The 57,671-nt window shown below is 57.5% G+C and carries 48 protein-coding genes, 5 tRNA genes, 3 rRNA genes and 1 other RNA gene (2 of these 57 running past the window's edge); 8 read left to right on the top strand and 49 right to left on the bottom strand.

Features of this window, described 5'->3' with window-relative positions; all coding sequences use genetic code 11:
• From rpoC to GUC32_RS01245, 14 genes are all read right to left on the bottom strand, one after another.
• Positions 1-1,032, bottom strand: the start of a protein-coding gene (gene rpoC, locus GUC32_RS01310; RefSeq protein WP_025304939.1) for a DNA-directed RNA polymerase subunit beta'. It extends 3,192 nt beyond the left edge of the window; the window shows 1,032 of its 4,224 coding nt (coding positions 1-1,032); it begins with the start codon at positions 1,030-1,032; its stop codon lies beyond the left edge, outside the window.
• A 118-nt stretch (positions 1,033-1,150) separates the two neighbouring features.
• Positions 1,151-5,179 (bottom strand): DNA-directed RNA polymerase subunit beta, encoded by a 4,029-nt coding sequence (gene rpoB / locus GUC32_RS01305; protein ID WP_025304938.1) that lies wholly within the window; start codon positions 5,177-5,179, stop codon positions 1,151-1,153.
• 332 nt (positions 5,180-5,511) lie between these two features.
• Positions 5,512-5,877 carry a 50S ribosomal protein L7/L12 gene (rplL, locus tag GUC32_RS01300; RefSeq protein ID WP_004929903.1) on the bottom strand — a complete coding sequence of 122 codons (366 nt, stop codon included), beginning with the start codon at positions 5,875-5,877 and terminating at the stop codon, positions 5,512-5,514.
• 63 nt (positions 5,878-5,940) lie between these two features.
• On the bottom strand, positions 5,941-6,438 hold the full coding sequence (rplJ, locus tag GUC32_RS01295) for a 50S ribosomal protein L10 (protein ID WP_004929905.1): 498 nt from the start codon (positions 6,436-6,438) through the stop codon (positions 5,941-5,943).
• Between the two features lie 338 nt (positions 6,439-6,776).
• Positions 6,777-7,481, bottom strand: a complete 705-nt coding sequence (gene rplA / locus GUC32_RS01290; RefSeq protein ID WP_019456443.1) for a 50S ribosomal protein L1 — start codon at positions 7,479-7,481, stop codon at positions 6,777-6,779.
• Between the two features lie 3 nt (positions 7,482-7,484).
• Entirely contained in the window at positions 7,485-7,913 is a 429-nt protein-coding gene (gene rplK, locus GUC32_RS01285; protein ID WP_015376316.1) for a 50S ribosomal protein L11, read from the bottom strand.
• A 165-nt stretch (positions 7,914-8,078) separates the two neighbouring features.
• Positions 8,079-8,624, bottom strand: a complete 546-nt coding sequence (gene nusG, locus GUC32_RS01280; RefSeq protein WP_004929914.1) for a transcription termination/antitermination protein NusG — start codon at positions 8,622-8,624, stop codon at positions 8,079-8,081.
• 1 nt (position 8,625) lies between these two features.
• Positions 8,626-9,009 carry a preprotein translocase subunit SecE gene (gene secE / locus GUC32_RS01275; RefSeq protein WP_004929916.1) on the bottom strand — a complete coding sequence of 128 codons (384 nt, stop codon included), beginning with the start codon at positions 9,007-9,009 and terminating at the stop codon, positions 8,626-8,628.
• A gap of 259 nt (positions 9,010-9,268) precedes the next feature.
• The gene (tuf, locus tag GUC32_RS01270; RefSeq protein WP_015376315.1) at positions 9,269-10,453 is read right to left on the bottom strand and encodes an elongation factor Tu; all 1,185 of its coding nucleotides are present in this window, start codon (positions 10,451-10,453) and stop codon (positions 9,269-9,271) included.
• 109 nt (positions 10,454-10,562) lie between these two features.
• A tRNA-Thr gene (locus GUC32_RS01265) sits at positions 10,563-10,638 on the bottom strand.
• 6 nt (positions 10,639-10,644) lie between these two features.
• Positions 10,645-10,719, bottom strand: a tRNA-Gly gene (locus GUC32_RS01260).
• Positions 10,720-10,755: 36 nt separating this feature from the next.
• Positions 10,756-10,871: non-coding RNA, RtT sRNA (locus GUC32_RS01255), on the bottom strand.
• Between the two features lie 46 nt (positions 10,872-10,917).
• A tRNA-Tyr gene (locus GUC32_RS01250) sits at positions 10,918-11,002 on the bottom strand.
• 25 nt (positions 11,003-11,027) lie between these two features.
• Positions 11,028-11,103: transfer RNA gene (locus GUC32_RS01245), tRNA-Thr, on the bottom strand.
• A gap of 396 nt (positions 11,104-11,499) precedes the next feature.
• Here GUC32_RS01245 and GUC32_RS01240 point away from each other — a divergent pair.
• Both GUC32_RS01240 and coaA read left to right on the top strand, forming a co-directional pair.
• Complete coding sequence (locus GUC32_RS01240; protein WP_025304937.1) at positions 11,500-12,048, top strand: GNAT family N-acetyltransferase; 549 nt, start codon at positions 11,500-11,502, stop codon at positions 12,046-12,048.
• Positions 12,049-12,267: 219 nt separating this feature from the next.
• A complete protein-coding gene (gene coaA, locus GUC32_RS01235) occupies positions 12,268-13,218 on the top strand; it encodes a type I pantothenate kinase (RefSeq protein WP_025304936.1) in 951 nt (316 codons plus the stop codon).
• Positions 13,219-13,266: 48 nt separating this feature from the next.
• Here the strand turns inward: coaA and birA are convergent, their stop codons facing one another.
• The 11 genes from birA to GUC32_RS01180 all read right to left on the bottom strand — a co-directional run bounded on the left by birA (position 13,267) and on the right by GUC32_RS01180 (position 26,442).
• Positions 13,267-14,229: a bifunctional biotin--[acetyl-CoA-carboxylase] ligase/biotin operon repressor BirA gene (birA, locus tag GUC32_RS01230; RefSeq protein WP_025304935.1), complete on the bottom strand. Its 963-nt coding sequence runs from the start codon at positions 14,227-14,229 to the stop codon at positions 13,267-13,269.
• On the bottom strand, positions 14,226-15,263 hold the full coding sequence (murB, locus tag GUC32_RS01225; protein ID WP_043143678.1) for a UDP-N-acetylmuramate dehydrogenase: 1,038 nt from the start codon (positions 15,261-15,263) through the stop codon (positions 14,226-14,228). Before murB ends, birA begins: the two co-directional genes overlap by 4 nt.
• A gap of 376 nt (positions 15,264-15,639) precedes the next feature.
• A 5S ribosomal RNA gene (gene rrf, locus GUC32_RS01220) occupies positions 15,640-15,755 on the bottom strand.
• A gap of 100 nt (positions 15,756-15,855) precedes the next feature.
• A 23S ribosomal RNA gene (locus GUC32_RS01215) occupies positions 15,856-18,763 on the bottom strand.
• A gap of 234 nt (positions 18,764-18,997) precedes the next feature.
• Positions 18,998-19,073 (bottom strand) — tRNA-Glu (locus tag GUC32_RS01210).
• Positions 19,074-19,212: 139 nt separating this feature from the next.
• Positions 19,213-20,754 (bottom strand): 16S ribosomal RNA (locus GUC32_RS01205).
• Together the 16S, 23S and 5S rRNA genes with 1 tRNA gene alongside form the textbook arrangement of a ribosomal RNA operon.
• A 391-nt stretch (positions 20,755-21,145) precedes the next feature.
• Positions 21,146-21,679, bottom strand: coding sequence for a menaquinone-dependent protoporphyrinogen IX dehydrogenase (gene hemG / locus GUC32_RS01200; RefSeq protein ID WP_164064318.1), 534 nt, complete (start codon positions 21,677-21,679; stop codon positions 21,146-21,148).
• 21 nt (positions 21,680-21,700) lie between these two features.
• Entirely contained in the window at positions 21,701-23,152 is a 1,452-nt protein-coding gene (gene trkH, locus GUC32_RS01195; protein WP_025304932.1) for a Trk system potassium transporter TrkH, read from the bottom strand.
• 35 nt (positions 23,153-23,187) lie between these two features.
• The gene (locus tag GUC32_RS01190; protein ID WP_016929437.1) at positions 23,188-23,802 is read right to left on the bottom strand and encodes an IMPACT family protein; all 615 of its coding nucleotides are present in this window, start codon (positions 23,800-23,802) and stop codon (positions 23,188-23,190) included.
• Entirely contained in the window at positions 23,802-25,133 is a 1,332-nt protein-coding gene (gene pepQ / locus GUC32_RS01185) for a Xaa-Pro dipeptidase (protein ID WP_369435502.1), read from the bottom strand. The genes GUC32_RS01190 and pepQ overlap by 1 nt, the downstream gene beginning before the upstream one ends.
• 112 nt (positions 25,134-25,245) lie before the next feature.
• The gene (locus GUC32_RS01180) at positions 25,246-26,442 is read right to left on the bottom strand and encodes an MFS transporter (protein WP_369435501.1); all 1,197 of its coding nucleotides are present in this window, start codon (positions 26,440-26,442) and stop codon (positions 25,246-25,248) included.
• A 233-nt stretch (positions 26,443-26,675) separates the two neighbouring features.
• On the opposite strand from GUC32_RS01180, the gene fadB reads away from it, so the two are divergent.
• The gene (fadB, locus tag GUC32_RS01175) at positions 26,676-28,865 is read left to right on the top strand and encodes a fatty acid oxidation complex subunit alpha FadB (protein WP_060448398.1); all 2,190 of its coding nucleotides are present in this window, start codon (positions 26,676-26,678) and stop codon (positions 28,863-28,865) included.
• 10 nt (positions 28,866-28,875) lie between these two features.
• Positions 28,876-30,039 (top strand): acetyl-CoA C-acyltransferase FadA, encoded by a 1,164-nt coding sequence (gene fadA, locus GUC32_RS01170; protein ID WP_369435500.1) that lies wholly within the window; start codon positions 28,876-28,878, stop codon positions 30,037-30,039.
• A gap of 172 nt (positions 30,040-30,211) precedes the next feature.
• Here the strand turns inward: fadA and fre are convergent, their stop codons facing one another.
• The 3 genes from fre to pepE form a co-directional block, all read right to left on the bottom strand.
• Entirely contained in the window at positions 30,212-30,913 is a 702-nt protein-coding gene (fre, locus tag GUC32_RS01165) for an NAD(P)H-flavin reductase (protein WP_025304927.1), read from the bottom strand.
• Positions 30,914-30,963: 50 nt separating this feature from the next.
• Complete coding sequence (gene ubiD, locus GUC32_RS01160; protein WP_025304926.1) at positions 30,964-32,460, bottom strand: 4-hydroxy-3-polyprenylbenzoate decarboxylase; 1,497 nt, start codon at positions 32,458-32,460, stop codon at positions 30,964-30,966.
• An 86-nt stretch (positions 32,461-32,546) separates the two neighbouring features.
• Positions 32,547-33,272: a dipeptidase PepE gene (gene pepE, locus GUC32_RS01155; protein WP_151428659.1), complete on the bottom strand. Its 726-nt coding sequence runs from the start codon at positions 33,270-33,272 to the stop codon at positions 32,547-32,549.
• Positions 33,273-33,518: 246 nt separating this feature from the next.
• On the opposite strand from pepE, the gene rfaH reads away from it, so the two are divergent.
• Complete coding sequence (gene rfaH, locus GUC32_RS01150) at positions 33,519-34,007, top strand: transcription/translation regulatory transformer protein RfaH (protein ID WP_025304924.1); 489 nt, start codon at positions 33,519-33,521, stop codon at positions 34,005-34,007.
• Between the two features lie 45 nt (positions 34,008-34,052).
• Here the strand turns inward: rfaH and hemB are convergent, their stop codons facing one another.
• From hemB to udp, 12 genes are all read right to left on the bottom strand, one after another.
• Positions 34,053-35,075 (bottom strand): porphobilinogen synthase, encoded by a 1,023-nt coding sequence (gene hemB, locus GUC32_RS01145; RefSeq protein ID WP_025304923.1) that lies wholly within the window; start codon positions 35,073-35,075, stop codon positions 34,053-34,055.
• Positions 35,076-35,089: 14 nt separating this feature from the next.
• On the bottom strand, positions 35,090-35,872 hold the full coding sequence (tatD, locus tag GUC32_RS01140; RefSeq protein WP_369435499.1) for a 3'-5' ssDNA/RNA exonuclease TatD: 783 nt from the start codon (positions 35,870-35,872) through the stop codon (positions 35,090-35,092).
• A gap of 53 nt (positions 35,873-35,925) precedes the next feature.
• Entirely contained in the window at positions 35,926-36,696 is a 771-nt protein-coding gene (tatC, locus tag GUC32_RS01135) for a Sec-independent protein translocase subunit TatC (protein ID WP_004934456.1), read from the bottom strand.
• Between the two features lie 3 nt (positions 36,697-36,699).
• Positions 36,700-37,245, bottom strand: a complete 546-nt coding sequence (gene tatB, locus GUC32_RS01130) for a Sec-independent protein translocase protein TatB (protein ID WP_369435498.1) — start codon at positions 37,243-37,245, stop codon at positions 36,700-36,702.
• Between the two features lie 3 nt (positions 37,246-37,248).
• Positions 37,249-37,512, bottom strand: coding sequence for a Sec-independent protein translocase subunit TatA (tatA, locus tag GUC32_RS01125; protein ID WP_004934452.1), 264 nt, complete (start codon positions 37,510-37,512; stop codon positions 37,249-37,251).
• A gap of 80 nt (positions 37,513-37,592) precedes the next feature.
• Positions 37,593-39,224 (bottom strand): ubiquinone biosynthesis regulatory protein kinase UbiB, encoded by a 1,632-nt coding sequence (ubiB, locus tag GUC32_RS01120; protein WP_025304920.1) that lies wholly within the window; start codon positions 39,222-39,224, stop codon positions 37,593-37,595.
• The gene (locus tag GUC32_RS01115) at positions 39,221-39,829 is read right to left on the bottom strand and encodes an SCP2 domain-containing protein (protein WP_369435497.1); all 609 of its coding nucleotides are present in this window, start codon (positions 39,827-39,829) and stop codon (positions 39,221-39,223) included. The genes ubiB and GUC32_RS01115 overlap by 4 nt, the downstream gene beginning before the upstream one ends.
• 13 nt (positions 39,830-39,842) lie before the next feature.
• A complete protein-coding gene (gene ubiE, locus GUC32_RS01110) occupies positions 39,843-40,598 on the bottom strand; it encodes a bifunctional demethylmenaquinone methyltransferase/2-methoxy-6-polyprenyl-1,4-benzoquinol methylase UbiE (protein WP_369435496.1) in 756 nt (251 codons plus the stop codon).
• A 78-nt stretch (positions 40,599-40,676) separates the two neighbouring features.
• The gene (gene rmuC / locus GUC32_RS01105; protein WP_049209369.1) at positions 40,677-42,224 is read right to left on the bottom strand and encodes a DNA recombination protein RmuC; all 1,548 of its coding nucleotides are present in this window, start codon (positions 42,222-42,224) and stop codon (positions 40,677-40,679) included.
• A gap of 140 nt (positions 42,225-42,364) precedes the next feature.
• Positions 42,365-42,895 (bottom strand): DedA family protein, encoded by a 531-nt coding sequence (locus tag GUC32_RS01100; RefSeq protein ID WP_004934438.1) that lies wholly within the window; start codon positions 42,893-42,895, stop codon positions 42,365-42,367.
• A 79-nt stretch (positions 42,896-42,974) separates the two neighbouring features.
• Entirely contained in the window at positions 42,975-43,757 is a 783-nt protein-coding gene (locus GUC32_RS01095; protein ID WP_025304916.1) for a tyrosine-protein phosphatase, read from the bottom strand.
• 129 nt (positions 43,758-43,886) lie between these two features.
• Positions 43,887-44,648, bottom strand: a complete 762-nt coding sequence (udp, locus tag GUC32_RS01090) for a uridine phosphorylase (protein ID WP_004934432.1) — start codon at positions 44,646-44,648, stop codon at positions 43,887-43,889.
• A 491-nt stretch (positions 44,649-45,139) separates the two neighbouring features.
• Here udp and GUC32_RS01085 point away from each other — a divergent pair, with 491 nt between their 5' ends.
• Positions 45,140-45,967, top strand: coding sequence for a dienelactone hydrolase family protein (locus tag GUC32_RS01085; RefSeq protein ID WP_025304915.1), 828 nt, complete (start codon positions 45,140-45,142; stop codon positions 45,965-45,967).
• A gap of 84 nt (positions 45,968-46,051) precedes the next feature.
• On the opposite strand, the gene metE is transcribed toward GUC32_RS01085, so the two are convergent.
• Positions 46,052-48,340, bottom strand: coding sequence for a 5-methyltetrahydropteroyltriglutamate--homocysteine S-methyltransferase (gene metE, locus GUC32_RS01080; protein WP_369435495.1), 2,289 nt, complete (start codon positions 48,338-48,340; stop codon positions 46,052-46,054).
• A 90-nt stretch (positions 48,341-48,430) separates the two neighbouring features.
• Between metE and metR the strand changes: the two genes are divergently transcribed.
• Complete coding sequence (gene metR / locus GUC32_RS01075; RefSeq protein WP_016929455.1) at positions 48,431-49,375, top strand: HTH-type transcriptional regulator MetR; 945 nt, start codon at positions 48,431-48,433, stop codon at positions 49,373-49,375.
• A gap of 15 nt (positions 49,376-49,390) precedes the next feature.
• On the opposite strand, the gene GUC32_RS01070 is transcribed toward metR, so the two are convergent.
• Positions 49,391-50,251, bottom strand: coding sequence for a carboxylate/amino acid/amine transporter (locus tag GUC32_RS01070; RefSeq protein ID WP_025304913.1), 861 nt, complete (start codon positions 50,249-50,251; stop codon positions 49,391-49,393).
• Between the two features lie 151 nt (positions 50,252-50,402).
• Between GUC32_RS01070 and GUC32_RS01065 the strand changes: the two genes are divergently transcribed.
• Entirely contained in the window at positions 50,403-50,732 is a 330-nt protein-coding gene (locus GUC32_RS01065; protein WP_025304912.1) for a hypothetical protein, read from the top strand.
• On the opposite strand, the gene GUC32_RS01060 is transcribed toward GUC32_RS01065, so the two are convergent.
• The 7 genes from GUC32_RS01060 to GUC32_RS01030 form a co-directional block, all read right to left on the bottom strand.
• The gene (locus GUC32_RS01060) at positions 50,713-51,669 is read right to left on the bottom strand and encodes an AEC family transporter (RefSeq protein WP_025304911.1); all 957 of its coding nucleotides are present in this window, start codon (positions 51,667-51,669) and stop codon (positions 50,713-50,715) included. The two genes, GUC32_RS01065 and GUC32_RS01060, sit on opposite strands and share 20 nt — an antisense overlap.
• A gap of 60 nt (positions 51,670-51,729) precedes the next feature.
• The gene (ugpQ, locus tag GUC32_RS01055) at positions 51,730-52,467 is read right to left on the bottom strand and encodes a glycerophosphodiester phosphodiesterase (protein ID WP_089181537.1); all 738 of its coding nucleotides are present in this window, start codon (positions 52,465-52,467) and stop codon (positions 51,730-51,732) included.
• Positions 52,467-53,537, bottom strand: coding sequence for a sn-glycerol-3-phosphate import ATP-binding protein UgpC (locus tag GUC32_RS01050; RefSeq protein ID WP_060434765.1), 1,071 nt, complete (start codon positions 53,535-53,537; stop codon positions 52,467-52,469). The genes ugpQ and GUC32_RS01050 overlap by 1 nt, the downstream gene beginning before the upstream one ends.
• A 5-nt stretch (positions 53,538-53,542) precedes the next feature.
• The gene (ugpE, locus tag GUC32_RS01045; protein WP_369435494.1) at positions 53,543-54,388 is read right to left on the bottom strand and encodes a sn-glycerol-3-phosphate ABC transporter permease UgpE; all 846 of its coding nucleotides are present in this window, start codon (positions 54,386-54,388) and stop codon (positions 53,543-53,545) included.
• Positions 54,385-55,272, bottom strand: a complete 888-nt coding sequence (ugpA, locus tag GUC32_RS01040; RefSeq protein WP_015376293.1) for a sn-glycerol-3-phosphate ABC transporter permease UgpA — start codon at positions 55,270-55,272, stop codon at positions 54,385-54,387. The genes ugpE and ugpA overlap by 4 nt, the downstream gene beginning before the upstream one ends.
• Positions 55,273-55,350: 78 nt before the next feature.
• Complete coding sequence (gene ugpB, locus GUC32_RS01035; RefSeq protein WP_049209367.1) at positions 55,351-56,670, bottom strand: sn-glycerol-3-phosphate ABC transporter substrate-binding protein UgpB; 1,320 nt, start codon at positions 56,668-56,670, stop codon at positions 55,351-55,353.
• Positions 56,671-56,857: 187 nt separating this feature from the next.
• Positions 56,858-57,671, bottom strand: partial view of a PLP-dependent aminotransferase family protein gene (locus GUC32_RS01030; protein WP_025304906.1) — the 3' portion only. It continues 374 nt past the right edge of the window; only the last 814 of its 1,188 coding nucleotides appear in the window; its start codon lies beyond the right edge, outside the window — the gene reads right to left on this strand; its stop codon occupies positions 56,858-56,860.

The raw sequence follows: 57,671 nt of genomic DNA, 5'->3' as shown, positions 1-57,671 counted from the left end.
ACCGAGCAGGTTCTGACGGAAACGACCCTGCTTACCTTTGATCATGTCGGCCAAAGATTTCAGAGGACGTTTGTTGGAACCGGTGATGGCACGACCGCGACGGCCGTTATCCAGCAGGGCGTCTACCGCTTCTTGCAGCATACGCTTTTCGTTGCGCACGATGATGTCAGGCGCAGCCAGATCCAGCAGGCGTTTCAGACGGTTGTTACGGTTGATCACGCGGCGATACAGATCGTTCAGATCCGAGGTCGCGAAACGACCGCCATCCAGCGGAACCAGCGGGCGCAGATCCGGCGGCAGTACCGGCAGCACGGTCAGGATCATCCACTCCGGCTTGTTACCGGACTGTACGAACGCTTCCAGCAGCTTGATACGCTTGGTCAACTTCTTGCGCTTGGTTTCGGAGTTGGTTTCGTTCAGCTCTTCACGCAGCTGCTCGCACTCGGCTTCCAGATCCATGTTTTTCAACAGGGCCTGAATAGCTTCCGCACCCATCTTGGCGTCGAATTCGTCACCGAACTCTTCCAGCGCGTCCAGATACTGCTCTTCGGTCAGGATCTGACGACGCTCGAGGTTGGTCATACCGCCTTCGACCACCACATAGGATTCGAAGTACAGTACGCGTTCGATATCACGCAGCGGCATATCCAGCAGCAAACCGATGCGGGATGGCAGCGATTTCAGGAACCAGATGTGCGCGGTCGGCGAAGCCAGCTCGATGTGGCCCATGCGCTCACGACGCACTTTGGTCTGGGTCACTTCAACGCCGCACTTCTCACAGATCACGCCGCGGTGTTTCAAGCGCTTGTACTTACCGCACAGGCACTCGTAATCTTTTACCGGCCCGAAGATACGGGCGCAGAAAAGGCCGTCACGTTCTGGTTTGAACGTACGGTAGTTAATGGTTTCCGGCTTCTTAACTTCACCGAACGACCACGAACGGATCATGTCTGGCGAGGCCAGAGCAATCTTGATCGCATCAAACTCTTCGGTCTTAGTTTGCGCTTTCAGAAACTTCAATAAGTCTTTCACGGATTGGCTCCTGTCGGAGTTAAACCTGTTGGGTACCCACAACCGCAGTAGGTACCCGTGTGACCTGAACAACCACCCTCAGGCTCCCTTAGGCGGGGAGCCTGAGCCGGAATGACGATTACTCGTCTTCCAGTTCGATGTTGATGCCGAGCGAGCGGATTTCTTTCAACAGTACGTTGAAGGATTCCGGCATGCCTGGCTCCATCCGGTGGTCGCCATCCACGATGTTTTTGTACATCTTGGTACGGCCGTTAACGTCATCCGACTTAACGGTGAGCATTTCCTGCAGGGTATAAGCCGCGCCGTATGCTTCCAGTGCCCACACTTCCATCTCACCGAAGCGTTGACCACCGAACTGCGCTTTACCACCCAGAGGTTGCTGAGTAACCAAGCTGTAAGAACCGGTTGAACGGGCGTGCATTTTATCGTCAACCAAGTGGTTCAGTTTCAGCATGTACATATAGCCGACAGTAACCTGGCGCTCGAATTGCTCACCGGTACGGCCATCGAACAGCGTGATCTGACCGGAGGTCGGGATACCACCCATTTCCAGCAGCTTCTTGATTTCAGTCTCTTTCGCACCGTCAAACACCGGTGTTGCGATCGGCATACCTTTTTTCAGGTTCTCTGCCAGACGCAGCACTTCGTCGTCGCTGAAGGTGTTCAGGTCAACTTTCTGGCAAACGTCGTCGCCCAGATCGTAGGCCTTCTGGATGAACTCACGCAGCTTGGCCACTTCCTGCTGCTGCTTCAGCATCTGGTTGATCTTCTCACCGATGCCTTTCGCAGCCATACCCAGGTGGGTTTCCAGGATCTGACCGATGTTCATACGTGATGGTACGCCCAGCGGGTTCAGTACGATGTCTACCGGCGTGCCGTTTTCATCGTAAGGCATATCTTCGATCGGGTTGATCTTGGAGATAACACCCTTGTTACCGTGGCGGCCCGCCATCTTGTCACCCGGTTGGATCTGACGTTTAACAGCCAGATAAACCTTGACGATTTTCAGCACGCCCGGCGCCAGATCGTCGCCCTGAGTGATCTTACGACGCTTGGCTTCCAGCTTCTTCTCGAAGTCGGATTTCAGTTCGTCGTACTGCTCGGCCAGCTGTTCCAGCTGGTTTTGCTTCTCTTCGTCGGTCAGGCCCAGTTCCAGCCAGCGATCGCGCGGCAGCTTGCTCAGCTTGTCGGCTTCGATGCCACCGGCAACCAGCACCGCGTGGATACGTGCAAACAGGCCGGCTTCCAGGATCTGCAGTTCTTCCGTCAGGTCTTTCTTCGCCTGTTTCAGCTGCATCTCTTCGATTTCCAACGCGCGCTTGTCTTTTTCCACGCCATCGCGGGTGAAGACCTGCACGTCGATAACCGTACCGGAAACGCCGTTCGGCACACGCAGAGAAGAGTCTTTAACGTCAGACGCTTTCTCACCGAAGATCGCACGCAGCAGTTTCTCTTCCGGCGTCAGCTGGGTTTCGCCTTTAGGCGTTACCTTACCGACCAGGATGTCACCGCCGGTCACTTCAGCGCCGATATACACGATACCGGATTCATCCAGCTTGGAGAGCGCAGCTTCACCCACGTTAGGGATGTCGGCGGTGATCTCTTCAGGCCCCAGCTTGGTGTCGCGAGACACGCACGCCAGTTCCTGGATGTGGATGGTGGTGAAGCGATCTTCCTGCACCACGCGCTCGGAGACCAAGATGGAGTCTTCGAAGTTGTAGCCGTTCCAAGGCATGAACGCTACGCGCATGTTCTGGCCCAGTGCCAGTTCGCCCAGGTCTGTCGATGGGCCATCCGCCAGCACGTCACCGCGCTCGATTGGCTCACCCAGACTCACACACGGCATCTGGTTGATGCAGGTGTTCTGGTTAGAACGGGTGTACTTGGTCAGGTTGTAAATATCGATACCTGCTTCGCCCGGGTACATCTCGTCTTCGTTAACTTTGATAACGATACGGGAAGCATCCACGTACTGGATCACACCGCCGCGTTTGGCAACGGCGGTTACGCCGGAGTCAACCGCTACAGCACGTTCCATACCGGTACCGACCAGCGGCTTGTCAGCGCGCAGGGTTGGTACGGCCTGACGTTGCATGTTCGCACCCATCAATGCACGGTTGGCGTCATCGTGTTCCAGGAATGGAATCAGTGAGGCACCAACGGAAACAACCTGCTGGGTGGATACGTCCATGTAGTCAACCTGATCGCGGCTGAACAGGCTTGATTCGCCTTTGCTGCGGCAGGTGACCAGGTCTTCTACGAAGCGGCCTTCTTCATCCAGGTTGGAGTTCGCCTGGGCGATAACGAAGTTGCCTTCTTCAATAGCAGACAGGTAGTTGATTTCATCGGTCACCACGCCGTCACGCACGCGGCGGTACGGGGTTTCCAGGAAGCCATACTCGTTAGTCTGTGCGTACACGGACAGGGAGTTGATCAGACCGATGTTTGGACCTTCCGGCGTTTCGATTGGGCACACGCGGCCGTAGTGGGTCGGGTGTACGTCTCGAACTTCAAAGCCGGCGCGCTCACGGGTCAGACCGCCCGGGCCCAGTGCGGAGATACGACGCTTGTGCGTGATCTCGGACAGCGGGTTGTTCTGGTCCATGAACTGGGACAGCTGGCTGGAACCGAAGAACTCTTTCACCGCCGCCGAAATCGGCTTGGCGTTGATCATGTCCTGAGGCATCAGGGTATCCAGATCGCCCAGAGACAGACGCTCTTTCACCGCACGCTCAACACGCACCAGACCTACGCGGAACTGGTTCTCGGCCATTTCGCCGACGGAGCGGATACGACGGTTGCCCAAGTGGTCGATGTCGTCCACTTCGCCCTTGCCGTTACGGATATCGATGAGCTTCTTCATCACTTCGATGATGTCGTCTTTGCTCAGGATGCCCGAACCTTCGATCTCGTCGCGCAGCAGAGAACGGTTGAACTTCATGCGACCCACCGCGGACAGATCGTAGCGGTCTTCGGAGAAGAACAGGTTCTCGAACAGGCTTTCGGCAGCTTCGCGCGTTGGCGGCTCACCAGGGCGCATCATGCGGTAGATTTCTACCAGCGAGCTCAGACGATCGTTGGTCGGATCGACACGCAGCGTTTCAGAGATGTACGCGCCGTGGTCCAGATCGTTGGTGAACAGCGTTTCGATGCGCTTGTGGCCAGACTGGCTCAGCTTGGCCAGCAGATCCAGCGACAGCTCCATGTTGGCTGCGCAGATCAGTTCGCCGGTATTGGTATCGATATAGTCTTTCGCGACCACTTTGCCCGCGATGTACTCTACCGGTACTTCAATGCTCTGAATGTCGTCTTTTTCCAGCTGACGGATATGACGGGCGGTGATACGACGGCCTTTCTCTACGTAGATCTTGCCGTTGGCTTCGATATCGAACGAAGCGGTCTCACCACGCAGGCGCTCTGGCACCAGCTCCATCTGCAGCTTGTTGTCGCGGATTTCGAAGACGATCTTGTCAAAGAACAGGTCGAGGATCTGTTCAGTGGTGTAGTTCAGCGCGCGCAGAATGATGGTCGCAGGCAGTTTGCGGCGACGGTCAATACGCACGAACAGGTTGTCTTTCGGATCGAACTCGAAGTCCAACCATGAACCGCGGTAAGGGATGATGCGTGCGTTGTACAGCACTTTACCCGAAGAGTGGGTTTTACCCTTATCGCTGTCGAAGAATACGCCAGGACTACGGTGCAACTGAGATACGATAACCCTCTCAGTACCGTTGATCACAAAGGTGCCGTTTTCGGTCATGAGCGGAATTTCGCCCATGTAGACTTCTTGTTCCTTGATGTCTTTGACCGTACCTTCAGGCGCTTCGCGCTCATAGATAACCAGGCGCAGTTTTACGCGCAGCGGTGCAGAGAACGTCACACCACGAATCTGGCACTCTTTGACGTCGAAGACCGGCTCACCAAGACGGTAGCTAACGTATTGCAGCTCCGAATTGCCACTGTAGCTCTGGATAGGGAAAACAGAACGGAATGCGGCTTCAAGGCCGTACTGCCCTTCTGGATCTTGCTCGATAAACTTCTGGAACGAGTCAAGCTGGATAGAAAGGAGATATGGTATGTCCAGCACTTGTGGACGTTTACCAAAATCCTTACGAATACGTTTTTTCTCGGTATAGGAGTAAACCATAGGGTTCCTCAGCTCGCTGATCAGTGACCCAATCTGTCCGTCCGATTAGGGACAGTTCATGCAACACCGTTTTGTCGACCGGAAAGCGGGAACACTTTCCGCAATGTCTCTTGCTATCACGCTTAAACCATTTCATCGCGTCTTCCCCCAGAACTCCTGGTAGTGCAAAGACCGCGGTATATTAAGTCGTCAACAGAAACAAACATTGGGAGGCGAAACCAGCAGCCAAACAGTGTGAAACGCTACTGGCGCCCTACAGCGCAAAAAGGCTGGTGACTAAAAAGTCACCAGCCATCAGCCTAAAAGACTAGGCTGCAACCGGAAAGGTTGGCTTATTTAACTTCAACTTCTGCGCCAGCTTCTTCCAGAGATTTTTTCAGAGCTTCTGCGTCATCTTTGCTCACGCCTTCTTTCAGAGCGGCTGGAGCAGATTCAACCAGGTCTTTAGCTTCTTTCAGACCCAGGCCGGTAGCGCCACGTACTGCTTTGATAACAGCAACTTTGTTAGCGCCTGCAGCTTTCAGGATAACGTCGAATTCAGTTTTCTCTTCAGCAGCTTCAGCTGGGCCAGCAGCTACAGCTACAGCAGCAGCAGCAGAAACGCCGAATTTTTCTTCCATAGCGGAAACCAGTTCAACAACGTCCATTACGGACATAGCGGCAACTGCTTCCAGGATTTGGTCTTTAGTGATAGACATAACAATTGTTCCTAAAATTCAGAAATAGTTTAAATACGTTAGCAAAGGCTAAGAAAGAGTGGCTTACGCCGCTTCTTTCTGATCGCGTACTGCAGCCAGAGTGCGAACCAGTTTGCCGGCAGCGGCTTCTTTCATGGTTGCCATCAGGCGTGCGATCGCTTCTTCGTAAGTTGGCAGCGTCGCCAGGCGGTCGATTTGCGCCGCTGGGATCAGCTCACCTTCAAAGGCCGCAGCTTTAACCTCGAATTTTGCATTCGCTTTCGCGAACTCTTTGAACAGACGAGCAGCAGCGCCCGGGTGTTCGTGAGAGAATGCAATCAAGGTTGGACCGACAAACGTGTCTTTCAGGCATTCGAATGGAGTGCCTTCAACTACGCGACGCATCAGGGTGTTGCGAACAACACGCATGTAAACGCCAGCTTCACGACCTGCTTTACGCAGTTCAGTCATTTTATCTACGGTAACACCGCGGGAATCCGCAACAACCGCAGACAGCGCGCCTTTGGCTACTTCGCTGACTTCAGCAACAATCGCTTGTTTGTCTTGAAGATTTAATGCCATTAGCTTTTTGCTCCTGGATTAGCCGGGGAAAATCCCCCGGAACTCACTTCACTCGGCGCTTTGTAAAACGCCACGCCGAGCGGCTTAACACGGTGAGCAGAATCCAGCAAAGACATTCTTTTATAAAAAAGAAAAATTTTCTTAGGCTCTGTCACCGTCTACGCAGGAAGGATTAAGTATCTTGCGATACACCTGCGGTCTTGGACGGAGGCCTGGATAGGCCAGGCTCCAACCGAAAAATCTTTGTTTTGCCTACGGCATAGCCAGTAGCAAAACCTTGGGGCATAAGATTCTAGACAAATCTCGGCCCCAAGTCAAAGCGATAATCGCAAGTGCGATTAGTTCGCTGCAGCAGACAGACCGCTCTGATCGATAGCAACGCCAGCACCCATGGTGGTGGAGAGGCTAACTTTCTTGATGTACATGCCTTTCGCCTGAGAAGGTTTTGCTTTTTTCAGCGCAACCAGCAGGGCTTCCAGGTTTTCTTTCAGCTTGTCTGCGTCGAAATCAACCTTACCGATAGTGGTATGGATGATGCCGTTTTTGTCGTTACGGTAGCGAACCTGACCAGCTTTAGCGTTTTTCACTGCTTCAGCAACGTTCGGAGTAACGGTACCCACTTTCGGGTTTGGCATCAGGCCGCGTGGACCCAGGATCTGGCCCAGTTGACCTACAACGCGCATTGCATCCGGGGAAGCAATAACAACGTCGAAGTTCATTTCGCCTTTCTTGATCTGGTCAGCCAGATCGTCCATACCTACCAGCTCTGCGCCGGCAGCTTTCGCTGCTTCAGCGTTAGCGCCTTGGGCAAATACGGCAACGCGAACGGAACGACCGGTGCCGTGTGGCAGAACGGTAGCGCCACGAACGTTTTGGTCAGATTTACGAGCGTCGATGCCGAGGTTAACGGCAACGTCAACGCTTTCTACGAATTTAGCGGTGGCCAGCTCTTTCAGCAGAGCAACAGCTTCGGTGATGTCATACTGTTTAGTAGCATCAACTTTGTCACGGATCACGCGCATGCGCTTGGTCAGCTTAGCCATCTCTTAATCCTCCACTACCAGGCCCATGGAACGAGCGGTACCTTCGATGGAGCGAGTCATCGCTTCAACGTCAGAACCAGTCATGTCCGCAGCTTTGGTTTCTGCGATTTCACGTACCTGAGCACGGGTCACTTTACCTACTTTGTCTTTGTTCGGCTTACCGGAACCAGACTTGATACCAGCCGCTTTTTTCAGCAGAACTGCTGCTGGCGGGGTTTTGGTAACGAAAGTGAAGGAGCGATCAGAATAAACGGTGATAACAACCGGAATCGGCAGACCTTTTTCAACGCTGTCAGTCTTAGCGTTGAATGCCTTACAGAATTCCATGATGTTAACGCCCTGCTGACCCAGAGCTGGACCCACTGGTGGGCTCGGGTTCGCCATACCAGCTGCAACTTGCAGCTTGACGTAGGCTTGTACTTTCTTAGCCATTTAAATTTCCTCGGTTTGGGTAGTATCGCCTCGCAAAAGGCTCCCCGTGTTTCACCTCGCCAGACAGGCATCAGGCAAGGCATCTAAAAACAAAAGGCGCGAAATTGTAGTTCAATTTCGCGCCTTTGACAAGCGGCAACGCGCCACTCATTGCTGATTATTCGATCAGCCTTTCTCAACCTGGCTGAAGTCCAGTTCCACCGGCGTTGCACGGCCGAAGATGGAAACGGAAACTTTCAGGCGGCTCTTTTCGTAATCGACTTCTTCGACCACGCCGTTGAAATCTGCAAACGGGCCATCGTTGACGCGCACCAGCTCGCCCGGCTCGAACAGCGTCTTCGGACGCGGTTTGTCACCAACCTGCTGCAGGCGGTTCATGATCGCATCAACTTCTTTATCGCTGATAGGCGCAGGACGGTCAGACGTGCCGCCGATGAACCCCATGACACGCGGTACGCTGCGCACCAGGTGCCAGCTGGCGTCATTCATCACCATCTGCACCAGCACGTAGCCAGGGAAGAATTTACGCTCGCTCTTGCGACGCTGGCCACCACGGATTTCAACCACTTCTTCCGTAGGCACCATCACTTCGCCGAACAGCTCTTCCATATCGTGCAGTTTGATGTGTTCACGCAGCGATTGCGCTACGCGACCTTCAAAACCGGAAAACGCCTGAACGACGTACCAACGTTTTTTTGGAGCTTCAGACATTTTAGAACCTCAGGCCAGTAATAAACGACACCAGACGGACCAGAATACCATCCAGTCCCCACAGAATCAGTGACATCACGGCGGTTACCGCGGCAACGATCAACGTGGTGTGTAGCGTTTCCTGACGAGTTGGCCAAATCACTTTACGTACTTCGGTACGCGCTTCGCGGGCAAACGCAACGGTGGCTTTGCCTTTGGTGGTCATCAGAGCCACTGCACCTGCAACGGCGATGATCAGCACAACTGCCAGCGCGCGCAATGGCAGGCTTAAATCACGGTAGTAATAGTTACCGACAATAGCCACAACCAACAGAACGGCGACGATCAGCCACTTTGCCGCTTCCAGGCCGCGTCCGCTCCCTTGAGCCTCGGTATTCGCACTCATAAACCAACCTGTCACAATGATGATTCAGAACAAACAACTTTGCCTCGCATTGCGAGGCAAACCAAACCGATCGGATACCGCAATAGCAATATCCCGGTGTTTTACGCCATGACGTATTCAGTCAATACGGTTTAAGAGCCCATCTCACCAATGATTATGACTGCAAAATCGCTGATGAGATAGGTTCTAGTTCACAGCGTAGAAAAAGGGCATCAAATGATGCCCTTTTACCGCGTGTCGCGTCAAACTTTATCAGCGATTAAGCGATAACTTTAGCAACAACGCCTGCGCCAACGGTACGGCCGCCTTCACGGATTGCGAAACGCAGACCGTCGTCCATCGCAATTGGGTGAATCAGGGTGACAACCATGTTCACGTTGTCGCCTGGCATTACCATCTCTACGCCTTCTGGCAGTTCGATGGTACCGGTCACGTCAGTGGTACGGAAGTAGAACTGTGGACGGTAGCCTTTGAAGAATGGCGTGTGACGACCACCTTCATCTTTGCTCAGGATGTACACTTCAGATTCGAACTGGGTGTGTGGCTTGATGGAGCCTGGTTTAGCCAGTACCTGACCACGTTCGATTTCTTCACGTTTGATACCACGCAGCAGAACACCTACGTTCTCACCAGCACGGCCTTCGTCCAGCAGTTTGCGGAACATTTCAACGCCAGTACAGGTAGACTTAACGGTGTCTTTGATACCAACGATTTCAACTTCTTCGCCAACTTTGATGATACCGCGCTCAACACGACCGGTAACAACGGTACCGCGACCGGAGATGGAGAATACGTCTTCGATTGGCAGCAGGAACGGCTTGTCGATAGCACGCTCTGGCTCTGGGATGTAGCTGTCCAGGGCTTCGGCCAGTTCGATGATTTTCGCTTCCCACTCAGCTTCGCCTTCCAGCGCTTTCAGCGCGGAACCGCGGATCACTGGCAGGTCGTCGCCTGGGAAGTCGTACGCGGACAGCAGTTCGCGAACTTCCATTTCTACCAGTTCCAGCAGCTCTTCATCATCAACCATGTCGCATTTGTTCATGAATACGATGATGAAAGGAACGCCAACCTGACGACCCAGCAGGATGTGCTCACGAGTCTGAGGCATTGGGCCGTCAGTCGCAGCTACTACCAGGATCGCGCCGTCCATCTGAGCAGCACCGGTGATCATGTTTTTCACGTAGTCGGCGTGCCCTGGGCAGTCAACGTGCGCGTAGTGACGAGTCGGGGTGTCATACTCAACGTGAGAGGTGTTGATGGTGATACCACGAGCTTTTTCTTCTGGCGCGTTATCGATCTGGTCGAAAGCACGTGCAGAACCGCCGTAGGTTTTAGCCAGAACGGTGGTGATCGCTGCAGTCAGGGTAGTTTTACCGTGGTCAACGTGGCCGATAGTACCGACGTTAACGTGCGGTTTTGTACGTTCAAACTTTTCTTTAGACATCGATTGTCCCTCTAAGACACGGATAAATCGGTGGTATCACCACATCAACCAAGCATTTGCTCGTTGAATCCAGAACAGAAAGAAAATCAGGGGGCGAGAAATTAAGAAGTGGTGCTGATAGGCAGATTCGAACTGCCGACCTCACCCTTACCAAGGGTGCGCTCTACCAACTGAGCTATATCAGCACATCTTGGAGCGGGCAGTGGGAATCGAACCCACATCATCAGCTTGGAAGGCTGAGGTAATAGCCATTATACGATGCCCGCATCCTGGAACTCGGCTACCTGATTTTTCTGTAGAATTTTGGGATGGAGCAGGACTATTCATCACTCGCTTCGCATCCTTCGGGCCGGCTGCGCCTTGCGCTGCACAGCTCGAACCTTGCCGAAGGCTTTCGCCCTCTCCTCCCGCCATCAACCGCTGCGGTATTTATCGCATCTCAGTTAATCGCCGAAGGCAAGATTTGGTGGTGGGGGAAGGATTCGAACCTTCGAAGTCTGTGACGGCAGATTTACAGTCTGCTCCCTTTGGCCGCTCGGGAACCCCACCAGATTTTAACTACTTGTGACTTGAATGGTGCCGGCTACCGGAATCGAACTGGTGACCTACTGATTACAAGTCAGTTGCTCTACCTACTGAGCTAAGCCGGCATCAAGTGCAGCGCATTCTAGGTAGAGCGGACGGCCTATGCAACAAAAAAATTGCTTTACGCGCACTTTCGCTCACAAATCAGTCAATTTTGCATGCTGTCATGCAATTCGCAGCCTGCGGCGTGCAAACATTCATCACTTGCGGCAATCATTCTCTACAATTTTATCCACTTTTTGCAAGCATTGAGAGCCCCTTTCTCCGTGTCGGGCTTCTCAAAACACGTAACCTGCGTCGGTAAACCGTGAGCGGGATCGATGCACCAAAAAGAGGATCGCTGCCCAGGTTCGTGGCGTGAACTACACTTATTGCTCGCTCTTTCGCCGTGGCTATGCCTTTCGTCGTTCTGGCGCAGTTATTGCTTATCTTCATTACCCCCATCTCTGGAGGAATGACCGATGAAAATAGTGCCTATCAACGCCGCTACGCTCCCGATTTATCGCGATGAATTGGCTCGCCTGTTGACCGATGCGGTCACCCACGGTGCTTCAGTGGGCTACGACACCTTAATCCCGCATGAAGACGCCGAGAGTTACTTCCACAGCCTGCGTCCCGCCTTGGCCAAAAGCGAGCTGCTATTGTGGATTGCCCGCGACGAACGCGGCGTCGTTGGCACCGTGCAACTCGAGCTCTGCCAGAAACCGAATGGCCGTAATCGTGCGGAGGTGGTGAAGCTATTGGTGCATAGCCGCGCTCGCCGCAACGGCGTAGGTCTGGCGCTGATGAAGACGTTGGAGCAGGCGGCACTGCAACAGCAGCGCGGGCTATTGTACCTGGATACGCAGGCTGGCTCAGCGGCTGAAGCGCTTTATCGCAGCCTGGGTTATCGCTGTTTGGGCGAGCTACCGGATTATGCAGCGGGCCCCGATGGGCATTATCATCCGACCGTCATTTATTACAAACGTCTATTCACCGTAAACCAACCTTCGCGCGCCATTGCCTGCTAGCCTTCAGGCGGTATCCGGCCCCGATGATACCGCCTTGCAACCCCGCCTTATCAACTGCGCGCCGCTTCGCACAATTGACATAAACTGCTGCCTATCGACAACTTTTGCGAAAAAAGTCTACGCCAAAAACGAAGCTGTCTATAATATGCAGCTTGTTTATTCTCTGGAGTTGGCGTCCGGCGCCTTTCCCAACCTGCGTTAACAGGCAGAATTTGGCTTATGATAAAAAGAGATCAATCTTTAGCAACGCCTTACCTACAGTTCGATCGTACCCAATGGGCTGCGTTGCGAGATTCGGTGCCGCTGACGTTATCGGAAGAAGAGATCGTTAAGCTGAAAGGGATTAACGAAGATCTCTCGTTGGAAGAAGTTGCGCAGATTTATCTGCCGCTGTCACGACTATTGAACTTCTATATCAGTTCCAACCTGCGCCGACAGGCGGTGCTCGAGCAATTCCTCGGCACCGACGGGCAAAAAATTCCCTATGTCATCGGCATCGCCGGCAGCGTAGCCGTAGGTAAGAGCACGACCGCACGTCTGTTGCAGGCGTTGCTGAGCCGCTGGCCGGAACACCGCAGCGTTGAGTTGATCACGACCGACGGCTTCTTGCATCCTAATAAGGTGCTGAACGAACGCGGCCTGATGAAGAAAAAAGGCTTCCCGCAGTCTTACGATATGCATAGCCTGGTGAAATTCGTGTCAGAAGTGAAATCCGGCGCCAAACGCGTTACCGCTCCGGTTTATTCTCATTTAATCTATGACGTTGTACCTGAGGGTAATAAAGTCATCGAGCAACCGGATATTCTGATCCTGGAAGGGCTTAACGTATTGCAAAGCGGTATGGATTACCCGCACGATCCTCATCGCGTATTCGTTTCCGATTTTGTCGACTTCTCCATATATGTCGATGCCCCGGAGACGCTATTGCAAAGCTGGTATATCAATCGTTTCCTGAAATTCCGTCAGGGCGCATTTTCCAATCCCGATTCTTATTTCCATAACTATTCAAAATTGCCGGAACCGGAAGCGATTAATATCGCTACACAATTGTGGAATGAAATTAACGGCTTGAATTTGCAGCAGAATATACTACCTACCCGCGAACGCGCCAGCCTGATCATGACCAAAAGCGCCAACCATGCCGTTGAAAGCGTGCGCTTAAGAAAGTAATACTACCGATCGCTCAAGGGGACGGTAACGTCCCCTTGGTTGCTCTCGCTATTCTGCACTGCGCAGCGATATCTCTCCGCCGATAAAGGGTTTGATCTCCCCATCTTGTTCCAGCAGCAGTGCCCCCTGCGAATCGATGCCTCGTGCGATGCCTACAATCTGCCGCTCACCAATCAGCAGTTTGACCGGTCTGTCGATAAAATTATCCAACGTGCGCCAACGACCAATGAATGGCCCCAGCCCATCTATCTCGAATTGTTTTAACGACTGCCGCAATTCATTGAGCAAAGTAGCAGTCAGCTCATTACGATCGATGTTAATGCCGGCTTCTTGCAGGTTGATCCAACCTTGGTTGATCCCCCCGGCATTGGTATCCCGCATCGCCAAATTAATGCCAGCACCGATGACCAACTGAGCCGCATCGCCAGTTTTTCCTGTCAACTCGACCAGGATCCCTGCCAATTTGCGATCGTTCAGGTAGAGGTCGTTGGGCCATTTTACCCGTACGTCTTTAGCGCCAAGGCGCTGTAAGACCTCCGCCATCACCATGCCGATCACCAGGCTCAGCCCCATCGCCGCAGCTGGCCCCTGTTCCAATCGCCAAAACATCGACAGGTATAAATTGGCGCCAAACGGCGAAATCCACTGGCGCCCACGACGACCGCGGCCAGCCAGTTGATACTCAGCGATGCAGGCGTCGCCAGATTGTAGTGTTTCGATACGATCCAGCAAATATTGATTGGTAGAGTCGACTACCGGCAACACGGTAACGCGTTTGTCGTCCAACCCTTTTAGAATGCGTTCCGCCTCCAATAGTGGCATGGGGGCAGGCAAGCTGTACCCTTTGCCAGGCACGGTAAAGACATCCAGCCCCCACTCGCGAATGGTTTGAATATGCTTATTGATCGCAGCACGGCTCATGCCGAGTGACTCACCGAGGTGTTCCCCGGAATGGAATTCGCCGTCGGCCAACAACGCGATCAGTTTTAACGGAACCTTGGTATCTTTCATGACAGCACCGCCACGGCATTCAGCTCACCGGTCGCGCCAATAAAGCGCACCTCAGGCTCCAACCACACACCGAATTTATCGGCCACCGTCTTGCGTACGTGGCGCGCCAGCGCCACCACATCCTGGCTGTGGGCATTGTCGATGTTCACCAGCACCAGCGCCTGCTGGCGGTGTACCGCAGCACCACCGATGCGATATCCTTTCAGCGCGCATTGGTCGATAAGCCAGCCGGCGGCCAGCTTCACCTGACCATCCTGCTGCGGATAATGCGGCATGCCAGGATATTTGGCGACGAGTTCTGCGGCTTTCTCTGCGTTCACCAAAGGATTCTTGAAGAAGCTGCCGGCATTGCCGGTTTCGCGCGGATCGGGCAGCTTGCTGCGACGCATAGCACATACGGATTCAAATACCTGAAGCGGCGTCACCGTGGTGGGCTCCAGCTTGGCCAGATCGCCGTAACTCAATTTGGGTTGCCACTGTTTGTTGAGACGCAGACCCAGCCCGACAATGACATGCCCAGTTTGGAAACGGTGCTTGAAAATGCTTTCCCGGTAGCCAAAACCACACTCGGCAGCCGGGATGCGATCGATAGCGCCGGTAGAGAAGTCCAGCAAATCGACATACTCGCAGACGTCTTTCAATTCGACGCCGTAGGCGCCGATGTTCTGAATAGGGGCGGAACCGGCCAATCCAGGGATCAACGCCAGGTTTTCCAGGCCGCAGATCCCAGCCTGCAGCGTATATTGCACCAGGTCATGCCAATTTTCACCGGAGCTGACGTGGAGATACCAGGCATCGTTATCTTCTCGAACATCGATACCCTTCAACTGATTGACCATTACCGTGCCCGAGAAATCCTCCAGGAACAGCACGTTGCTACCTTCACCGAGAATCAGCAGCGGCTCCTGACGCTTGCGCGTTTGTTGCCATACCTTGAGCATCAGCTCAATTCTATCGGCCATGATCAGGTGCGCTGCGTTGACCGGGAGCGCAAACGTATTGTGGTTTTTTAAAGACGCGCTTTCAGTAGACATAACGTTCAGTACCTATACGGAAATAATCTTTCGCCTAGTCTACTCGATTCGAGGCGTCTGGCTAATATTTGTTTTAATTAACGTGAAATTTATCGAATAATACACTAAAGAATTAAGATTTATCTTTGATATAACCAGATATTTCTTATTAACACATTAATAAATAGGCATTTTTATTATTTAAATAATAATCTGAAGCTATCAATTATATATTAATCTGGCTATTTCTCCGGCAAAAAACATTATGCTTCCTTATAAGAATAAGCTACATATGCCAAAAAGGTATTTTTCAAAGTAATAGATACAGTCAGGATATTTATTTTACGCATAGCAAAAAGCCCTGAACGTCAGTTCAGGGCTTTCGGCTTTATTTGATGCCTGGCAGTGTCCTACTCTCGCATGGGGAGACCCCACACTACCATCGGCGCTACGGCGTTTCACTTCTGAGTTCGGCATGGGGTCAGGTGGGACCACCGCGCTATTGCCGCCAGGCAAATTCTGTTTCATTCCAACCGCCTCACTCCCGTGAAGCCATCAGAACCAATCTCGGAACTTCGCTGAAAATCTCTCTAAAAAACACCTTCGGTGTTGTAAGGTTAAGCCTCACGGATCATTAGTACTGGTTAGCTCAATGCATCGCTGCACTTACACACCCAGCCTATCAACGTCTTAGTCTTAAACGTTCCTTCAGGGGCCTTAAAGGCCCAGGGAAGACTCATCTTGAGGCAAGTTTCGCGCTTAGATGCTTTCAGCGCTTATCTTTTCCGCACTTAGCTACCGGGCAATGCCATTGGCATGACAACCCGAACACCAGTGGTGCGTTCACTCCGGTCCTCTCGTACTAGGAGCAACCCCTCTCAATCTTCCAACGCCCACGGCAGATAGGGACCGAACTGTCTCACGACGTTCTAAACCCAGCTCGCGTACCACTTTAAATGGCGAACAGCCATACCCTTGGGACCTACTTCAGCCCCAGGATGTGATGAGCCGACATCGAGGTGCCAAACACCGCCGTCGATATGAACTCTTGGGCGGTATCAGCCTGTTATCCCCGGAGTACCTTTTATCCGTTGAGCGATGGCCCTTCCATTCAGAACCACCGGATCACTAAGACCTACTTTCGTACCTGCTCGAGCCGTCACTCTCGCAGTCAAGCTAGCTTATGCCTTTGCACTAACCTCACGATGTCCGACCGTGATTAGCTAACCTTCGTGCTCCTCCGTTACTCTTTGGGAGGAGACCGCCCCAGTCAAACTACCCACCAGACACTGTCCTCACCCCAGATTATGGGGCCGAGTTAGAACATCAAACATTAAAGGGTGGTATTTCAAGGATGGCTCCACGCAGACTGGCGTCCACGCTTCAAAGCCTCCCACCTATCCTACACATCAAGGCTCAATGTTCAGTGTCAAGCTATAGTAAAGGTTCACGGGGTCTTTCCGTCTTGCCGCGGGTACACTGCATCTTCACAGCGAGTTCAATTTCACTGAGTCTCGGGTGGAGACAGCCTGGCCATCATTACGCCATTCGTGCAGGTCGGAACTTACCCGACAAGGAATTTCGCTACCTTAGGACCGTTATAGTTACGGCCGCCGTTTACTGGGGCTTCGATCAAGAGCTTCGCCTTGCGGCTGACCCCATCAATTAACCTTCCAGCACCGGGCAGGCGTCACACCGTATACGTCCACTTTCGTGTTTGCACAGTGCTGTGTTTTTATTAAACAGTTGCAGCCAGCTGGTATCTTCGACTGGCTTCAGCTCCATCCGCGAGGGACTTCACCTACATGCCAGCGTGCCTTCTCCCGAAGTTACGGCACCATTTTGCCTAGTTCCTTCACCCGAGTTCTCTCAAGCGCCTTGGTATTCTCTACCTGACCACCTGTGTCGGTTTGGGGTACGATTTAATGTTACCTGATGCTTAGAGGATTTTCCTGGAAGCAGGGCATCAACTACTTCTGCACCGTAGTGCATCGTCATCACGCCTCAGGGTTAGTATGCAACCGGATTTACCAGGTCACACCCCCTACACGCTTAAACCGGGACAACCGTCGCCCGGCTAGCCTAGCCTTCTCCGTCCCCCCTTCGCAGTAACACCAAGTACAGGAATATTAACCTGTTTCCCATCGACTACGCTTTTCAGCCTCGCCTTAGGGGTCGACTCACCCTGCCCCGATTAACGTTGGACAGGAACCCTTGGTCTTCCGGCGAGCGGGCTTTTCACCCGCTTTATCGTTACTTATGTCAGCATTCGCACTTCTGATACCTCCAGCAACCCTCACAGGCCACCTTCAACGGCTTACAGAACGCTCCCCTACCCAACAACGCCTAAGCGTCGCTGCCGCAGCTTCGGTGCATGGTTTAGCCCCGTTACATCTTCCGCGCAGGCCGACTCGACCAGTGAGCTATTACGCTTTCTTTAAATGATGGCTGCTTCTAAGCCAACATCCTGGCTGTCTATGCCTTCCCACATCGTTTCCCACTTAACCATGACTTTGGGACCTTAGCTGGCGGTCTGGGTTGTTTCCCTCTTCACGACGGACGTTAGCACCCGCCGTGTGTCTCCCGTGATAACATTCTTCGGTATTCGGAGTTTGCATCGGTTTGGTAAGCCGGGATGGCCCCCTAGCCGAAACAGTGCTCTACCCCCGAAGATGAGTTCACGAGGCGCTACCTAAATAGCTTTCGGGGAGAACCAGCTATCTCCCGGTTTGATTGGCCTTTCACCCCCAGCCACAAGTCATCCGCTAATTTTTCAACATTAGTCGGTTCGGTCCTCCAGTTAGTGTTACCCAACCTTCAACCTGCCCATGGCTAGATCACCGGGTTTCGGGTCTATACCTTGCAACTATTCGCCCAGTTAAGACTCGGTTTCCCTACGGCTCCCCTATACGGTTAACCTTGCTACAAAATATAAGTCGCTGACCCATTATACAAAAGGTACGCAGTCACACCACGAAGGTGCTCCCACTGCTTGTACGTACACGGTTTCAGGTTCTATTTCACTCCCCTCGCCGGGGTTCTTTTCGCCTTTCCCTCACGGTACTGGTTCACTATCGGTCAGTCAGGAGTATTTAGCCTTGGAGGATGGTCCCCCCATATTCAGACAGGATGTCACGTGTCCCGCCCTACTCATCGAACTCACGACCTGTGCATTTTAGTGTACGGGGCTATCACCCTTTGCTGCGCGACTTTCCAGACGCTTCCACTAACACACAAGCCGATTCAGGTTCTGGGCTCCTCCCCGTTCGCTCGCCGCTACTGGGGGAATCTCGGTTGATTTCTTTTCCTCGGGGTACTTAGATGTTTCAGTTCCCCCGGTTCGCCTCATGCCACTATGTATTCATGACATGATAGTGTGTCGAAACACACTGGGTTTCCCCATTCGGGTATCGCCGGTTATAACGGTTCATATCACCTTACCGACGCTTTTCGCAGATTAGCACGCCCTTCATCGCCTCTGACTGCCTAGGCATCCACCGTGTACGCTTAGTCACTTAACCTCACAACCCGAAGATGTTTCCATCGTTCGTGCTGCAAACATTTGAGAGACTCTATGACAGGTTACTCTTTATCCCAGTACATCTACGGAGGGATAAATTTCAGCCGTCATGTTTCAATTTTCAGCTTGTTCCAGATTGTTAAAGAGCAATATCTTAAACATGACTCGCAAGTCATCTTTAAGATTTTTTCGGTTATCGCTAACCGGTGATAATGTCTTTCACTCATTATCGGAATGGCGTCCCCAAGGGGATTCGAACCCCTGTTACAGCCGTGAAAGGGCAGTGTCCTAGGCCTCTAGACGATGGGGACACGAAAATCCGATTAAACTGAATAACTTAATCGGTTCGTATCAGCATGAATGACTCATGGCATCAACAGGTAGCGCTTTGCTCGTTACTTTTCATCAGACAATCTGTGTGAGCACGCCACTCGAACTAATATCTTTAGGTAAGGAGGTGATCCAACCGCAGGTTCCCCTACGGTTACCTTGTTACGACTTCACCCCAGTCATGAATCACAAAGTGGTAAGCGCCCTCCCGAAGGTTAAGCTACCTACTTCTTTTGCAACCCACTCCCATGGTGTGACGGGCGGTGTGTACAAGGCCCGGGAACGTATTCACCGTAGCATTCTGATCTACGATTACTAGCGATTCCGACTTCATGGAGTCGAGTTGCAGACTCCAATCCGGACTACGACATACTTTATGAGGTCCGCTTGCTCTCGCGAGGTCGCTTCTCTTTGTATATGCCATTGTAGCACGTGTGTAGCCCTACTCGTAAGGGCCATGATGACTTGACGTCATCCCCACCTTCCTCCAGTTTATCACTGGCAGTCTCCTTTGAGTTCCCGGCCGAACCGCTGGCAACAAAGGATAAGGGTTGCGCTCGTTGCGGGACTTAACCCAACATTTCACAACACGAGCTGACGACAGCCATGCAGCACCTGTCTCAGAGTTCCCGAAGGCACCAAAGCATCTCTGCTAAGTTCTCTGGATGTCAAGAGTAGGTAAGGTTCTTCGCGTTGCATCGAATTAAACCACATGCTCCACCGCTTGTGCGGGCCCCCGTCAATTCATTTGAGTTTTAACCTTGCGGCCGTACTCCCCAGGCGGTCGATTTAACGCGTTAGCTCCGGAAGCCACGCCTCAAGGGCACAACCTCCAAATCGACATCGTTTACAGCGTGGACTACCAGGGTATCTAATCCTGTTTGCTCCCCACGCTTTCGCACCTGAGCGTCAGTCTTCGTCCAGGGGGCCGCCTTCGCCACCGGTATTCCTCCAGATCTCTACGCATTTCACCGCTACACCTGGAATTCTACCCCCCTCTACGAGACTCTAGCTTGCCAGTTTCAAATGCAGTTCCCAGGTTGAGCCCGGGGATTTCACATCTGACTTAACAAACCGCCTGCGTGCGCTTTACGCCCAGTAATTCCGATTAACGCTTGCACCCTCCGTATTACCGCGGCTGCTGGCACGGAGTTAGCCGGTGCTTCTTCTGCGAGTAACGTCAATTGATGAGCGTATTAAGCTCACCACCTTCCTCCTCGCTGAAAGTGCTTTACAACCCGAAGGCCTTCTTCACACACGCGGCATGGCTGCATCAGGCTTGCGCCCATTGTGCAATATTCCCCACTGCTGCCTCCCGTAGGAGTCTGGACCGTGTCTCAGTTCCAGTGTGGCTGGTCATCCTCTCAGACCAGCTAGGGATCGTCGCCTAGGTGAGCCATTACCCCACCTACTAGCTAATCCCATCTGGGCACATCTGATGGCAAGAGGCCCGAAGGTCCCCCTCTTTGGTCTTGCGACGTTATGCGGTATTAGCTACCGTTTCCAGTAGTTATCCCCCTCCATCAGGCAGTTTCCCAGACATTACTCACCCGTCCGCCGCTCGTCACCCAGGGAGCAAGCTCCCCTGTGCTACCGCTCGACTTGCATGTGTTAAGCCTGCCGCCAGCGTTCAATCTGAGCCATGATCAAACTCTTCAATTAAAAGCTTGATTTGCTTCCACTCGAGAAGCGATGCTCAAAGATTTACTGCATGAATTTTACTTCAGTTAGTCACTCTTCAAGACTTGATATTTTTTTGCATCCGAAGATGCTGGATATCGTCTTGTGGAGTGCCCACACAGATTGTCTGATAAATTGTTAAAGAGCAGTGCCGAGAAACTCATCGGCGCGGGCTGCGTATATTACGCTTTTCGCCCTGAGAGTCAAGCGTTTATTTCGCTTTCCTCTCGCTGACCCGGCGGCTTGTCAGTCGTTGTTCCCGGTCAGTGGAGGCGCATTATAGGGAGTTCTCGGCAGGCCGCAACCCCTAAATGCAAAAAACTTTTCAAGCGCGGATTTTTTCGGCAAAACGCTGGCCAAACCCGCGTTTTTGTCACTTTTCGTACTGGATCTGGCTAAATTCCTGGGCAAAGCGGTCGACCTGTTGCCAATCTGTGTACTCCACTTCCTTACTGGTATCCGTTTCACCGCCCGTCATACGCATAATGAATTGAATCATGATGCGATCGAACCAGCGATAGCGCGGATAACGCAATGCGCCGGCAAACACCGCGCACTGTTTTGGCTGCCACGGCGAAGCCAACAGGAACTTACGGGTATAGGCGTTGGTTTGTGGCGAACGCTTTTCCGGTTTGCGCGCGGTCAGGTTGACGGCAAAGAATGCGCTCGGCATCCGATTCAACTGCTCAGCATGACGCTTGACGAATTTATCCAGCGCCGGGTTAAAGTGCCCGTAACGGATAGAAGCGCCGATCATCACCTGCTGATACTGGTTAAGATCGATCTGTTCTGCCTGCAGCAGATCGATCACCTCACAACGCAGCGTGTCCTGCAACTTGCTTGCTATATAAGAAGCGATAGCACGTGTTTGCCCGTCACGGCTCGAATAAAGTATCAATGCCTTCATGGCGTACTCCTTATATCAGGCTTACTCACGCCAGAAGGTTGGCGTGAACAGCACCAGCAATGTAAATACTTCCAGGCGCCCGAACAGCATCGTCACCACCAGGACCCACTTGGCCGCCGCCGGCATCGTGGTGAAGTTATCCGCCACTACGCCCAGGCCGGGGCCAAGGTTATTGAGCGTTGCCGTCACTGCGGCGAACGCGGAAAAGTCGTCAACGCCGGTGGCAATGATCGCCAGCATGCTGACGATAAACACCAGCGCATAGGCAGAGAAGAATCCCCACACCGCCTCCAGAATGCGTTCCGGCAGCGCGCGGTTGCCCAATTTGATGGTATAGACCGCGTTGGGGTGCACCAGCCTTTTCAACTCACGCGAGCCTTGCAGGTACAGAAGCAGGATACGGATCACCTTCAGGCCGCCGCCGGTCGAGCCGGCGCAACCGCCGATGAACGCCGAGCACAGCAACAACATCGGCAGGAACAGCGGCCACTTGGCGATGCTGTCGGTCGTGAAACCGGCCGTAGTCGCCATCGATACCACCTGGAAGAACGCCTGATTGAGCGTTTCCATACCGCTCTTATAGACGCCATGTCCCCAGAGCACCAACGTACACACCACCACCAGCGTCAACTGAACGAAGATAAACATGCGGAATTCAGGATCGCGCCCATACACCTTCAGGCTGCGGCCGCTCAGCAAAGCGAAGTGCAGGCCGTAGTTACAGCCGGAAATCAGCAGGAACACGGCGATGATGGTGTTGATGGTCGGGCTGGCGTAATAACCGATACTGGCGTCGTGGGTAGAAAAACCGCCGATGGCGATGGTCGAGAAACTGTGGCCGATGGCATCGAACACCGACATCCCAGCCCCCCAGAGCGCCAGCGCACAGGCGACGGTCAGCAATACATAGATTAGCCACAGGGTTTTGGCGGTTTCGGCGATGCGTGGACGCATCTTGTTATCTTTCAGCGGCCCGGGCATTTCCGCCCGATACAGCTGCATGCCGCCGACGCCGAGTATCGGCAGTATCGCCACCGCCAACACGATGATCCCCATGCCGCCCATCCATTGCAGCATTTGGCGATAGAAAAGAATAGCCTTCGGCAGCGAGTCCAACCCCACCAGCGTCGTCGCACCGGTGGTCGTCAATCCCGAGAAGGATTCAAAGAAGGCGTCGGTCAGCGACAAATTGGGCCGTTCCGAAAACAGGAACGGCAATGCCCCCACGCTGCCCAGCACGGTCCAGAACAGCACGACGATCAGGAAGCCTTCACGCGGCTTCAGCTCGTGTTTTTGCTTGCGGTTCGGCCACCACAGCATCAGCCCGATGGTCAGCGCCACGAAGAACGTTTGGCTGAACGCGCGCCCCGCCCCATCGCGATAAATCAATGCCACCAGGCCGGGAATAAACATCGTCCCGGAGAACAGGATGACCAGCAGACCAACGATACGGGTTATGGCGCGAAAATGCATTTCAGCACGATCCTTAGCAATTCAATTGGGAGGAATTATTGCGAAATGGGGGTTAATTGCAAATTACCGCGACTGAGATCACGCAATTTATTCCCAAACAGCTCGACCTCGGTGGCCGGCAACGCCAGATGCAGCACGACGGCGGCACCGTACTCGCCCTGCAGGATCCGACCTGCGGTTTGCTGCAGCAAGTTCTCCACCAGCGCCAACTGCGCATAGTCGCACTGCAAGATATATTCGGCTTCCGGCACCTTTTCTACCAACACCAGCTGCTTCAACGCCTGTTGAACACCGTTGCCATAGGCTTTCACCAGCCCGCCGGTGCCCAACTTGACGCCGCCATAGTAACGAACGACCACGGCGGTCACTTCGCCGATACCGCTGCCCATCAGCTGCGCGAGGATCGGTTTGCCAGCGGTGCCCGACGGTTCTCCATCGTCGGAGAACCCCAGCTGCTGTGAGTCATCGGGGCTACCGGCGACGAAGGCCCAACAATGGTGCCGCGCCGCCGGGTGCTCATCCCGCACCTGCTGAATAAACGCCTTTGCCGCTTCTACCCCGCTGGTTGGCGCCAGCAGGGTGATAAAACGGCTCTTCTTTATTTCTTCGGTAAAGCGGGTTGCTTCCGCCGGTATCGGGTACGGCCGCATCAGGCCAGGTTCAGATCGCGCGTCATGTTCTCGATACGCTTTTCATGGATCACGATGTTGTCTTCGATGCGAATACCGCCATACGGTTTCAGCGCATCGATGCGATCCCAGGCGAAGTGCTGCTTGAACTCACCGCTGCGCCACGGCGCCAACAGAGATTCGATGAAGTACAGACCCGGCTCGATGGTCAACACCATGCCCGGCTGCAACACGCGGGTACAACGCAGGAACGGATACTTGGACGGCGCCGCCAGATGGGTGCCTTGCTCATCCTGCATAAAGCCAGCGGCGTCGTGCACCTGCAGGCCCAACGGATGGCCCAACCCGTGCGGCAGGAACGGCGTGGTGATGCCCGTTTCAACCATCGCCTCTTCGCTGAGGCCATTCACCAGTTTGTGATTCTTGAGCAACTTGGCGATGCGCTGGTGCATCTGCACATGGTAGTCGGTATAGCGCACGCCGGTTTTAATGGTGTCGATCAGCGCCAGCTGTTCACTATTGAGATCTTTCACCAGATGAGCGAACTCGCTGCCGCTTTGCGCCGCATAGGTACGCGTCAGATCGGCGGCGTAGCCGTTATATTCCGCCCCGGCGTCGATCAGAAAACTCAGGGACTCGGCCGGCGGCTGATGATCCAGCTTGGTGTAGTGCAGCACCGAAGCGTGCTCGTTCAACGCCACGATGTTGTCGTAAGGCACATCGGTATCGCGGTGGCCGGTCGCCGTCAGGTAGGCCAGATTGATGTCGAATTCGCTCATGCCGGAGAGGAAGGCCTCATGCGCGGCACGATGGCCGGTTACCGCCGTCTTCTGCGCTTCGCGCATGCAGGCCAGCTCATAGCCGGTTTTAATCGAACGGTGGAAATCCAGGTAGTTCAGCACCGCTTTCGGGTTGATGTTTTCCGAAGGGATGCCGAGATCGCGGGCGCGCTGTTGGACATAACCGATATAGCCGACGCGCTCGCGCTGCGGCGGAAGCTGCTGGGCGATGGCGTCGGCGTTGGCCAGCGGCATCAATTCAAGGGATTTGGTCCAGAAACTGTCCGGCAGCGGCTCTACGCTGTGCCAGTAGTCAACCGGGGAGTAGAACCACAGCTTCGGCTTGTTGACGCCATCTATCCACAACCAGCAGTTCGGCACCGACGTCACCGGCACCCAGGCTTTGAAATGCGCGTTCACTTTGAACGGATAGCTATGGTCGTCCAAAAATACCTTTTGCAGTTCCCCGGAGTGAATCAGCAGCGCATCCAACTTGTTGCGCTCCAGCACTTCGCGCGCGCGTTTTTGCAGCTCTGCTAGGTGGTCGTTATACAAAGAAGCCAGCGTTTCCATCACAGTACCCTTATGCCTTAGCACGAAAGAAGTCATCTTAACACAGCGCTCCGACGCTCCAACCTCATCGCGTTGGGCATGCGGAGCAGCTCGCAATTCCCTGCAAATGCCGTTACATCCGCAGCTTAACCATTAACCAGCCGCCCAAACCGAGCAGCGCTATCGCCAGCGCCCACAGGCCATGGTGTTCCAACAACACCGCACCGGCCGCGGCGACGCCCGCCAGACACTGCTGCAGAAAGCCGCACAGCGCCATCGCATAGGCACCGTACTCTTTGGCATCGCTGACCGCCATCGCCATGCTGTTGGGAAACAGCACCGCCTGGCCAAAAATGGTCAGGCAATACAGCGCAATGAACAGCGCCATACCGGAAAGGCCGGCCAGGACGCCGCTCCACCACAGCAGCAGGATCGCCGCCGTCGCCAGCGCCACGATGCCGCTGCCGGCCTGCATCAGTTTTTTCCCGTCGAGACGCGCCACCGTACGGTTCACCGTCAGCGCCCCGCTGAAGTAGGCGACGCCGATCACCAGCCCCAGGGCGCCGAACGCCGTGACGTTGAGACCAAACCCCTGCTGCATGACGAACGGACTCACTTCCTGCAGTGTCACCGTGGTGGCAAAACCCAGCCCACCGACGCAGGCCGGCCAAAAAAATCCCGGCCGCCGCAGGATGGCGAAGTAGATGGCCGCCATCGCCGGACGTGGCCCACGAGCGCGCCCTGCCTCCAGCGGCAGCGTCGCCATCAGCGCCAGAATGGCCAAACCGGTGGCGCCCATCAAGACGAAGCCCATCTGCCAGTGTGAATATTGGCTGAGCAGGCCGCCGACGAACTGGCCGCCGCCCAGCGCGGTGATAAAAGCGATGGAGAGCACCGACAGCCGTCGCGCCAGCTCGTCACCGCTCCAGTTATCCCGCACGATGATACGCGCGATGATCGCCGCACCGCCGGCACCCACGCCCTGCAGCGCACGCAGCGTCAGCAATTGGGCGCCGTTGCTGCACAGCGCCAACAGCCCGCTGCAGCCAATGAAAAGAAACAAAGACAGCGTCAGGGGCGCGCGGCGGCCAAAGCGATCGGCGGCCGCGCCCCAAAACAGCACCGGCAAGGCGGCGCCGATGACGAAGATTGAAATGGACAGCTCGGTGGCACGCCGGCTCATCGCCAGCTCCCGCATCACCGTTGGCAGCGAAGGCAAATACACGGTCGTCGCCATTTGCGCCATAAACACCAACAGACACGCCAGCGCCATGGTTCTGGCGGGAATGCTCCACAAGCCGCTGCGTTTAACACAAGCCGCCTTAGTCATGCGTAACCTCGTCTGAATGTTCATTCGCTGCGAGCAAGTGTATGAGTGCCGACACACTCCAGCAAATGCCGATAGCACATAAAATATAACTTCGTTTCAAATCAAAAAACTAACTTGGCGACATGTGATCCGACCAGCAAATATGCAATCTCTCATTTGCATATTTTTAACATAAAAACCACACTCCTCTTCATCTGGTCATACCAGATCATACGCTGATTCAGGAGATAGACATGCTCTACCAAGGCGAAACATTACAACTGCACTGGCTCGATAACGGCATCGCCGAGCTGGTGTTCAACGCATCAGGCTCGGTCAACAAGCTGGACACCCGCACCGTCGCCAGCCTGGGTGAAGCGCTCACCGTGCTGGAAAACCAGCCTGAGCTCAAGGGGTTGCTGCTGCGCTCCTCCAAAGCCGCGTTTATCGTCGGCGCCGATATCACCGAATTCCTTTCTCTGTTCGCCGCACCGGCTGAAAAGCTGCACGAGTGGCTGGTATTCGCCAACAACGTCTTTAACCGGCTGGAAGATTTGCCGGTACCGACCATTTCGGCCATTAACGGCTATGCACTCGGCGGCGGTTGCGAATGCATTCTGGCGACCGATTTCCGCGTCGCCTCACCGGACGCGCGCATCGGCCTGCCGGAAACCAAATTGGGCATCATGCCGGGCTTCGGCGGTTCCGTCCGCCTGCCACGCCTGCTGGGTAACGACAGCGCGCTGGAAATCATCGCCGCCGGCAAAGACGTCAGCGCCAAAGACGCGTTGAAAGTCGGCCTGGTGGATGCGGTGGTAGCACCGGAAAAACTGGCCGAAGCGGCGCTGAAAATGCTGCAACAGGCGATCGACGGCAAGCTGGACTGGCGCGCCGCGCGTCAACCTAAGCTGGAGCCGCTGAAGCTCAGCCCGATCGAAGCGGCAATGAGCTTCACCACCGCCAAAGGCATGGTGCTGCAGACCGCCGGTAAACATTACCCGGCACCGATGACCGCGGTGAAAACCATTGAAGCCGCCGCCAAGCTGGGCCGCGATGAGGCACTGAAACTGGAAACCGCCAGCTTCGTGCCGTTGGCACGATCCAACGAAGCGCGTGCGCTGGTCGGCATCTTCCTTAACGATCAGTTCGTGAAAGGCCAGGCGAAAAAGCTGGCCAAGAATGTGGACGCGCCGAAACAGGCGGCGGTGCTGGGCGCCGGCATCATGGGCGGTGGCATCGCCTACCAATCGGCGCTGAAAGGCGTGCCGGTGATCATGAAGGACATCAGCGACAAATCACTGACGCTGGGCATGAACGAAGCGGCCAAGCTGCTCAATAAGCAGCTGGAACGCGGCAAACTGGATGGCCTGAAAATGGCGCAGGTGCTGTCGACCATTCAACCAACGTTGGACTACGCCGGCATCGAGCGCGCGCAGGTGATCGTCGAAGCGGTCGTGGAGAACCCGAAGGTCAAAGCCGCCGTACTGTCGGAAGTGGAAAACCTGATCGGCGAAGAGACCGTTCTGGCGTCGAACACCTCGACCATTCCGATTAATCACCTGGCAAAATCGTTGAAGCGCCCGCAAAACTTCTGCGGCATGCACTTCTTTAACCCGGTACACCGCATGCCGCTGGTTGAAATCATCCGCGGCGAACAAACCAGCGACGAGACCATTGCCAAAGTGGTGGCCTACGCCAGCCGCATGGGCAAAACGCCGATCGTGGTGAACGACTGCCCGGGCTTCTTCGTCAACCGCGTGCTGTTCCCATACTTCGCCGGTTTCAGCCTGCTGCTGCGCGACGGCGCCGACTTCCGTCAGATCGATAAAGTGATGGAAAAACAGTTCGGTTGGCCGATGGGCCCGGCCTACCTGCTCGACGTGGTGGGCATCGACACCGCACACCACGCGCAAGCGGTAATGGCCGCCGGCTTCCCGGAGCGCATGAGCAAAGACTATCGCGATGCCATTGACGTGATGTTCGACAACCAGCGCTTCGGTCAGAAAAACCAGCTGGGCTTCTACCGCTACAGCCAGGACAACAAAGGTAAGCCGCGCAAGGAAAACGACGAGCAGACCGATGCGCTGCTGGCCGAAGTGAGCCAACCGCGCCAGACCATCAGCGACGAAGAGATCGTTGCGCGCATGATGATCCCGATGATCAACGAAGTGGTGCGTTGCCTGGAAGAGAAGATCGTCGCCAGCCCGGCGGAAGCCGATATGGCACTGGTGTACGGCATCGGCTTCCCTCCGTTCCATGGCGGCGCATTCCGCTACCTGGATACGCTCGGCACCGCCAACTACGTTGAGCTGGCCCAGCGTTACGCACACCTCGGCGCCCTGTATCAGGTGCCGGCCGGTCTGCGCGCCAAGGCCGAGCGCAATGAAAGCTACTACCCGGTGGCGACACCGCTGTCCGACGTCGCTACCCGCCAACCGGCATGAGGTCATAAAGATGGAAAACGTAGTTATTGTTGATGCCGTACGCACGCCGATGGGCCGCTCCAAGGGCGGCGCCTTCCGCCAGGTGCGCGCCGAAGATCTCTCCGCTCACCTGATGCGTGAAGTGTTGAGCCGTAACCCGGCGCTGGACGCCGCCGAGATCGATGACATTTACTGGGGCTGCGTGCAGCAGACGCTGGAGCAAGGCTTCAACATCGCCCGCAACGCCGCACTGCTGGCCGAAATCCCGCACCGCGTGCCGGCGGTGACCGTTAACCGCCTGTGCGGCTCTTCGATGCAGGCAATGCACGACGCGGCGCGCGCCATCATGGTTGGCGACGCACACGTCAGCCTGATCGGCGGCGTGGAACACATGGGCCATGTGCCGATGAACCACGGCGTGGATTTCCATCCGGGGCTGAGCCGAAGCGTGGCAAAAGCCGCCGGGATGATGGGGCTGACCGCCGAAATGCTGGCCAAGATGCACAACATCAGCCGCCAGATGCAGGATGAGTTTGCTGCCCGCTCCCACCAGCGCGCACATGCAGCGACGCTGGCGGGTTACTTCAAAAACGAGATCATTCCGACCAACGGCCACGACGCCGACGGCGTGCTGACCCGTTACGATTTCGATGAAGTCATTCGCCCGGAAACCACCGTCGAAAGCCTGTCGGCCCTGCGTCCGGCGTTCGATCCGATCAACGGCACCGTCACCGCTGGCAGTTCTTCCGCCCTGTCGGACGGCGCTTCCGCCATGCTGCTGATGAGCGAGTCGCGCGCCAAAGCGCTCGGTTTGAAGGCCCGCGCCCGCATTCGCTCGATGGCGGTCGTCGGCTGCGATCCTTCCATCATGGGCTACGGCCCGGTGCCGGCCAGCAAGCTGGCGCTGAAACGCGCCGGTCTGAGCGTGCAGGACATCGATCTGTTCGAACTGAACGAAGCGTTCGCCGCCCAGTCGCTGCCGTGCATCAAAGATCTGGGGCTGATGGACAGTATCGACGACAAGATCAACCTGAACGGCGGCGCCATCGCGCTCGGCCACCCGCTGGGCTGTTCAGGCTCCCGCATCTCGACCACCCTGTTGAACAACATGGAACGTCGCGACGCACAGTTCGGTCTGGCGACCATGTGCATCGGCCTGGGCCAGGGCATCGCCACCGTATTTGAACGCGTTTAGCTGTGTCTATCTTGGGATGACCGCGTCACCACTTCAAATCGCGGCATCCCGCCAAGTTTAGTTGCCGTTCTTCCCGCCTGTCAGGGGCGGGTTTTTTATGCCTGAAGTTTGCCGGCGCCCAAATAAAAACGGGGCGACCCTCGGCCACCCCGTTCACTGCGTATCGCCTCGGTCAGATAAACGAAAACGCGTCGCCAAACATATGCGCTTCCTGCGCGCCGCGTTCGGCGCAGAAACGCTCGCGGGCGATTTTCGCCATCTCGAAACGCCCGGCGATGTAGATGTCGTGCTCCGCCAGCGTACCGAAATCCTGCAGCACCGCGCTGAGCACGGTGCCGCTGCGGCCGCGCCATTCGGCTTCCGGCTGCTCGACCACCGGGATCACCTTCAGATTCGGATGCTGCAACGACAGCGCTTCCAGCTCGCTCAAATCGTACAGGTGCTTCAGCTCACGCCCGCCCCAGTAGATTGAAATGTCGCGATCGGGCTGCTGCTCCAGCGCGGTCAACAAGATTGAACGCGCGTAAGAGAAACCGGTGCCGCCGGCGATCAGCACCAGCGGACGGCTGCCCTCTTCCCGCAGCCAGGCGTCGCCATGCGGCACGTCAACGGTGATCGCCTGCTCTTTCAGGATGCGATCCATCACCGCCATGGCGTACAGATTCAGCTCCGAAGCACCGATATGCAGCTCGATGTACTCTTGCTGCGTCGGGGTTGATGCCAGCGAGAACGGGCGCTTGTCGCGCTCGTCCATCACCACCATCAGATATTGCCCTGCCTTGAAAGAAAACGGCTGCTCGGGCACCAGACGTACCCGATAAACCGTATCGGTAATGGCCTCTACCGAGGTCACTTTACAGCTCAATATTGTCATGCGTTCCCTCTGTCGGGTCATCAATGCAAAGCTGAGAACAGGGCCTGACGCTACAGCGTCGGTTCCCTGTCACTGAAGATTGCGAGCTCATCCCAGATTTCGTCGACGCGCGCACGTACCTTTTCATCCATCTGAATCGGACGGCCCCATTCGCGATCGGTTTCACCCGGCCATTTATTGGTGGCGTCCAGCCCCATCTTCGAACCCAGACCGGAAACCGGCGAGGCGAAGTCCAGATAGTCGATCGGCGTATTCTCCACCAGAACGGTATCCCTTGCCGGATCCATTCGTGTGGTGATCGCCCAAATTACGTCGTTCCAGTCGCGCGCATTGACGTCGTCATCGCAGACGATAACAAATTTGGTGTACATAAACTGCCGCAGGAACGACCAGACGCCCATCATCACGCGTTTCGCATGGCCGGCGTACTGTTTTTTCATGGTCACTACCGCCAGGCGGTACGAGCACCCTTCCGGTGGCAGATAGAAATCGACGATTTCCGGGAACTGTTTTTGCAGGATCGGCACGAACACTTCATTCAGCGCCACGCCCAGGATCGCCGGCTCATCCGGCGGGCGGCCGGTATAGGTCGAGTGGTAGATGGCGTTGCGGCGCTGGGTGATGTGGGTGACGGTGAACACCGGGAACTGGTCGATTTCATTGTAGTAACCGGTGTGGTCGCCGTAGGGGCCTTCCGGCGCCATTTCACCCGGCTCGATATAGCCTTCCAGCACGATTTCGGCGCTGGCTGGCACTTCCAGATCGTTGGAAAGACACTTGACCACTTCGGTTTTATTGCCGCGCAGCAGCCCGGCAAAGGCATATTCAGACAGGGTATCCGGCACCGGCGTGACCGCACCGAGGATAGTGGCGGGATCGGCACCCAGCGCCACCGCAACCGGGAAACGCTCGCCGGGGTGCGCCTGGCACCACTCCTGATAATCCAGCGCGCCGCCGCGATGCGACAGCCAGCGCATGATCACTTTATTCTTGCCCAGCACCTGCTGACGATAGATGCCGAGGTTTTGCCGTTCCTTATGCGGGCCACGGGTCACCGTCAGCCCCCAGGTGATCAGCGGCGCGGCGTCTTCCGGCCAGCAGTGCATCACCGGAATACGGCCCAGATCGACATCCTCACCCTGCCATACCTGCTCCTGACAAGGCGCGGACCCCAGCACCTTGGTCGGCATGTTCAGCACTTGCTTGAACTTCGGCATTTTGTCGAACAGATCGCGGAAGCCTTTCGGTGGCTCCGGTTCTTTGAGAAACGCCAGCAGTTTGCCGACTTCGCGCAGCGCGCTGATGTCTTCCTGCCCCATGCCCATCGCCACGCGATTGGCGGTGCCGAACAGGTTGCACAGCACCGGCATGTCGTACCCTTTCGGGTTTTCAAACAGCAATGCCGGGCCGCCTGCCCGCAGGGTGCGATCGGCAATCTCCGTCATTTCCAGGTAAGGATCGATCGGCTGGCTGATGCGTTTTAGTTCCCCTCTCTTCTCCAGCAACGAGAGGAAATCGCGTAAGTCACGGTATTTCATGCTGATCATTATAACGGCCTGTGGGGAGGGCATTATAAGCCCTCTTCACGGTTGTTGCTGCAATTTTGTTAACGCCGCCCGCTGCCGGGTGGCTCTCAGCCGCAGTTGAACGGCACCAGCGCAGCCAGCGCGCGCGTATCCTGATATTCGCGCGTCTCCTCGCCATGGCAGAACACCTTGAAGCCCTGCCCATTAGCGCTGAAGTAACGCAGCGCATTGCCTTCAACATGCAGCAGGCTGCCTTCCCGCAGCGCCACCACCGATTCGCTCGGGTTGATCGCGCAGAACTCCGCCAGGCGCTCGTCACGGGTTTCGCCCATGTGGCCGCTGATGTGCGCGTCGATGTAATGCGGGTTGATCTGTACCGGGAACAGCCCCAGCGCCGACAGCACCACGCTGCAGCGCACCGGCATGTCATTGGTGGTGCGAATGCTCGGCGTGGCCACATTGCAACCGGCGCTCCAGCCGACGTAAGGCACTTCACGCTCGCGCACCGCGCGCTGGATAGGCACGATCAGGCCTTGCTCGTGCAGCATTTGGTTCAGCAACCAGGTATTGCCGCCGCTGACCAAAATGCATTCCGCCTGCGCGATCGCCGCCGCCGGTGAAGCGGCGTGGTGGATGCTGGTGACTTCGATGCCCAGCGTTTGCGCCAGTTCCTGCGCACGCTGGTCGTAGTCGTAACGGATCAGGGCGTAAGGGATAAAGACGGCGGATTTGATGCCACGACGCGCAATCATCGCCAGCAGTTGGCTTTTAGCGTACCCCAGCAGCTCGGCTTCACCAGACAGCTTGCCGTTGCTCAACAGAAACAGCTCCATTTCTTTCTCCCTCGGTCGAAAACGATGAATAGCGTCACAGCCGGTAGCGCAACGCCTTGCCATACTGTGACGGTAACAAATTTTTAGCCCTCTGTTATACCAGCGCCGTATCGATAAGTGTGTGACCCCTCGCTAATAGCCGCAGATTCATAGAGATAGGTGATGTTACACGCTGAAACTTGCATCACTATGTATCCGGAATAGCTTTTGATATGCTTACCGGCTGGCAGAAAGGCATGTGAAACTATGGAATCCTGGTATCTACTTTATTGCAAACGCGGTCAGCTGTTGCGAGCGCAGGAACATCTGGAGCGGCAGCAGGTAAACTGCCTCAGCCCGATCATCACGCTGGAAAAGATCGTGCGTGGTAAGCGCATCGCGGTCAGCGAACCCCTGTTTCCCAACTATCTGTTTGTGGAGTTCGACCCGGAGCGCATTCACACCACCACCATCAGCGCTACCCGTGGCGTCAGCCACTTCGTGCGTTTCGGCACGTTGCCGAGCGTCATCCCGAGCAAGGTGATCGATGAACTGCGCACGCACGCCTGCGAAACCTATGTCGATCCGGAAACCCCACAGCCGGGGGATACTGTTCTGATCGTCGACGGCGTGTTCGAAGGGCTGCAGGCGATCTACACCGAGCCGGACGGCGAGGCGCGTTCCATGTTGTTGCTGAACCTGATCAACAAGCAGGTCAGTCAAAGCATCGACAACCGACAGTTCCAGAAGATGTAATGCAAAAGGCGCCCTCAGGCGCCTTTTTGTTGGCTCATGTTCCGCTTAGCGGCGCATCGCGTCGTCGTGCAGCCACTGGGCGACACGCTTGGCGAAGTAGGTCAGCACGCCGTCGGCGCCGGCGCGTTTGAAGCACATCAACGACTCCATCACCGCAGGTTGCTCCTGCAGCCAGCCGTTCTGAATCGCCGCCATGTGCATGGCGTACTCGCCGGACACTTGATAAGCGAAAGTCGGCACACCGAAGGTATCCTTCACGCGGCGCACCACGTCCAGGTAAGGCATGCCCGGTTTCACCATCACCATGTCCGCACCTTCCTGCAGATCCTGCGCAATCTCCTGCAGCGCTTCGTCACTGTTGGCCGGATCCATCTGATAGGTTTTTTTGTTGCCGCCCTTCAGGTTGCCGCTGGAACCCAGCGCATCGCGGAACGGACCGTAGTAGCAGGAAGCATACTTGGCGGAGTAGGCCATAATCTGGGTATTCACCAAACCCTGCAGTTCCAGACGATCGCGGATCGCCCCGATACGGCCGTCCATCATGTCGCTCGGCGCCACGATTTCTGCGCCTGCTTCGGCATGAGACAGCGCCTGACGCACCAGAATGTCTTTGGTCACGTCGTTAATCACGTAGCCCTGCTCATCGATCACTCCGTCCTGCCCGTGGGTGGTGTAGGGATCGAGCGCGACGTCGGTCAGAATGCCCAGCTCAGGCACCGCGTCTTTCAGCGCGCGCACCGTGCGCTGTACCAGCCCTTCTGGGTTATAGGCTTCTTCCGCATGCAGCGATTTCAGACCCGGTTCGATCACCGGGAACAGGGAGATCACCGGCACGCCGAGTTTGGCGATGGTTTCCGCTTCCTTAATCAGCAGATCGATCGTCATGCGCGATACGCCCGGCATCGAGGCCACTTCTTCCTGGCGGTTACTGCCTTCCATGACAAACACCGGATAAATCAGGTCATTGACCGTCAGTTGGTTCTCGGCGACCAGGCGGCGGCTGAAGTCATGACGGCGCACGCGGCGCATACGACGACCAGGGAAGGTACCCGGAAATGCATAGCTCATAGTTTTCTCCTAGCTCAAACCAGCCGGAATAGCCGGCGGGCGTTCTCATCAGTTTTTTGCCCCAGCCATTGCGACTCTTCCTGTCGCCAGACGGCGACCTGATGCACGATATGGGGCAGGAAACAGGGTTCGTTGCGGCGAGATGCGGGTTTAGGCTGTAAATCCCGGGGCAACAGATAAGGGGCGTCCGTTTCCAGCAGTAGACGCTCGGCCGGGATCTGCGGCAACAGGGCACGCAACTCCAGGCCGCGCCGCTCGTCGCAGACCCAACCGGTAATCCCGATCGACAGTCCCAGCGACAGGCAGCTTGCTAATTCTTCGGCGGTGCCGGTGAAACAGTGCACCACGGCCGCGGGCAGTTTATCCAACCACGGCGTCAGTAGCTCGGCAAAACGTGCGTGTGCGTCGCGGCAATGAAGAAACACCGGCAGCGCCAATTCCGCCGCTAACGCCAGCTGCGCAATGAACGCCGCTTCCTGCTGTGCGGGCGTCGAGAAATTGCGGTTGAAATCCAGGCCGCATTCGCCGATCGCCGCCACTTCTGGGTGCGCGGCCAACGCATAAATCTGCTCGGCGCTGTGTTCATCCCAGCTGCTGGCGTTATGCGGATGCACACCGGCGGTGGACCAGCAATAGCCCGCATGCTGCTGCGCCAGTTTGGCGGCCTCGCGGCTCTCAGGCAGATCGGTGCCGGTAATCAACATCCCGGTAACGCCCGCCGCGCGGGCACGCTCCACCACGGTCTCGCGGTCTTTGGCGAATTGGCTGCTGGTGAGGTTAACGCCGATATCAAACATGGTTTTTTCCAAAGCAAAAGCCGCCCAATGGGCGGCTTAGCAATCAAGATGGATCAGGGGGCTGGGGGTTCGTCACCCTCGTCTTCTTCTTCCGCCTGTGGACGACGTTTTCCGGTATAGAAGCGAGCGAAGAACACCCCCACTTCAAACAGCAGATACATCGGTATCGCCAACAGGGTTTGCGAAAACACGTCCGGCGGCGTCAACAACATGCCGACCACAAACGCGCCAACCAACACATACGGCCGTTTCTTCTTCAGATCTTCCGGTGAGGTGACGCCACTCCAGCACAGCAGAATGATGGCGACCGGCACTTCGAAAGCGACGCCAAACGCCATAAACAGCGCCATGACGAAATCGAGGTAGTTTTTGATATCGGTCGCAATGGTCACCCCCATTGGCGCGGTCTTGGCGAAGAAACCGAAGGCCAGCGGGAACACGATGAAGTAGGCGAAAGCCATGCCGAGGTAGAACAACAGGCTGCTGGACACCAGCAGCGGCATCATCAGGCGGCGTTCATGCTTGTACAGCGCCGGCGCGATGAATGCCCACACCTGATACAGGATCATCGGCGCAGAGACGAACACCGAGACGATCATGGTCAGCTTGATCGGCGTAAAGAACGGCGACGCCACGTCGGTAGCGATCATGCTCGCCCCGGCCGGCAGCTGCTTGAGCAGCGGCGCAGAGACCAGCTGGTAGATGTCGTTGGCGAAAAACACCAGCACCACGAATACCGCCAGCACGCAAATAATCGAGTTAAGCAGCCGCTTGCGCAGCTCTATCAGATGACTGATAAGGGGTTGGGTATCTTCAACAGCCATGTATTAACGATCGCCACTAGGTTGGTGAGACGCTGGGGTTTTATCCGCAACAGGTTCGATAGGAGCAGGCACGGTTTCCACCGGCGCTTTAGCCGGTTGCGCCGCCACGACGGCTTCAGGTTCCACTGCCGGTTTAGGCACCGCGGCGGGCGCGCTGGCGCTGGTTGCCGCTTCCGCCGGCGTCACGCCGTCGTGCAAAGCTTCCGGATCGATGGCCTGCGGGTTATGAATGGTGTTCGCCAGCTCTTCTTTCTCGCCCCGGTAGGTGCGTTTCAAAGATTCCGTCGCGTCTTTCAGCTCATCCATCGACGCCTTCAACTCCGGCGTCAGGTTCTGCAGGCCGGCCTGTTCGGCTTTTTTCAGGCTGTCCTGCAGTTCCTGCAGCTTCAGCTCCTGAGACAGTTCGTGCTGCACCGAGGCCGCCAGCGAGCGCAGCGCGCGGATCCAGCCCGATACCGTTCTGACCGCAACCGGCAAGCGTTCCGGCCCCAGAACAACCAGGCCGATCACCAGCACCAGCAGCAGCTCACTAAACCCAATGTCAAACACGGTTTATACCTGCTCTTTGTTCTTCGACTCTTCCGGTTTCACTTCCGGCTGCTTATCGGTAATAGGCTTGGCCGAGAAGTCAGCATCATCCAGGCTGCTTTTTTCAGCCGTATTGGGGGTCGACGGCGTATCGTCGCCGATCGCTTTTTTGAAGCCCTTGATCGAGGCGCCGAGATCGGAGCCCAGCGTGCGCAGTTTTTTGGTACCGAACAGCAGCACCACGATCACTGCGATGATCAACAATTGCGTAATACTAATACCGCCCATTTTAATTACCTCTAATTTTAAAGGGTCTTTTAAAGCCAGCCCGCATTATAGAGCCGACTTTACCAGAGTAACGAATTAAATCAGGTGGTTCGCTTCCAGCCAATCACCCAGCATACGATGCCGGCGGCCATCATCCAGGCGGGAAACACCTCGATTTGCCCCAGCAGCAACAGCGTGCCGCTTACCAACAGTGTAGCGCCAACGCCGAACAAATAACGTGACTGCCCCTGACGAACCCGCTGAGCCTGCATCTGGTTGGTCAGCTTATCAACGCTTTGTTGCAACAGTTTATGCTGCTGCAGGCTGTCGTAAAACAGCTCGGGCAGTTCGGGCAGTTTCTCCGCCCAGAACGGCGCTTTCTCTTTCAACGCACGCACCACGGCGGGAATGCCGACCTGATCGCGCAGCCAGCTCTCGAGGAACGGCTTGGCGGTGGTCCACAGATCCAGCTGCGGGTAGAGCTGACGTCCCAGTCCTTCAACATACAGCAAGGTCTTCTGCAATAACACCAGCTGTGGCTGCACTTCCATATTGAAGCGGCGCGCGGTGTTAAACAGATTCAGCAGCACGTTGCCGAAGGAAATCTCCGCCAGCGGCTTCTCGAAAATCGGTTCGCACACGGTGCGGATAGCAAATTCGAAATCTTCCACGTTGGTGTCACGCGGCACCCAACCGGAGTCGACGTGCAGTTCCGCCACCTTGCGGTAATCGCGGTTGAAGAAGGCGATGAAGTTTTCCGCCAGATAGCGTTTGTCATCCTTGTTCAACGAACCCACGATGCCGCAGTCGATGCCGATGTAGCAGGGATCTTCCGGATGTTCGTAGCTGACGAAAATATTACCGGGATGCATGTCCGCATGGAAGAAGCTGTCGCGGAAGACCTGGGTAAAGAACACCTGAACGCCACGTTCCGCCAACAGTTTCATGTTGGTGCCCTGCTGCTCCAGCGTGGCGATGTCCGAGACCGGAATGCCGTAGATACGCTCCATCACCAACACGCTTTCGCGGCAGTAGTCGGAGTAGACTTCAGGCACGTACAGCATCGGGCTGCCGTCGAAATTGCGACGCAGCTGAATGGCGTTGGCCGCTTCACGCAGCAGATTCAATTCGTCCAGCAGGGTTTTCTCGTACTCGCGTACCACTTCGCGCGGACGCAGGCGGCGGCCGTCCGGCAACAGCTTCGGCACCCAACCGGCCAGCCGGTACATCAAGCGCACATCGGCTTTGATAATCGGCCCGATATCCGGTCGGATCACCTTCAGCACCACTTCCTGGCCGGTGGTTTTCAACCGCGCGGTATGCACCTGCGCGATCGAGGCAGAGGCCAGCGGTTGCTGATCGAAGTCGTCGAACCAGGCTTCCAGCGGGCCGCCCATCGCCAGCTCGATATGCTTGCGCGCCAGCGCACCGTCGAAAGGCGCCACCCGATCCTGCAGCAGCGTCAGCTGATCGGCAATGTGCGGCGGGAACAGATCGCGGCGGGTCGACATCATCTGGCCGAATTTGATCCAGACCGGCCCCAATTCCTGCAGCGCCAGCCGCAGACGTTCGCCCAGCGGTTTGTCCTTGTGCCGATTAGGCATCCAGAACAGCAGCCGGCGGCCGAAGCGCAGCGGCAGCGTCAAACGCATTGTCGGGATCAGCTCGTCCAGCCCATAGCTGAGAAAAACGCGGACGATAAAATACAAACGACGCAGTTCGCCTGGGGTCATCGCTTGCCCTCCAACTTATCCATGCGGGCAATCAGCGCTTCCGCGCCGCGGGCGAGCGCATCCACTTCTTCATTGAACCACACCACTTCCAGCGGCCCCGGCGCCAGACGCCACTCTTCAGTCAGCGCCTCAGCCATGTCTTGCTGCCGACGCATCAATCCGGTCTTGAGTAACGAAGCGCCTTTGCCCAGCGCCTGCGTAATGCCCTGAGCGGCGATATCGCCGATATAAGGTGCCAGCCATTCCGCCGGATCCCACTCCGCCAGATCGAGCAGGCCAACCAGCTGTTGCACCACCTGAATATCGCCTTCCACCGTCAATTCGCCGCTGCGCATCAGCACTGGCAACTGCTGGCGATCGCGCAGCTTCAGTAAGGCGGGAATGCGGCTGCGCACGGTGCAATCGGCACTGTCTTCAGACTGCCCCAGCACGTCCACACGCAGTTCGCTGAACACCAGCACCAGCGGTGAAGCCAACTCTTCCAGTTCGATGCGCAGCACCTTGCCCGCCAGGCGTTGGCGAGCGGCTTTCATGCTGCGATCGCGAAACAGCAGGTTATTCAGCGAGGTTTCCAGCGCACCGGTCAGCAGAGGGGTAAACAGCATCGGCATCTCCCTCTCAGAACTTGAAGCCGCGATGCAGGGCGACAATCCCACCGGTCAGGTTGAAATAGGTGACGTTTTCAAAACCGGCGTTGCCCATCATGCCTTTCAGGGTTTCCTGATCGGGGTGCATACGGATCGATTCCGCCAGGTAACGGTAACTGTCCGGATCTTTCACCACCAGCTCGCCGATCTTCGGCAACACATGGAAGGAGTAGGCATCATAAGCCTTGCTCAGCGGAGCCAGCAGCGGCTTGGAGAATTCCAGCACCAACAGGCGCCCACCCGGCTTCAGCACGCGGAACATCGAGCGCAGCGCTTTGTCTTTGTCGGTCACGTTACGCAGGCCAAAGGAGATGGTGATGCAATCGAAGTAGTTATCTGGGAACGGCAACGCCTCGGCGTTGGCCTGCACGTAATTGATATTGCCGACGATGCCGCGATCGCGCAGCTTCTCCCGCCCCATCCTCAGCATCGAATCGTTGATGTCCGCCAGCACCACCTGCCCCTGCTCGCCGACCATGCGGGAGAACTTGGCCGCCAGGTCGCCGGTACCGCCGGCCAGATCCAGCACGCGCTGCCCACGGCGCACGCCGCTGCAGTCAATGGTGAAACGCTTCCAGATACGGTGGATGCCGAACGACATCAGGTCGTTCATCACGTCATACTTTGCCGCTACCGAATGAAAAACGTCCGCCACCATGGCCTGTTTTTCGTCTCTAGCGACGGTGCGAAAACCGAAATCGGTGGTTTCCTGCGGTTGATCTGCCATTGTCCTGCCTGCTATTCAGTCAATTTTGTGTTGATGAGTGTACCAGAAGCCTGGGGAATACCCCACCTCGCCACGGCCTCAGCCGTGCGAAACGAAGCCCGGCTCCCCGGCGGTATCGTCATCGTCTTTCGTCTGCGGCAGCGCGGCGACATCATCGTCGTTCGCCTCTTCCGCGTCATCGTGTTGCGCGCCGGCTTGCTGCGCCAGCAGCGGGTTGATCGGCCGTTTGACCTCAACCCCCAGCGCGCGGAAACCTTCAATTTGGCCGATAAGATTACCACGGCCTTCGCTCAGTTTGTTCATCGCCTGACGATAACTGCCCTGCGCCTTGTCCAGGCTCTGCCCCAGCGCGGACATATCGTCCACGAACAGCCGCATCTTGTCATACAGTTTCGCCGCGCGATCGGCGATGCGCTGGGCATTTTGGCTCTGATGCTCATAACGCCACAGGTTGGTGATGGTACGCAGCGCCACCAGCAGCGTGGTCGGGCTGACCAGCATGATGTTGTGCTTGAGCGCTTCGCTGATCAACTCCGGCTCGCGATCGATAGCCAGCAGGAAGGCGGGCTCGACCGGAATGAACATCAGCACATAGTCCAGCGAGCGCAGCCCCGGCAGTTGCTGATAGTCCTTGCGGCCCAGCATGCGGATGTGACCGCGCAGCGAGGCGATATGTTCGCTCAGCGCCGCCTCGCGCTCCGCCTCATCCTCGCCGTTGAAATAGCGCTCGTAGGCGATCAGCGACATCTTGGCGTCGATCACCACATCCTTGCCCTGCGGCAGGCGTACGATCACATCGGGCTGCATGCGGCTCTGGTGATCCACCCGCACGTTGACCTGCGTTTCATACTCATGCCCTTCGCGCAGGCCAGAGGCTTCCAGCACCCGGCTCAGCACCACCTCGCCCCAGTTGCCCTGCGTTTTGTTGTCGCCTTTCAGCGCCTTGGTGAGGTTGATCGCCTCGCGCGCCATCTGCGCGTTCAACTGCTGCAGATTGCGTATCTCGTGCGTCAGCGTGTGGCGCTCCCGCGCCTCCTGGCCAAAGCTGTCCTGAACCTGGCGGCGGAAACCGTCCAGCTGTTCGCGCAGCGGCAGCAGTAAACGATCCAGGCTTTGCTTATTTTGCTCGTCCACCTTGCGGCCGCTGTGTTCAAAAATGCGATTGGCGAGATTTTCAAACTGGGTGGTGAGGCGCTGTTCGCTGTTGATCAGCAGGCGTTGCTTCTCCTCCGCCGCCATACGCGTCTCTTCCAGACGGATGGTGACTTCGCGCAGCTCGGCCTCCTGCGCGCTGTTAACCTCGCGCTGGGCGCGCAGCTCCTGATTGAGCAGTTCGCATTCGTTGCGCCAATGATTGAGCTGTTGCAGCTTCTCATGTCCGGCCGCCAGCTGGCTGTGCAGGTTGCGCAGCTCCAGCTCGCTCTGGCGCAACTGCTGCTCGTGACGCTGCAGGGTATCCTGCCGCACGGCCGTTTCCTGCTGCGCCTGCTGCAATGCTTGCTCCAGCAACCGCAGTTCGGTTTCATGTTGCGCATTCGTCTGCTGCACCCGCAGACTGGCGATCAGCCACCCCAACAGCATGCCGATCGCGACACCGCCAATCCCATAAATCAGACTGGTATCCACCCTGCCTCCTGTTGCACCTTGCCGTTCCGGCGTTTCGCACGCCCATTGCCCGTCACGTTAAGGGGAGGCTGTATGGATGTCCAGCCTGATTTTGCCCGCCGCGCACAATATTGCGCGGCGCTACGCAATTTAGCGAGAAATCAGCCCAGCCACTGGCTGAGCCACTTGATGCCGAACGCCCCCGGCGCCAGAATGCCGAACGCCCAGATCATCGCCGACGTGACGTTGGCCAGTTGGAAATAGCGCTGCGGCATGCCGCAAATGCCGCCCACCAGCGGCACCACGGCGCGCAGCGGGCCGAAAAAGCGGCCGATGAAAATGCCCAGCACGCCCCAGCGCTCAAAGAAGGCATGGCCGCGCGCCAGCAGCTGCGGATTGCGCGACAGCGGCCACATATGGGCCACGCGATCCTGATAGTGATAGCCGATCCAGTAAGAGAGCCAGTCGCCGAAAAACGCCCCGGCGGCGGCGGCGGCCCAAATCGGCCAAAAGGCGATGCCGCTTTCGCCGATCAGCGCGCCCAGCGCCAGCAGGATCACCGTGGCCGGCAGCAGCAGCGACAAAAACGCCAGCGACTCACCGAACGCCAGGAAGAAGATGATGGGAATGGCCCAGCCTTCGTGCTGACGCACGACGTCGCTGACCCAGTTGATAACGTCATTGAGGCTCAATGCAGGGCTCCTGATACGCGATGATTCGCCGCCTAGGATAAGCCGGGGCGAGTTAAACCCCGGCTAAACACGCGGTAATTTACTCGAGGTAAAACGCCTGCAGCGCTTCGCGCTGGGCCGCGCCCAGGCCGTATTCCGCTTCCAGCCAGCGGTCAGTGGAGCCGTATTGCTGACGGATGCAGCCCAGCGCCGTCATCAGGAACTCCTCGCGCGCGCTGAGCACGTAGGCGAATTGCTCCAGCGCCGCCGCATTCAGCTTGATAGACAGCTGATCCAGCATCTGCTCGCGGAAAGTGGCCAGCGTGGTTTCAGTCAGCAGATAGTCTTCCAGCACCGTCGCTTCGTCGGCGCCCAGCGCGAACAGCACCAGCGCCGAACCGACGCCAGTGCGATCCTTGCCGACCGCGCAGTGCTGCACGATCGCGCCGCCGCCAGGGTTGCTCAACAGCTGCGCCAGCCGCTGATAGGCCGCATTGCCGAACGGCAGGCGGCGATACAGCTCCAGCATGAACGCCCGGGCGTCGAAAGCGGCCAGCGTTTCGTTGGTGAGCTTTTCCAGGTTGGCGTTAACTTCGCTGCTCAGCGGGTTAGCCGGCACGTGGTGATAGTCGGCGCCATTCCACAGAATATCCGGTTTGGCTTGCACCTCGTCGGCATCGCGGTAGTCCAGCACGGAACGTACCGGCACTCCAGCGAGGAAAGTGCAGTCGCTTTCCGTCAGCCGTTCGAGAGAACCGGAGCGGAACAGCAGGCCGCGTTTGATGCGGCGCCCGTCGGCCACGCCGTTGCCACCGAAGTCGCGGAAATTGATGCCACCGTCGAGCGGCGCAAGCGAAGGATGAAGCAGGATCTGGGCGGTCATAAACGTCCTCGTTGTTTTTGTTATGACAACGCGCGGCAGCCATCGGCGCAGCGCTGAGGAGTATCACCGTAACAGATTCGCCGCGAATGGAAAAACGGGCCGCGTCAGCGGCCCGTTGAGGGAAGGCGATTACAGCAGGCGGCGGGCGGCGTCCACTACGATCTGCACCGCTTTGCTTTCGGTGTTTTTCATGGTCTCGGCGTTCGGGATCTCTTGCTGGGTACGGTTGACGATCACCCCGGCCACCATACCGGCACGCAGGCCCTGGCTGGCGCACATGGTCAGCAACGTCGCGGATTCCATTTCATAGTTCATCACGCCCATCGCCTGCCATTCTTCCATCGAGCCTTTGAAACGGCTAACGACGCGGCCAGAGTAGGTATCGTAACGTTCCTGGCCCGGATAGAAGGTATCGGAAGACGCGGTCACGCCAATGTGCGTGGTGGCGCCGCTGGCCTTGGCCGCTTCCACCAGCGCAGTGGTGCAGGCGAAGTCTGCGACGGCCGGGAACTCCATCGGCGCAAAGTGCAGGCTGGCGCCGTCGAGACGTACCGCCGCCGTGGTGACCAGCACGTCGCCGACGTTGATATTGGCCTGAATGGCACCGGTGGTGCCGATGCGCAGGAAGGTGCGAATGCCCAGCTGCGCCAGCTCTTCCACCGCGATAGAGGTAGACGGGCCGCCGATACCGGTGGAGCAGACGATCACCGCCTTGCCGTCCAGCTCTGCGCGCCAGGTAGTGAATTCACGATGGGAGGCCAGATGCACCGGATTTTCCATCAGCTTGGCAATCTTCTCTACGCGCTGCGGATCGCCCGGCACGATGGCAAGCTGGGCCCCTTGTAAATCGTTCTTGGTGAGGCCGAGATGAAAAACGTCAGACTGAGACATACGAGACTCCTCATGGATCATGTTTATTGGGAGGAACAAAAAAGCACTCTACTGAAAATCGCCGCTTAATTTCGTGACGATAGTCACTATGAAAAGAGAAACAAATCACATGCTACATATTTTTTGTGATTTTTATCACGAAAAAAAATCACTATGACGCATCCAGAACGCACCGCTAAATCTCAGTCTAGCCGACAAATCTTGCTGTCTCTCTGCCGATTGGTTGCTCGTTGAAACTATCTAGCTCATCAATCCGAAATACCCCCATCTTATCGGTTGCTTAGGGACAAAAAAGCCCTCTAACGCACCTTATGGCACTTACGCGGGTCAAAACGCGTAATAACATGATAAAAAGCGCTTAAAAATGCCGCAAAGCCAGATAATTAGCCTTTTTTTATCGACTTGTCCGAAAGTGCGCCACGCAGCGCCAATAATGGGTAATCTTTCCTATAGTTAATCTCAGCGCTTTTTTCTATTGCACGGAGACCGCAATGAAAACCGAACATGTGATGACATTAGAACAGGCTCAGGGGGGATTCGCCCCGGCCGCCGCGCCGTTGGCCGCCTCCGCGATTATCACCGACGAACAGGGCATTCACGCCGGGCAAACGACCATCCCTTCTCAGGGCGACGCGCTGCCGGCCTACGTCGCCAAACCCGCCGACCATAACGGCCCTTTCCCCATCGTGCTGGTGGTGCAGGAAATCTTCGGCGTCCATGAGCACATTCAGGATCTGTGCCGCCGCCTGGCCAAGCAGGGCTATTTGGCGATCGCGCCCGAGCTCTATTTCCGCCAGGGCGACGCCAACGACTACACCGATATCGGCGAGCTGTTCCAGCAGTTGGTGACCAAGGTGCCGGATCGTCAGGTGCTGTCGGATCTGGATCACGCCGCGCACTGGGCTATCCGCCACGGCGGCGACGCCGGCAAGCTGGCGATCACCGGTTTCTGCTGGGGCGGCCGCATTACCTGGCTGTACGCGGCGCACAACCCGCAGTTGAAGGCGGCGGTCGCCTGGTACGGCAAACTGGTCGGCGAGAAAACGCTGAACTCACCGAAGCATCCGGTCGATGTCGCCACCCACCTGTCAACGCCGGTGCTGGGGCTGTATGGCGGGCAGGACAGCGGCATTCCGCTGGAGACGGTGGAAACAATGCGTCAGGCGATCCGCGCCGCCAACGCCGAGGCCGAAATCGTGGTATATCCTGGCGTCGGGCACGCATTCAACGCCGACTATCGCCCCAGCTACAACGCCGAAGCGGCGGAGGACGGCTGGCAGCGCATGCTGGCGTGGTTCGCCCAGCACGGCGTCAAATAATTTCCCGCGCATAAAAAAGGGCGCCGAAGCGCCCAATCATCACACCAGTAAATCTATAAGCGGCGGTTTACCCGCCGCACGGCATCACGCGTGCTCGCGCAGGCGCTGCGCCGCCAATACCATGTTGGCCAGCGACTGCCGGGTTTCCGGCCAGCCACGGGTTTTCAGGCCGCAATCCGGATTGACCCACAGACGTTCCGCCGGGATGTTCTGCGCCGCTTTACGCAGCAACGCTTCAATCCATTCCACGCTCGGCACGTTCGGCGAGTGGATATCGTAGACACCCGGCCCGATTTCGTTCGGGTATTCGAACTCTTTGAAGGCTTCCAGCAGATCCATATCGGAACGCGAGGTCTCGATAGTGATCACATCGGCGTCCAGCGCGGCAATGGAGTCCATGATGTCGTTGAACTCGCAGTAACACATGTGGGTGTGGATCTGGGTGTCATCCTGCGCCACGGCGGCATTCAGTTTGAAGGCGTCCACCGCCCAATTCAGGTAGGCGGCCCAGTCGGATTGGCGCAGCGGCAGCCCCTCGCGCAGCGCAGGCTCGTCGATCTGGATGATGCCGATACCGGCTTTTTCCAGATCTTCCACCTCGTCGCGCAGCGCCAGCGCAATCTGCTTGGCGATCACTTCGCGGGTCACGTCTTCACGCGGGAACGACCAGCACAGGATGGTCACCGGGCCGGTCAACATGCCTTTTACCGGCTTGTCGGTCAGCGACTGGGCGAATTTGGCCCATTCGACGGTGATGGCTTCCGGGCGGCTGACGTCACCGATGATGACCGGCGGCTTCACGCAGCGGGAGCCGTAGCTCTGCACCCAGCCATTCTGGGTAAACACGAAGCCGTCCAGGTTCTCGCCGAAATATTCCACCATGTCATTGCGCTCGGCTTCACCGTGCACCAGTACGTCAAGCCCGAGGCGCTCCTGCTCGACGATCGCCTGTTTGATGTGCTCACCGATGCTGGTGCGGTAGTTGTTGCCGTCCAAACGGCCCTGTTTGAAGTCCAGACGCAGGCCGCGGATCTCGGTGGTCTGCGGGAACGAACCGATGGTGGTGGTCGGCCAGGCCGGCAGGTTGAAACGCTCGCGCTGCGCCCTGGCGCGCTCGGCGTAAGCGCTGTGGCGTTCGCTGTCCTGCGCGGTGATCGCGGCCAGCCGGCGCTCAACCTGTGGGTTATGCACGCGGCTCGACTGACGGCGGGCGCGGATCGGCGCGCTGTAGGCGTCCAGTTCAGCCTGTTTCGTCGTGTCAGGCGCGTTCAGCGCCGAGCTTAATAGCGCCAGCTCGGCGCATTTTTGCAGCGCGAAGGCGAACCAGCTTTTCACTTCTTCGTCCAGACGGCTTTCCACGCTCAGGTCGATCGGACTGTGCAGCAGTGAACAGGAGGAGCCAATCCACAGCGGGCGGGTGCCCACCAGCGGCTGCAGACGTTCAAACCAGCGGCTCAGATCGGCGCGCCAAACGTTGCGGCCGTTGATAACCCCCAGCGACAGCAGCCAGTCTTGCGGCAATGCAGTGCTCAGCGTGGCGATATCGTCATGACCGGCGACCAGATCGACATGCAGCCCCTGCACCGGCAGCGTGCGAATGGTGTCGAGGTTGTGGCCTACGCTGTCGAAATACGTGGTCAACAGCAGCTTCACCTGCCCCTGCAGCGCGTCGTAAGCCGGTTTGAACGCGTCCAGCCAGGCTTGCGGCAGCTCCAGCACCAGCGCAGGCTCGTCAATTTGCACCCACTCGACGCCGCGCTTCGCCAGCTCGGCCAGCACCTGCTGGTAAACCGGCAGTATCTCTTTCAGCAGCGACAGGCGGTCGAACGGCTCGCCCTTCACTTTCCCTAACCACAGATAAGTCACCGGGCCAAGCAGCACCGGCTTGATGCGATGGCCGAGCGCCAGCGCTTCATCCACTTCGTCCAACAGCTGAGTCCAGCCCAGTTTGAACTGCTGGCCTTGCTGGAATTCGGGCACCATGTAGTGATAGTTGGTGTTAAACCATTTGGTCATTTCCGCCGCGGCCGCCGGCTCGCCGGTCGGTGCGCGGCCACGGCCGATGCGGAACAGCGTGTCCAGATCGATCGAGCCATCCGCATTCTGATGGCGCGCCGGCACGTTGCCCAGCAGCAGGCTGGTGGTCAACACATGATCGTACCAGGCGAAATCGCCGACCGGCACCAAATCCACCCCGGCCTGCTGTTGCTGTTGCCAATTACGAGCGCGCAGCTCGCGGCCAACCGCCAACAGCTCTTCCTGCGTTGAGTTGCCGGCCCAGTAGCTTTCCTGAGCTTTTTTCAGCTCACGTCGTAGCCCAACGCGAGGAAAACCCAGTGTGTGATTCAAAATTGCCATCGTCATATTCCCCATTTAGCCGTCCAGATGTTTACACATCCATAATCAGCAGGTACTGTATTAACCACAAGCGCAATTTATTCACTGTCAATGTGAAGGACTCTCATGATCGAACTGAAACATTTACGGACGCTGCAGGCCCTGCGCAACAGCGGTTCGCTGGCGGGGGCGGCGGCCCAACTTCACCAGACGCAGTCTGCCCTGTCGCACCAGTTCAGCGATCTTGAACAACGTCTGGGCTTCAAGCTGTTCGTGCGCAAGAGCCAGCCCTTGCGCTTCACCGCCCAGGGCGAGATCCTGCTGCAGCTGGCGGAGCAGGTCCTCCCGCAGATCCAACAGGCGCTGCAGGCCTGCCACGAGCCGCATCAGACCACGCTGCGCATCGCCATCGAATGCCACAGCTGCATTCAGTGGCTGACGCCGGCGCTGGACAACTTCCGCCAGCGTTTCCCGCAGGTGGTGATGGACTTCACCTCCGGCGTCACTTTCGATCCGCAGCCGGCCCTGCAACAGGGCGAGCTGGATCTGGTGATGACGTCGGATATTCTGCCGCGCAGCGGCCTGCACTATTCGCCGATGTTCGATTTCGAGGTGCGTCTGGTGCTGGCGCCGGATCATCCGCTCGCCGGCAAGCCGCACATCGAGCCGGAAGACTTGAGCGATGAAACACTGTTGATTTACCCGGTGCAGCGCCAACGGCTGGATATCTGGCGGCATTTCCTGCAGCCGGCGGGCGTCAACCCGGCATTGAAGAACGTCGATAACACGCTGCTGCTGATCCAGATGGTATCGGCGCGGATGGGGATTGCGGCGCTGCCGCATTGGGTGGTGGAGAGTTTCGAACGGCAGGGGCTGGTGGTGACCAAAACCCTGGGTGACGGCCTGTGGAGCCGCCTGTACGCCGCCGTGCGCGACGGTGAACAGCGCCAGGCGGTGACCGAAGCCTTTATCCGCTCGGCCCGCCAGCACGCCTGCGATCATCTGCCGTTCGTGCGCGACGCCGCACGCCCTGGCGCGACCGGCGCCAAAGCGTTGGCGGCCGGCGTATAAACTGCCGGCCCCCGTTTAGCCGAGCTGCTTCGGCGCCACCCAGCGTCGATGCACCCACAGTGAAGCGACGATCACCGCCCCGCCGATGATAAAGCTCGGCCAGTGCGGCTGCTGCTGCCAGATGGCCAGATTGACCAGCAGCCCGGCCGGCACATGCATGTTGTTCATGATGCCGAGCGTGCCGGCATCGACCTGCGTCGCGCCATAGTTCCACATGAAGTAACCCAGTCCCGACGCCACCACGCCCAGCCAGATCAGCACGCCCCACTGCAGGTTGGTGGTTGGCAGCTGCTGCGGGTTACCCCACAGGAACCAGGCCACCACCGCCACCACCGCCGCCCCCAGGTAGAACCAGGAAAAGGCGGTGTGCTGCGGCAAGGGGTGCACTTCCATCAGGCGCTTATAGCCGACCATGCCGATGGCGAAGCTGATATTCGCCGCCTGCACCAACAGCAGCCCCCACCAGAAGTGTTCACTCAGTTGGTGATAGCGAATGATCGCCGCGCCCAGCACCGCCAGCAGCGCGCTGAAGACGTAGCCCCAACGCAGGCGTCGGCCGCTCAGCAAGTCGTAGATCAGCGTGATGTACAGCGGCGTCAGCACGGTGAACAGCAGGAATTCCGGCACCGTCAGGTAGAGATAGGCGCGGAAGCTGAACAGGTACATGATGCCCAGTTGGAAGGCCCCCACCAGCATATACAGCAGGATCACCTTGAGTTTGATGTTGCGCCAACGCAGAAACGGCAGAAACACCAGCGCCGCCAGCCCGATGCGCACCAGCGCCGAGAATCCGCTGTCGACGTGGCCCGCCAGGTACTCGCCAATCAGGCTGAAAGAAAATGCCCACAGAATGGTGGTTATAACCAAAAGCAGCACGATGGGTTCACCCTAAAAAGACCGAAAGGGCGATTGTAACGGAAGATGGACGCCTAAGGGGATGAAAGGCAGTTTACATCTGAACAAAAGACAAACTACCGGCAAAATTTCACCGCTGGGTTAGGCTTAATAAAAAGGCGAGGTAACCATCATGAAAACGTCTCACATTCTGTTCGCTCTGCTGTTGCTGCCTGGGTTGGCGGCGGCGGCCAACGGCGTAACCGACCTGCGCTCACAGCAGCAGTTACTCAACCAAAACAACCAGCAAGCGCAGCAACAGCGCTTGTTGAACAACCGGCAGATGGATCAACGCCGCCTGCAGCAGCAGCGACAGTTCGACAATCAGCGGCAACAGCTGATGCAAACCACGCCGAACGGCGGGCAGTTGCTGCCTAACGGCAACCAGCCGCGCGATCCGTTCAATCGCACCGCACCGGCGGTGCCGCAGGCGCCGATGCCGGCTACGCCCGCACGCCCATAACGGTGAGGATCAGCGGCGTGGTGATCGCCGCCAGCACGGTGGACATCACCAGGCTGGTGGCGGCCGGGCCGGTGAGCGTATTGAACTGGCGCGACATCAGGTAGACGTTCACCCCCACCGCCATCGATCCAAGTAGCACAACAACGCGGGTTTCCATCGGCGGCAGATCCATCATCCAGGCCAGCAGCCAAATCACTAGCGGCTGCACCAGCAACTTCAGCACGCAGATGGCGCTGCTCAGCTGCCAGCCTTCGCTGATGCGGTACTCGGCAAGCCCCATGCCAAGCACCACCAGCGACAGCGGCGCCGCCACCTGGCCGAGCATGCTGACCGGTCGATCGACGAAGTCCGGCAGCGGCAAGCCGGTCAGGCTAAACAGCGTGCCGGACAAAATGCCGACGATCAGCGGGTTGGTCAGCACGCTGCGCGCGGTTTTAGCGAAACCACTCAACGTCGGCGAGCCGTTGCGCGCCCATTCGATCGACACCGTCACCAGCGTCCACAGGATCAGGCCGTTGAACACCAGCACCAGCGCCACCGACGGGATCGCCGCCTGCCCCAGCATTACGCTGGCGATAGGTAAACCGAGCATCACGTTATTGGAGAAAATACCGCCTAACGCAAACACCGATCCGGCGACGCCATCCAACCGGAAGAGGTGCCGGGCGACCAGGCGGCCAAGCACAAATACGATCAGGCAGCTGCCAAAGAACGCGATCAGCAGCCGGGCGTCGACCGCCGGGCGCTGCGAGAAGTCGCACATCATGCGAAACAGCATGGCGGGCAAGGCGAGGGAAAACACGAAGCGCGTCAGGCCATCGGTGATGCTGGAGGGCCATTTCCCCCAGCGAATCAGCCCATAACCCAATGCGATCAGGACGAACAGCGGTAAAGACAGCACGATCTGGTGCCACAGTGACAGGATAAAGCCAGGCATCGCATTCCTTCCGGTGGTGCGGCGGCAAGGCTTGTCGTCGCGGGATTCATCGGCGCCGGATTAAAAAGCCGGGCCAATCAAATCTATCCGGTCGGTGCAAATGCAGTCAACGCCCCAGTCGAGCAGCAGGCGCGCGCGATCCGGTTGGTTGACGGTATACACCAAAATACGCAGCCCGGCGTCTTTCAACGCTTTCACCCGCTCGGCGGTCAGCACTTTGTGGTCGATATGCAGCGAGACGCAGTCCAAGCGTTCGGTCAGCTCGCGCCAGTTGTCGTCCCAGGCCTCCAGCAGCAAGCCGCGCGGCAAATCCGGCACGGTGCGCTGCGCCGCCGCCAGCGCTTCTACCGAGAAGGAAGAAAGCAGCGGATCGGTCTGCCCTTGCCACAGCAACCGCGCCGCCAGCGCCACCACCCGGCCGGTTTCATCGTCGCTGCCGGTGGTCGGTTTGATCTCGATATTGGCCATCAGGCCGTGTTCCCGGCAGCGTTCCGCCACCTCCGACAGCAGCGGCAACCGCTCGCCCTTGAAGGCCGAGCTGTACCAGTTGCCAGCGTCCAGCTGCACCAGTTTGTCCCACGGCAGCTCGCCCGCCACGCCCCAACCGTTGCTGGTGCGATCCAGCGTGTCGTCGTGCAGCAGGAAAATTTGCCCGTCCTGCGCCAGCTTGGCGTCGAACTCGATCATCTTGTGGCCGTGGCGCGCGCCGACGTCGATCGCCGCCAGGGTATTTTCCGGCGCCAGAGAACCGCCGCCGCGGTGGGCGACAATATGAGGGTAAGGCCAGGGTCTTGTCATCAATCCATCCGTAATCCGCTGTGGGTGTCAAAGAAGTGCAGCGCCTGAGCAGGCAGCTGCAAATATAGCGTACTGCCCGCCGTCGGCAAGGTTTCATGCGACAGCCGCGCGATCACCCCGTGACCGCCCCACTGGCCGTGCGCCAGATTGTCGGCTCCCAGCAGTTCCAGCGTCTGCAGCTGCAGCGGCACGCCCTGGCCTTGCGCCACCAATTGAATATGCTCCGGCCGAATACCCAGCGTCAACTGCCGCCCCGCCCACTGCGGCTTGGCCGCCGGCAACGGCAGCGTCATGCCGTCCGCCAACAGCAGCTGGCCGCCGTCGGCGCTCAGGGTGCCGGGCAGCAGGTTCATCGCCGGCGAGCCGATAAAGCCGGCGACGAACAGCGAAGCCGGCCGTTGGTACACTTCACTCGGGGTGCCGATCTGCTCTGCCACGCCCTTATTCATCACGATCACCCGCTGCGCCAGCGTCATCGCCTCCACCTGGTCGTGAGTCACGTACAGGCTGGTGGTTTTCAGACGGCGGTGCAGCTGTTGCAGCTCCAGGCGCATCTGCACCCGCAGCTTGGCGTCCAGGTTGGACAGCGGCTCATCGAACAGGAATACCGCCGGTTCGCGCACGATGGCGCGCCCCATCGCCACCCGCTGGCGCTGGCCGCCGGAAAGTTCGCGCGGTTTGCGCTTGAGCAGCGGCTCCAGCTCCAGGATGCGCGCCGCTTCCTCCACCCGCTGGCGGATATGCTCCTTGCCGAAACCGCGGATCTTGAGGCCGTAAGCCATGTTGTCGTACACGCTCATGTGCGGATAGAGCGCGTAGTTCTGGAACACCATCGCGATGCCGCGATCCTTAGGCTCCAGATCGGTCACGCGCCGGGTATCGATATAGATATCGCCGCTGGTAGTGCGCTCCAGCCCGGCCACCATACGCAGCAGCGTAGATTTGCCGCAGCCGGACGGGCCGACCATCACGATGAATTCACCGTCCGCCACGTCGAGGTCGATCTGTTTGATCACCGGCGTTTTACCGTCGTAAGACTTGGTGACCGCCTGTAGTTTTAATCCTGCCATCGTCGTTATTTCTCGCTATCAACCAGACCGCGCACAAACCAGCGCTGCATCAGAAGCACCACCGCCAGCGGTGGCAATAAAGTTAGAATCATCGCCGCCATCACCTGGTTCCACTGGGTCGGCGCGCCGGAGGTGGAGATCATGCTCTTGATGCCCGCCACCGCGGTGCCCATCGAAGCGTCGCTGGTGATCAGGATCGGCCACAGATATTGGTTCCAGCCGTAGATAAAGGTGATGACAAACAGCGCCGCCAGATTGGTTTTCGACAGCGGCAGCACGATGTCCCAGAAGAAACGCATCGGCCCGGCGCCGTCGATGCGCGCCGCCTCCAGCAGCTCATCCGGCAGCGTCATGAAGAACTGGCGCAGCAGGAAGGTAGCGGTGGCCGAGGCCATCAGCGGCAGCGTCAGGCCGGTATAGCTGTCCAGCAGGTTGAGGTTGGAGATCACCTCCACCGTCGGGAAAATGCGCACTTCCACCGGCAACATCAGGGTGATGAAAATCAGCCAGAAAAACAGGCTGCGCAGCGGGAAACGGAAATACACGATGGCGTAAGCCGACAGTACCGACACCGCGATTTTGCCGCAGGTGATCACCAACGCCATGATCACGCTGTTGAGCAGCAGCAGCGAGAACGGCACCTTGAGGTTGCCCACGCCGCCCTGCCAGATATTGCGAATGTTCTCCCACAGGTGGCCGCCGGGCACCAACGTCATCGGCACCTGAAACACCTGTTTGTCATCCAGCGTGGCGGCGACAAAGGCCACGTACAGCGGGAACAGCACCACCAGCACGCCGATAACCAGCATCACATGGCTGAAGATATCCAGCCCGCGTCGATTCTCAATCATTGATAGCGCACCTTACGTTCAACGAAGCGGAACTGGATCACCGTCAGGCCGATCACCAACAGCATCAGGATCACCGACTGTGCGGCGGAGCTGGAGAGATCCAGCCCGGCGAAGCCTTCGCGGTAGATCTTGTAGATCAACGTGGTGGTGGACTGCACCGGCCCGCCGCCGGTGGCAGCGTCGATCACCGGGAAGGTATCGAAGAAGGCGTACACCAGATTGACCACCAGCAGGAAGAAGCTCACCGGCGCGATCAGCGGCAGCACCAGATGGAAGAAGCGCCGCACCGGGCCGGCGCCATCGATGGCTGCCGCTTCCACCAGCGAACGCGGGATAGACTGCAGCGCCGCGAGGAAAAACAGGAAGTTATAGCTTATCTGCTGCCATACCGAGGCCAGCACCACCAGGAACATCGCCTGGCCGCTGTTTTGCGCATGGTTCCAGTTATAGCCCAGCCCGTTGAGGAAATGGGTGATCAACCCCAGGCCGGGGTTGAACAGAAAGATCCACAATACCGCCGCCACCGCCGGCGCCACCGCGTAGGGCAGGATCATCAGCGTGCGATAGAGGCGGCTGCCGCGCAGCACGTAGTCCACCAGCGCGGCGAAGAACAGCGAAACCGCCAGCCCGATGCCCGCCACCAGGAAGCTGAAGATCAGCGTGGTGTAGAACGAGTCGAGGTAGTAAGGATCCTGGAACAGCTGTTTAAAGTTATCCAGCCCGACAAACTGGCTGGAGAGGCCGAACGGATCGAGGCTCTGCACCGAATACCACAGCGCTTCGCCGGCGGGCCATAAAAAGAAGACGGCGGTAATCAGCAGCTGCGGCAGCACCAACGCATAGGGCAACCAGCTGCAGCCGAAACCGGGACGGGAAGATGACATAGCAGTTAAACCATTGATCGGGTAAGGAAGGATCGGCGTGAAGATGCGAGCCAGGTCTGTCGGGCTCGCGACGCAGGGTTACTTGGTCGATGCTTCGAAGCGGCGCAGCAGCACGTCACCGCGCTGTACGGCGGCGTCCAACGCCTGCTGTGGCGTTTTCTTGCCGGTCCACACGCCTTCCAGCTCCTCATCCACCACGCTGCGGATCTGTGGCATGTTGCCCAGGCGCAGGCCCTTGGTGAACGGCAACGGCGGCTTGTTCAGCATCTGGCGAGTGGCGACGTCGGCACCCGGGTTCTTGTCGTAGAAGCCCTGCTGCTTGGTCAGATCGTAAGCCGCGGTGGTGATCGGCAGATAGCCGGTCTTCTGGTGCCATTCGGCGGCAATTTCCGGCTGCGCCAGGTACTGCAGGAACTCGGCCACGCCCTTGTAGGTGGCGGCATCTTTGCCGTTCATCACCCACAGGCTGGCCCCGCCGATGATGGCGTTCTGCGGCGCATTTTTCGCGTCGGCGTCGTACGGCATCATGCCGACGCCGTAGTTGAATTTGGCGTAGTGCTTGATGTCCGCCAGCGAACCGGAAGAGGCGGTGGTGATGGCGCAGTCGCCGTTATAGAACTTCTCGGTGGATTCGTCTTTGCGGCCAAAGTAGGTAAAGTCGCCCTTCTTGTTCATCGCCTCCAGCAGCGCGATGTGCTTGACCTGCAGCGGTTGGTTGAACTCCAGCTTGGCGTTGGTGCCGCCGAAACCGTTGTTTTCACTGGCGAACGGCACGCCGTGCCAAGCGCTGAAGTTCTCCAGCTGGATCCAACCCTGCCAGCCGCTGGCGTAGCCGCACTTCATGCCGGCCTCACGCAGCTTGGCGGTATCCGCCGCCAGCTCCTGCCAGGTTTTCGGCGGCTGGTCCGGGTTTAGGCCGGCCTTTTTGAAGGCATCTTTGTTGTAGTACAGCACCGGCGTGGAGCTGTTGAACGGCTGCGACAGCAGATGTCCGCTCTTGTTGTCGGTGTAATAGCCGGCCACCGTCGGCACGAACACCGACTCGTCGAAGTTGATGCCGGCCTCTTTAAACACTTCATAGACCGGTTTGATGGCTTTGCTGGCCATCATGGTGGCGGTGCCCACCTCGTAAACCTGCAGGATCGCCGGCGCCTTGCCGGAGCGGTAAGCAGCGATGCCCGCCGCCAGGCTCTGTTCGTAGTTGCCTTTATAAACCGGCACAATCTTGACGTCGCTGTGCGACTGATTGAAGCGATCCGCCAGGGAATCCACTTCCTTACCCAGTTCACCTTCCATTGAATGCCAGAACGGGATTTCTGTCGCCGCCAGCGCCTGAGTGCTGACCGCCAGGGTCAACGCGACGCACAGCGTGGTTTTGCGAATAGCGTAGGTGAGCATGCCTAACTCCTGAAAAAGCTGGTGTAAAAGCGCGTGAGCGAAAAGAATCAGTTTTTTGTTCGGAAGCTAACATGCCATGCGCGGATGACAGAAAAATAACCGTTATATGACAGCCACATGACGGCAAGGTGAAGTGAAGATGGCGGTTTGATGTCGGCGGCGGGCATGGGCTCCGCCGCCGCGAGGATTACAGCGAACGGCGCAGGCGCGCCACCGCTTCTTGCATCTGCTGCTCGGTGGCGGTGGCGAACGACAGGCGGAAGGTTGAACGATCCGGGTTGTCGGAGAAGAAGTATTCCCCCGGCACGAACACCACACCCTGCTGCAAGGTCGTGTTCAGCCATTCGGTGGCGTTGAACGGCTGGCGGAAGCGCGCCCACAGGAACATGCCGCCCTTCGGCTTATCGAAGGTGATGTAGTCGCCCAGCTCCTGCTCCACCAAACCGGCCAGGATCTCGCCCTTTTGCTTGTAAGCGGCGCGGATCTTGTCGATCTGCGCCGGCAGGCGATCCAGGCCGAGATAGCATTCGACGATGCTCTGCGACAACGCGCTGGCGTGCAGATCCGCCGCCTGTTTGATGATCGCCACTTTGTGCAGCAGGAACGGCGGCAGGATCGCCCAGCCCAAGCGCAGGCCCGGCGCCAGGATCTTGGAGAAGGTCGAGGTATAGATGATGTGGTCAGTGTTGCCCAGCACCTGCTGTGACACCTGATGCAGCGTCGGGTGGCGCTCTTCGGTGAAACGCAATTCGCCGTACGGATCGTCTTCGATGATCAGGAAGTTATGTTCAGCAGCCAGCTTCACCAGCAGTTCACGGCGCGCGGCGCTGAGGGTGATGCCGCTGGGGTTGCCGAAGTTCGGCACCACGTACACGCCCTTGATGCGCTGGGTTTTCAGCAGCTCGGCCAGCTCTTCCACCACCATGCCGTCGCTGTCGGACGAGACCGACATGATGTTGGCCTCCGCCAGCTCCAGCGTTTGCAGCGCCGCCAGGTAGGTC

The sequence above is a fragment of the Serratia sp. NGAS9 genome (assembly GCF_009905295.1).
Taxonomy (GTDB): Bacteria; Pseudomonadota; Gammaproteobacteria; order Enterobacterales; family Enterobacteriaceae; genus Serratia; species Serratia bockelmannii.
Note: the sequence above shows the minus strand (reverse complement) of the source record. Positions and strands in the feature narration are given on the sequence as shown.

Excerpts from the sequence above, each read along its gene's own strand:
- rpoB (WP_025304938.1), bottom strand. The coding sequence starts at position 5,179 with ATGGTTTACTCCTATACCGAGAAAAAACGTATTCGTAAGGATTTTGGT.
- rplL (WP_004929903.1), bottom strand. The coding sequence starts at position 5,877 with ATGTCTATCACTAAAGACCAAATCCTGGAAGCAGTTGCCGCTATGTCC.
- rplJ (WP_004929905.1), bottom strand. The coding sequence starts at position 6,438 with ATGGCATTAAATCTTCAAGACAAACAAGCGATTGTTGCTGAAGTCAGC.
- rplA (WP_019456443.1), bottom strand. The coding sequence starts at position 7,481 with ATGGCTAAGCTGACCAAGCGCATGCGCGTGATCCGTGACAAAGTTGAT.
- rplK (WP_015376316.1), bottom strand. The coding sequence starts at position 7,913 with ATGGCTAAGAAAGTACAAGCCTACGTCAAGCTGCAAGTTGCAGCTGGT.
- nusG (WP_004929914.1), bottom strand. The coding sequence starts at position 8,624 with ATGTCTGAAGCTCCAAAAAAACGTTGGTACGTCGTTCAGGCGTTTTCC.
- secE (WP_004929916.1), bottom strand. The coding sequence starts at position 9,009 with ATGAGTGCGAATACCGAGGCTCAAGGGAGCGGACGCGGCCTGGAAGCG.
- tuf (WP_015376315.1), bottom strand. The coding sequence starts at position 10,453 with ATGTCTAAAGAAAAGTTTGAACGTACAAAACCGCACGTTAACGTCGGT.
- GUC32_RS01240 (WP_025304937.1), top strand. The coding sequence starts at position 11,500 with ATGAAAATAGTGCCTATCAACGCCGCTACGCTCCCGATTTATCGCGAT.
- coaA (WP_025304936.1), top strand. The coding sequence starts at position 12,268 with ATGATAAAAAGAGATCAATCTTTAGCAACGCCTTACCTACAGTTCGAT.
- birA (WP_025304935.1), bottom strand. The coding sequence starts at position 14,229 with ATGAAAGATACCAAGGTTCCGTTAAAACTGATCGCGTTGTTGGCCGAC.
- murB (WP_043143678.1), bottom strand. The coding sequence starts at position 15,263 with ATGTCTACTGAAAGCGCGTCTTTAAAAAACCACAATACGTTTGCGCTC.
- hemG (WP_164064318.1), bottom strand. The coding sequence starts at position 21,679 with ATGAAGGCATTGATACTTTATTCGAGCCGTGACGGGCAAACACGTGCT.
- trkH (WP_025304932.1), bottom strand. The coding sequence starts at position 23,152 with ATGCATTTTCGCGCCATAACCCGTATCGTTGGTCTGCTGGTCATCCTG.
- GUC32_RS01190 (WP_016929437.1), bottom strand. The coding sequence starts at position 23,802 with ATGCGGCCGTACCCGATACCGGCGGAAGCAACCCGCTTTACCGAAGAA.
- pepQ (WP_369435502.1), bottom strand. The coding sequence starts at position 25,133 with ATGGAAACGCTGGCTTCTTTGTATAACGACCACCTAGCAGAGCTGCAA.
- GUC32_RS01180 (WP_369435501.1), bottom strand. The coding sequence starts at position 26,442 with ATGACTAAGGCGGCTTGTGTTAAACGCAGCGGCTTGTGGAGCATTCCC.
- fadB (WP_060448398.1), top strand. The coding sequence starts at position 26,676 with ATGCTCTACCAAGGCGAAACATTACAACTGCACTGGCTCGATAACGGC.
- fadA (WP_369435500.1), top strand. The coding sequence starts at position 28,876 with ATGGAAAACGTAGTTATTGTTGATGCCGTACGCACGCCGATGGGCCGC.
- fre (WP_025304927.1), bottom strand. The coding sequence starts at position 30,913 with ATGACAATATTGAGCTGTAAAGTGACCTCGGTAGAGGCCATTACCGAT.
- ubiD (WP_025304926.1), bottom strand. The coding sequence starts at position 32,460 with ATGATCAGCATGAAATACCGTGACTTACGCGATTTCCTCTCGTTGCTG.
- pepE (WP_151428659.1), bottom strand. The coding sequence starts at position 33,272 with ATGGAGCTGTTTCTGTTGAGCAACGGCAAGCTGTCTGGTGAAGCCGAG.
- rfaH (WP_025304924.1), top strand. The coding sequence starts at position 33,519 with ATGGAATCCTGGTATCTACTTTATTGCAAACGCGGTCAGCTGTTGCGA.
- hemB (WP_025304923.1), bottom strand. The coding sequence starts at position 35,075 with ATGAGCTATGCATTTCCGGGTACCTTCCCTGGTCGTCGTATGCGCCGC.
- tatD (WP_369435499.1), bottom strand. The coding sequence starts at position 35,872 with ATGTTTGATATCGGCGTTAACCTCACCAGCAGCCAATTCGCCAAAGAC.
- tatC (WP_004934456.1), bottom strand. The coding sequence starts at position 36,696 with ATGGCTGTTGAAGATACCCAACCCCTTATCAGTCATCTGATAGAGCTG.
- tatA (WP_004934452.1), bottom strand. The coding sequence starts at position 37,512 with ATGGGCGGTATTAGTATTACGCAATTGTTGATCATCGCAGTGATCGTG.
- ubiB (WP_025304920.1), bottom strand. The coding sequence starts at position 39,224 with ATGACCCCAGGCGAACTGCGTCGTTTGTATTTTATCGTCCGCGTTTTT.
- GUC32_RS01115 (WP_369435497.1), bottom strand. The coding sequence starts at position 39,829 with ATGCTGTTTACCCCTCTGCTGACCGGTGCGCTGGAAACCTCGCTGAAT.
- ubiE (WP_369435496.1), bottom strand. The coding sequence starts at position 40,598 with ATGGCAGATCAACCGCAGGAAACCACCGATTTCGGTTTTCGCACCGTC.
- GUC32_RS01095 (WP_025304916.1), bottom strand. The coding sequence starts at position 43,757 with ATGACCGCCCAGATCCTGCTTCATCCTTCGCTTGCGCCGCTCGACGGT.
- udp (WP_004934432.1), bottom strand. The coding sequence starts at position 44,648 with ATGTCTCAGTCTGACGTTTTTCATCTCGGCCTCACCAAGAACGATTTA.
- GUC32_RS01085 (WP_025304915.1), top strand. The coding sequence starts at position 45,140 with ATGAAAACCGAACATGTGATGACATTAGAACAGGCTCAGGGGGGATTC.
- metE (WP_369435495.1), bottom strand. The coding sequence starts at position 48,340 with ATGGGGAATATGACGATGGCAATTTTGAATCACACACTGGGTTTTCCT.
- metR (WP_016929455.1), top strand. The coding sequence starts at position 48,431 with ATGATCGAACTGAAACATTTACGGACGCTGCAGGCCCTGCGCAACAGC.
- GUC32_RS01065 (WP_025304912.1), top strand. The coding sequence starts at position 50,403 with ATGAAAACGTCTCACATTCTGTTCGCTCTGCTGTTGCTGCCTGGGTTG.
- GUC32_RS01060 (WP_025304911.1), bottom strand. The coding sequence starts at position 51,669 with ATGCCTGGCTTTATCCTGTCACTGTGGCACCAGATCGTGCTGTCTTTA.
- ugpQ (WP_089181537.1), bottom strand. The coding sequence starts at position 52,467 with ATGACAAGACCCTGGCCTTACCCTCATATTGTCGCCCACCGCGGCGGC.
- GUC32_RS01050 (WP_060434765.1), bottom strand. The coding sequence starts at position 53,537 with ATGGCAGGATTAAAACTACAGGCGGTCACCAAGTCTTACGACGGTAAA.
- ugpE (WP_369435494.1), bottom strand. The coding sequence starts at position 54,388 with ATGATTGAGAATCGACGCGGGCTGGATATCTTCAGCCATGTGATGCTG.
- ugpA (WP_015376293.1), bottom strand. The coding sequence starts at position 55,272 with ATGTCATCTTCCCGTCCCGGTTTCGGCTGCAGCTGGTTGCCCTATGCG.
- ugpB (WP_049209367.1), bottom strand. The coding sequence starts at position 56,670 with ATGCTCACCTACGCTATTCGCAAAACCACGCTGTGCGTCGCGTTGACC.